This is a genomic window from Corynebacterium phocae (assembly GCF_008693075.1).
GTDB classification, from domain to species: Bacteria; Actinomycetota; Actinomycetes; order Mycobacteriales; family Mycobacteriaceae; genus Corynebacterium; species Corynebacterium phocae.
This window is the reverse complement of sequence record NZ_VXKJ01000045.1, coordinates 1-56,674: the sequence shown is the minus strand read 5'-3', so window position 1 is coordinate 56,674 and position 56,674 is coordinate 1. Positions and strand designations below refer to the sequence as shown.

Annotated in this window: 53 protein-coding genes, 1 tRNA gene and 1 other RNA gene (1 of these 55 cut by a window edge); 36 read left to right on the top strand and 19 right to left on the bottom strand. The window is 60.5% G+C overall.

Annotated features, from left to right (window positions below):
• Positions 1-745: the final stretch of a preprotein translocase subunit SecA gene (gene secA, locus F4V58_RS09015; protein ID WP_075735273.1), read on the top strand. It extends 1,814 nt beyond the left edge of the window; the window shows 745 of its 2,559 coding nt (coding positions 1,815-2,559); its start codon lies off the left edge, out of view; it ends in the stop codon at positions 743-745.
• An 89-nt stretch (positions 746-834) separates the two neighbouring features.
• Complete coding sequence (locus tag F4V58_RS09010; protein WP_075735271.1) at positions 835-1,158, top strand: hypothetical protein; 324 nt, start codon at positions 835-837, stop codon at positions 1,156-1,158.
• Here the strand turns inward: F4V58_RS09010 and F4V58_RS09005 are convergent.
• Positions 1,155-1,532: a hypothetical protein gene (locus tag F4V58_RS09005; protein WP_075735270.1), complete on the bottom strand. Its 378-nt coding sequence runs from the start codon at positions 1,530-1,532 to the stop codon at positions 1,155-1,157. The genes F4V58_RS09010 and F4V58_RS09005 overlap by 4 nt on opposite strands.
• A gap of 166 nt (positions 1,533-1,698) precedes the next feature.
• Here F4V58_RS09005 and F4V58_RS09000 point away from each other — a divergent pair, with 166 nt between their 5' ends.
• The 3 genes from F4V58_RS09000 (at position 1,699) to F4V58_RS08990 (ending at position 3,303) form a co-directional block, all read left to right on the top strand.
• On the top strand, positions 1,699-2,109 hold the full coding sequence (locus F4V58_RS09000; RefSeq protein ID WP_075735268.1) for an HAD family hydrolase: 411 nt from the start codon (positions 1,699-1,701) through the stop codon (positions 2,107-2,109).
• A 1-nt stretch (position 2,110) separates the two neighbouring features.
• The gene (locus F4V58_RS08995) at positions 2,111-2,617 is read left to right on the top strand and encodes a DUF6912 family protein (protein ID WP_211272794.1); all 507 of its coding nucleotides are present in this window, start codon (positions 2,111-2,113) and stop codon (positions 2,615-2,617) included.
• Positions 2,618-2,697: 80 nt separating this feature from the next.
• On the top strand, positions 2,698-3,303 hold the full coding sequence (locus F4V58_RS08990) for a hypothetical protein (RefSeq protein WP_075735265.1): 606 nt from the start codon (positions 2,698-2,700) through the stop codon (positions 3,301-3,303).
• Positions 3,304-3,315: 12 nt separating this feature from the next.
• Here F4V58_RS08990 and rsgA read toward each other — a convergent pair whose 3' ends face one another.
• Complete coding sequence (gene rsgA / locus F4V58_RS08985; RefSeq protein ID WP_075735263.1) at positions 3,316-4,338, bottom strand: ribosome small subunit-dependent GTPase A; 1,023 nt, start codon at positions 4,336-4,338, stop codon at positions 3,316-3,318.
• Positions 4,331-5,626, bottom strand: a complete 1,296-nt coding sequence (gene aroA, locus F4V58_RS08980) for a 3-phosphoshikimate 1-carboxyvinyltransferase (RefSeq protein ID WP_245802980.1) — start codon at positions 5,624-5,626, stop codon at positions 4,331-4,333. Before aroA ends, rsgA begins: the two co-directional genes overlap by 8 nt.
• Before the next feature lie 18 nt (positions 5,627-5,644).
• Between aroA and F4V58_RS08975 the strand changes: the two genes are divergently transcribed.
• Positions 5,645-6,244 (top strand): SOS response-associated peptidase, encoded by a 600-nt coding sequence (locus F4V58_RS08975; protein WP_075735259.1) that lies wholly within the window; start codon positions 5,645-5,647, stop codon positions 6,242-6,244.
• Here F4V58_RS08975 and ybaK read toward each other — a convergent pair.
• A complete protein-coding gene (ybaK, locus tag F4V58_RS08970; RefSeq protein WP_075735257.1) occupies positions 6,219-6,698 on the bottom strand; it encodes a Cys-tRNA(Pro) deacylase in 480 nt (159 codons plus the stop codon). The two genes, F4V58_RS08975 and ybaK, sit on opposite strands and share 26 nt — an antisense overlap.
• A gap of 35 nt (positions 6,699-6,733) precedes the next feature.
• On the opposite strand from ybaK, the gene F4V58_RS08965 reads away from it, so the two are divergent.
• Both F4V58_RS08965 and F4V58_RS08960 read left to right on the top strand, forming a co-directional pair.
• Positions 6,734-7,345: a sigma-70 family RNA polymerase sigma factor gene (locus tag F4V58_RS08965; RefSeq protein WP_075735255.1), complete on the top strand. Its 612-nt coding sequence runs from the start codon at positions 6,734-6,736 to the stop codon at positions 7,343-7,345.
• Between the two features lies 1 nt (position 7,346).
• Positions 7,347-7,610: a zf-HC2 domain-containing protein gene (locus tag F4V58_RS08960; RefSeq protein WP_075735253.1), complete on the top strand. Its 264-nt coding sequence runs from the start codon at positions 7,347-7,349 to the stop codon at positions 7,608-7,610.
• Between the two features lie 64 nt (positions 7,611-7,674).
• Here F4V58_RS08960 and F4V58_RS13090 read toward each other — a convergent pair whose 3' ends face one another.
• Positions 7,675-7,749 carry a 50S ribosomal protein bL37 gene (locus F4V58_RS13090; RefSeq protein ID WP_370513275.1) on the bottom strand — a complete coding sequence of 25 codons (75 nt, stop codon included), beginning with the start codon at positions 7,747-7,749 and terminating at the stop codon, positions 7,675-7,677.
• A gap of 86 nt (positions 7,750-7,835) precedes the next feature.
• The gene (locus F4V58_RS08955) at positions 7,836-8,096 is read right to left on the bottom strand and encodes a WhiB family transcriptional regulator (protein WP_075735251.1); all 261 of its coding nucleotides are present in this window, start codon (positions 8,094-8,096) and stop codon (positions 7,836-7,838) included.
• Positions 8,097-8,605: 509 nt separating this feature from the next.
• Between F4V58_RS08955 and F4V58_RS08950 the strand changes: the two genes are divergently transcribed.
• Positions 8,606-9,052, top strand: a complete 447-nt coding sequence (locus F4V58_RS08950; RefSeq protein WP_075735249.1) for a hypothetical protein — start codon at positions 8,606-8,608, stop codon at positions 9,050-9,052.
• On the opposite strand, the gene F4V58_RS08945 is transcribed toward F4V58_RS08950, so the two are convergent.
• Both F4V58_RS08945 and F4V58_RS08940 read right to left on the bottom strand, forming a co-directional pair.
• Positions 9,049-10,275 carry an Rv3212 family protein gene (locus F4V58_RS08945; protein ID WP_075735247.1) on the bottom strand — a complete coding sequence of 409 codons (1,227 nt, stop codon included), beginning with the start codon at positions 10,273-10,275 and terminating at the stop codon, positions 9,049-9,051. The genes F4V58_RS08950 and F4V58_RS08945 overlap by 4 nt on opposite strands.
• Positions 10,272-11,588 carry a DEAD/DEAH box helicase gene (locus F4V58_RS08940; RefSeq protein ID WP_075735245.1) on the bottom strand — a complete coding sequence of 439 codons (1,317 nt, stop codon included), beginning with the start codon at positions 11,586-11,588 and terminating at the stop codon, positions 10,272-10,274. Before F4V58_RS08940 ends, F4V58_RS08945 begins: the two co-directional genes overlap by 4 nt.
• A gap of 74 nt (positions 11,589-11,662) precedes the next feature.
• On the opposite strand from F4V58_RS08940, the gene F4V58_RS08935 reads away from it, so the two are divergent.
• The 6 genes from F4V58_RS08935 to F4V58_RS08910 are packed head-to-tail and all read left to right on the top strand — an operon-like array spanning position 11,663 to position 21,143.
• The gene (locus tag F4V58_RS08935) at positions 11,663-11,887 is read left to right on the top strand and encodes a DUF3107 domain-containing protein (protein WP_075735243.1); all 225 of its coding nucleotides are present in this window, start codon (positions 11,663-11,665) and stop codon (positions 11,885-11,887) included.
• 21 nt (positions 11,888-11,908) lie between these two features.
• Positions 11,909-12,946, top strand: coding sequence for a DUF3152 domain-containing protein (locus F4V58_RS08930; protein WP_075735241.1), 1,038 nt, complete (start codon positions 11,909-11,911; stop codon positions 12,944-12,946).
• A 23-nt stretch (positions 12,947-12,969) separates the two neighbouring features.
• Complete coding sequence (locus F4V58_RS08925) at positions 12,970-13,731, top strand: hypothetical protein (protein ID WP_075735239.1); 762 nt, start codon at positions 12,970-12,972, stop codon at positions 13,729-13,731.
• Between the two features lie 3 nt (positions 13,732-13,734).
• Positions 13,735-16,800 carry an ATP-dependent DNA helicase gene (locus tag F4V58_RS08920; RefSeq protein WP_245802979.1) on the top strand — a complete coding sequence of 1,022 codons (3,066 nt, stop codon included), beginning with the start codon at positions 13,735-13,737 and terminating at the stop codon, positions 16,798-16,800.
• Positions 16,793-19,978: an ATP-dependent helicase gene (locus F4V58_RS08915; protein WP_075735237.1), complete on the top strand. Its 3,186-nt coding sequence runs from the start codon at positions 16,793-16,795 to the stop codon at positions 19,976-19,978. The genes F4V58_RS08920 and F4V58_RS08915 overlap by 8 nt, the downstream gene beginning before the upstream one ends.
• A gap of 40 nt (positions 19,979-20,018) precedes the next feature.
• The gene (locus F4V58_RS08910) at positions 20,019-21,143 is read left to right on the top strand and encodes a potassium channel family protein (protein WP_249041143.1); all 1,125 of its coding nucleotides are present in this window, start codon (positions 20,019-20,021) and stop codon (positions 21,141-21,143) included.
• Positions 21,144-21,212: 69 nt separating this feature from the next.
• On the opposite strand, the gene F4V58_RS08905 is transcribed toward F4V58_RS08910, so the two are convergent.
• Positions 21,213-22,241, bottom strand: coding sequence for an HNH endonuclease signature motif containing protein (locus tag F4V58_RS08905; protein WP_075735233.1), 1,029 nt, complete (start codon positions 22,239-22,241; stop codon positions 21,213-21,215).
• Between the two features lie 208 nt (positions 22,242-22,449).
• Here F4V58_RS08905 and F4V58_RS08900 point away from each other — a divergent pair, with 208 nt between their 5' ends.
• Complete coding sequence (locus tag F4V58_RS08900) at positions 22,450-24,519, top strand: ATP-dependent DNA helicase UvrD2 (RefSeq protein ID WP_075735231.1); 2,070 nt, start codon at positions 22,450-22,452, stop codon at positions 24,517-24,519.
• Here F4V58_RS08900 and F4V58_RS08895 read toward each other — a convergent pair.
• Positions 24,516-25,334: a hypothetical protein gene (locus tag F4V58_RS08895; protein ID WP_075735229.1), complete on the bottom strand. Its 819-nt coding sequence runs from the start codon at positions 25,332-25,334 to the stop codon at positions 24,516-24,518. The genes F4V58_RS08900 and F4V58_RS08895 overlap by 4 nt on opposite strands.
• A gap of 81 nt (positions 25,335-25,415) precedes the next feature.
• On the opposite strand from F4V58_RS08895, the gene F4V58_RS08890 reads away from it, so the two are divergent.
• Positions 25,416-25,904 carry a M48 metallopeptidase family protein gene (locus tag F4V58_RS08890; RefSeq protein WP_075735227.1) on the top strand — a complete coding sequence of 163 codons (489 nt, stop codon included), beginning with the start codon at positions 25,416-25,418 and terminating at the stop codon, positions 25,902-25,904.
• On the opposite strand, the gene F4V58_RS08885 is transcribed toward F4V58_RS08890, so the two are convergent.
• Positions 25,901-27,235, bottom strand: coding sequence for a zinc-dependent metalloprotease (locus tag F4V58_RS08885; protein ID WP_075735225.1), 1,335 nt, complete (start codon positions 27,233-27,235; stop codon positions 25,901-25,903). The two genes, F4V58_RS08890 and F4V58_RS08885, sit on opposite strands and share 4 nt — an antisense overlap.
• Positions 27,236-27,343: 108 nt before the next feature.
• On the opposite strand from F4V58_RS08885, the gene F4V58_RS08880 reads away from it, so the two are divergent.
• Positions 27,344-28,426, top strand: a complete 1,083-nt coding sequence (locus F4V58_RS08880; protein ID WP_075735223.1) for a YlbL family protein — start codon at positions 27,344-27,346, stop codon at positions 28,424-28,426.
• Here the strand turns inward: F4V58_RS08880 and F4V58_RS08875 are convergent.
• Both F4V58_RS08875 and F4V58_RS08870 read right to left on the bottom strand, forming a co-directional pair.
• Positions 28,423-29,124, bottom strand: coding sequence for a beta-N-acetylglucosaminidase (locus tag F4V58_RS08875; protein WP_150385776.1), 702 nt, complete (start codon positions 29,122-29,124; stop codon positions 28,423-28,425). The genes F4V58_RS08880 and F4V58_RS08875 overlap by 4 nt on opposite strands.
• A gap of 83 nt (positions 29,125-29,207) precedes the next feature.
• Positions 29,208-29,738 carry a PPA1309 family protein gene (locus F4V58_RS08870; RefSeq protein ID WP_150385775.1) on the bottom strand — a complete coding sequence of 177 codons (531 nt, stop codon included), beginning with the start codon at positions 29,736-29,738 and terminating at the stop codon, positions 29,208-29,210.
• A gap of 89 nt (positions 29,739-29,827) precedes the next feature.
• Here F4V58_RS08870 and F4V58_RS08865 point away from each other — a divergent pair, with 89 nt between their 5' ends.
• From F4V58_RS08865 to F4V58_RS08855, 3 genes are all read left to right on the top strand, one after another.
• Positions 29,828-32,863 carry a UPF0182 family protein gene (locus tag F4V58_RS08865; protein ID WP_075735220.1) on the top strand — a complete coding sequence of 1,012 codons (3,036 nt, stop codon included), beginning with the start codon at positions 29,828-29,830 and terminating at the stop codon, positions 32,861-32,863.
• A 154-nt stretch (positions 32,864-33,017) separates the two neighbouring features.
• A tRNA-Met gene (locus tag F4V58_RS08860) sits at positions 33,018-33,094 on the top strand.
• Positions 33,095-33,208: 114 nt separating this feature from the next.
• Entirely contained in the window at positions 33,209-33,556 is a 348-nt protein-coding gene (locus F4V58_RS08855; protein WP_075735218.1) for a hypothetical protein, read from the top strand.
• Here the strand turns inward: F4V58_RS08855 and F4V58_RS08850 are convergent, their stop codons facing one another.
• Entirely contained in the window at positions 33,557-35,098 is a 1,542-nt protein-coding gene (locus tag F4V58_RS08850) for an SDR family oxidoreductase (protein ID WP_075735216.1), read from the bottom strand.
• 304 nt (positions 35,099-35,402) lie between these two features.
• Between F4V58_RS08850 and F4V58_RS08845 the strand changes: the two genes are divergently transcribed.
• From F4V58_RS08845 to F4V58_RS12555, 4 genes are all read left to right on the top strand, one after another.
• Positions 35,403-36,020 (top strand): DUF3558 family protein, encoded by a 618-nt coding sequence (locus F4V58_RS08845; protein WP_075735214.1) that lies wholly within the window; start codon positions 35,403-35,405, stop codon positions 36,018-36,020.
• Between the two features lie 155 nt (positions 36,021-36,175).
• Positions 36,176-36,790 carry a DUF3558 family protein gene (locus F4V58_RS08840; RefSeq protein WP_169833319.1) on the top strand — a complete coding sequence of 205 codons (615 nt, stop codon included), beginning with the start codon at positions 36,176-36,178 and terminating at the stop codon, positions 36,788-36,790.
• Position 36,791: 1 nt separating this feature from the next.
• The gene (locus tag F4V58_RS08835; RefSeq protein WP_150385773.1) at positions 36,792-37,889 is read left to right on the top strand and encodes a hypothetical protein; all 1,098 of its coding nucleotides are present in this window, start codon (positions 36,792-36,794) and stop codon (positions 37,887-37,889) included.
• Between the two features lie 584 nt (positions 37,890-38,473).
• A complete protein-coding gene (locus F4V58_RS12555) occupies positions 38,474-38,644 on the top strand; it encodes a hypothetical protein (RefSeq protein ID WP_157105776.1) in 171 nt (56 codons plus the stop codon).
• Here the strand turns inward: F4V58_RS12555 and F4V58_RS08830 are convergent.
• A complete protein-coding gene (locus tag F4V58_RS08830; protein ID WP_075735204.1) occupies positions 38,629-40,257 on the bottom strand; it encodes an amidohydrolase in 1,629 nt (542 codons plus the stop codon). The two genes, F4V58_RS12555 and F4V58_RS08830, sit on opposite strands and share 16 nt — an antisense overlap.
• A gap of 89 nt (positions 40,258-40,346) precedes the next feature.
• Entirely contained in the window at positions 40,347-41,897 is a 1,551-nt protein-coding gene (locus F4V58_RS08825) for a purple acid phosphatase family protein (RefSeq protein WP_075735202.1), read from the bottom strand.
• Positions 41,898-42,078: 181 nt separating this feature from the next.
• On the opposite strand from F4V58_RS08825, the gene F4V58_RS08820 reads away from it, so the two are divergent.
• Both F4V58_RS08820 and F4V58_RS08815 read left to right on the top strand, forming a co-directional pair.
• Entirely contained in the window at positions 42,079-43,752 is a 1,674-nt protein-coding gene (locus F4V58_RS08820; RefSeq protein ID WP_075735200.1) for an alkaline phosphatase D family protein, read from the top strand.
• A 157-nt stretch (positions 43,753-43,909) separates the two neighbouring features.
• Positions 43,910-45,061 carry a S1 family peptidase gene (locus tag F4V58_RS08815; RefSeq protein ID WP_075735198.1) on the top strand — a complete coding sequence of 384 codons (1,152 nt, stop codon included), beginning with the start codon at positions 43,910-43,912 and terminating at the stop codon, positions 45,059-45,061.
• 107 nt (positions 45,062-45,168) lie between these two features.
• On the opposite strand, the gene hisN is transcribed toward F4V58_RS08815, so the two are convergent.
• Complete coding sequence (gene hisN, locus F4V58_RS08810) at positions 45,169-45,987, bottom strand: histidinol-phosphatase (RefSeq protein ID WP_075735196.1); 819 nt, start codon at positions 45,985-45,987, stop codon at positions 45,169-45,171.
• The gene (locus F4V58_RS08805) at positions 45,980-46,804 is read right to left on the bottom strand and encodes an inositol monophosphatase family protein (RefSeq protein ID WP_075735194.1); all 825 of its coding nucleotides are present in this window, start codon (positions 46,802-46,804) and stop codon (positions 45,980-45,982) included. Before F4V58_RS08805 ends, hisN begins: the two co-directional genes overlap by 8 nt.
• 60 nt (positions 46,805-46,864) lie before the next feature.
• On the opposite strand from F4V58_RS08805, the gene prfB reads away from it, so the two are divergent.
• A complete protein-coding gene (gene prfB / locus F4V58_RS08800) occupies positions 46,865-48,004 on the top strand; it encodes a peptide chain release factor 2 (RefSeq protein ID WP_075735192.1) in 1,140 nt (379 codons plus the stop codon).
• A 25-nt stretch (positions 48,005-48,029) separates the two neighbouring features.
• Here the strand turns inward: prfB and F4V58_RS08795 are convergent, their stop codons facing one another.
• Positions 48,030-49,640 carry an AbgT family transporter gene (locus tag F4V58_RS08795; protein ID WP_075735190.1) on the bottom strand — a complete coding sequence of 537 codons (1,611 nt, stop codon included), beginning with the start codon at positions 49,638-49,640 and terminating at the stop codon, positions 48,030-48,032.
• Between the two features lie 99 nt (positions 49,641-49,739).
• Here F4V58_RS08795 and ftsE point away from each other — a divergent pair, with 99 nt between their 5' ends.
• The 8 genes from ftsE (at position 49,740) to F4V58_RS08755 (ending at position 56,490) form a co-directional block, all read left to right on the top strand.
• Positions 49,740-50,429, top strand: a complete 690-nt coding sequence (gene ftsE, locus F4V58_RS08790; protein WP_075735188.1) for a cell division ATP-binding protein FtsE — start codon at positions 49,740-49,742, stop codon at positions 50,427-50,429.
• 1 nt (position 50,430) lies between these two features.
• Positions 50,431-51,333 (top strand): permease-like cell division protein FtsX, encoded by a 903-nt coding sequence (ftsX, locus tag F4V58_RS08785; RefSeq protein WP_075735186.1) that lies wholly within the window; start codon positions 50,431-50,433, stop codon positions 51,331-51,333.
• A 48-nt stretch (positions 51,334-51,381) separates the two neighbouring features.
• Positions 51,382-51,885 carry an SsrA-binding protein SmpB gene (gene smpB, locus F4V58_RS08780; RefSeq protein WP_075735184.1) on the top strand — a complete coding sequence of 168 codons (504 nt, stop codon included), beginning with the start codon at positions 51,382-51,384 and terminating at the stop codon, positions 51,883-51,885.
• Positions 51,886-51,998: 113 nt separating this feature from the next.
• Positions 51,999-52,377, top strand: a transfer-messenger RNA (tmRNA) gene (ssrA, locus tag F4V58_RS08775).
• A 180-nt stretch (positions 52,378-52,557) separates the two neighbouring features.
• A complete protein-coding gene (locus F4V58_RS08770; protein WP_075735182.1) occupies positions 52,558-53,619 on the top strand; it encodes a siderophore ABC transporter substrate-binding protein in 1,062 nt (353 codons plus the stop codon).
• A gap of 189 nt (positions 53,620-53,808) precedes the next feature.
• Positions 53,809-54,777, top strand: a complete 969-nt coding sequence (locus F4V58_RS08765; protein WP_075735180.1) for an ABC transporter permease — start codon at positions 53,809-53,811, stop codon at positions 54,775-54,777.
• Between the two features lie 10 nt (positions 54,778-54,787).
• Positions 54,788-55,738 (top strand): iron chelate uptake ABC transporter family permease subunit, encoded by a 951-nt coding sequence (locus F4V58_RS08760; RefSeq protein WP_084559748.1) that lies wholly within the window; start codon positions 54,788-54,790, stop codon positions 55,736-55,738.
• Positions 55,735-56,490 carry an iron ABC transporter ATP-binding protein gene (locus tag F4V58_RS08755; RefSeq protein ID WP_075735176.1) on the top strand — a complete coding sequence of 252 codons (756 nt, stop codon included), beginning with the start codon at positions 55,735-55,737 and terminating at the stop codon, positions 56,488-56,490. Before F4V58_RS08760 ends, F4V58_RS08755 begins: the two co-directional genes overlap by 4 nt.
• Positions 56,491-56,674: the final 184 nt, after the last annotated feature.

Here is a 56,674-nt window from a genome sequence, read left to right as displayed (position 1 = left end):
GAACGTTCCTGACGATGTCCCCATTGAGGCCAAGATGGTCTCCAACCGCATCAAGGGTGCCCAGGCGGCCGTGGAGAACCAGAACTTCGAGATGCGTAAGAACGTGCTGAAGTACGACGAGGTCCTTAATGAGCAGCGCAAGGTGGTCTACGGGGAGCGCAACTCTATCCTCAACGAGGGCGATATCAAGGACAATATCCGCAAGATGATCGATGAGACCATCTCCGCCTACGTCGCTGGAGCCACGGCTACCGGCTATGTGGAGGACTGGGACCTGGATGAGCTGTGGAACGCGTTGGAGTCGCTCTACGGCCCGTCGATGAGCCACGAGTCTTTGGTTGAAGGTACCGAATACGGCGCGGCAGGGGAGCTGACCGCAGAGCAACTGCGTCAGGCCCTGGTTGATGACGCCCAAAGCCAGTATGACGACTTGGAAGAGGCTGTCACCGCCATCGGTGGGGAGAAGCACATGCGCAATACCGAGCGCATGATTATTCTGCCGGTTATCGACCAGAAGTGGCGCGAGCACCTCTACGAGATGGACTACCTCAAGGAAGGAATTGGCCTGCGCGCCATGGCTCAGCGCGACCCGTTGGTGGAGTACCAGCGCGAGGGCGGGGACATGTTCAACGCTATGAATGACGGCGTGAAGGAAGAAACCGTCCGCCAGCTGTTTACCTTGCGCAAACAGTTCATGGCTCAGCAAGCCCAGGCTGCCGAGGCCGCCCGTAACGCCGAGGCCTAAAAGCCACCACCAGCTCCGCGCCGGGTGCAAACATCGCGCCCGGCGCCTTGAGCTTTTCAACAACTCCTTTTTTGAGAAAGACGGCCCTTATGACCCGCTGGCTAGTTAGCTTGCTGTTGACCACTGGCATCTCTGTTACCTCCGCGTCTGCGGTGCCCCTGGGTGTGGCTCAAGAATTGCCGGTGCATTCGCAGTCCGCTGCGGAAGTTGCAACGCAACCGGCCGGCGGCCAGGATGATCCGGCCCAGGGCGCGCCGGCCCCCGGGCGGGAGCCGCAGGCGGAGGCCCCGCTAGATACCGTTAGCTGGCCGGGGTTGTTGGCCGGGGCCGCAGCGTTGCTCTCTCCCGCAGGACTGGCGTTGCTGCCGGTTGATTGGGCGCAGCTAGCGGAAGCCCTGGGGTCGCTGGGCTAGAGCAAGCGGAAAGCGGTCAACCGGCCCTTCTTGCACACTCCGGTGAAGGCCAAGCGGGCGTCCCCGATACTCGCGGAGCCGTGAAACTCCCCGGAGCTTTGCGCGTGCAGGCTGTGCACGACCAGGTTCTGGGTGGCGCGCGAGCGTTGGCGCAGCCAGGCCCGCAAATGCAACCTGATGCAGTGGTCGAAGTAATCCTTTTGCAGACGAACCTGCGGCTGTTGGCGCGCGGCAACTTCCAAGACCACCTGCGTCAAGCGGCGAACTTCCGCGCGCACCAACTGCGCCCGGTGGTCGGGCGTGCGCGCGTAGACAATCGGGTCCTGCGGGATGAGTACCGAGATATAGGAAAATCCCGGAACAATTTCAAACACTATGGTTCCTCCAAAGCTAAATAAGGGGGGAATTACGCTTTGGGGGCAGACTCCACAAGTATGCCACGGATTTGATTACACCGCACGCAGGGTGGCACAACGCCCCCGCAAGGGCCGAATTGGCTATACTTAGCTTTTGCAATCACTACTTGGAGGTAAGAATTTCATGCGCGGTCTAGTCGTTGATTATGTAGGTGTCCTTGACGGTTCTGAAGAAGACGTCAAGCGGTGGCGGACGCTGTTGGCGGCAGCCAAGGCCAACGGGGTGGCCACGGCTATCTTGTCCAATGACAACGGGGGCCCTGGCGCGGAACACATCCGCGAGTGGGAATACCGCGGGGACGTAGACGCCGTTATCTTGTCCGGGGAAATCGGCGCGGAAAAGCCGGAGCGCTTTGCCTTCCAGGCGGCGGCGGATGCCCTCGAACTACCGCTCAACGACTGCGTGATGGTCGATGACTCCATCTTGAACGTGCGCGCTGCCGTGGATTTTGGCATGGTAGGCATGCTCTACACCGTCTTTGACCGCACCTCCATTGAGGTACAGGCCATTTTTGACATTGAGGGTGAGTTCTAAATTGCGCGTGTACATCCCGGCCACGTTTGCCATGCTCGAGGAGCTTAAAGAAACGGGCCAGCTCGCAGCCCGCAGCGGCTGGGGTTTCGCCTTGACCAGTGCGCTGAAGAACTTCTACCGTGAGGGGGATGAGGAAGAAATTGCCTACGTTGCCTTCCAAGAAGCCTCCATGGCGTCGTTGCGCCTGCTGGCCATTGGGGATGAGAAACAGTTCCCGCACCGGCGCGTGGTTATTTCCGTAGACGTTCCTGACTCCCACGTCACCCCGCAGCCGGAGATGGGCGAACCTGTGGTCAAGCTGGATCCGGCTACGTTTAGTACGCAGGACCTGGCGGCTATTCACATTGACGTCGCGGAGGCGGAGCAGGCCACTGCGCAGGCCATAGCCGTCATCGATGAAGCGGATTTGGATGATGAAGACGCCCACATCGTGGTGGGAAACGCCCTGGATAACCTCATGGCCTTCTACGACCCCACCGAGCTACCTTTCTTGGTTGAGCTGCTTTAATCCCGCGGGTTCGTCCACCCCTGGTCCCGCAAGTTGCTAGGGTAGGCAGTGAAAGTTGTTTTCTCTGAAAGGATTTCTCCATGCCTAAATCTAAATTCCTAGCCTCCGTCCTGACCGTGGCTGTTGCCTCATCTCTGGCCGTGGCTCCCGCTCAGGCGCTGCAGACCACCCTCAAGGACTCCACTTGCACCGTCAAGCTTTCTGCGGGTGAGAAGGCTGACTGGGACAAGGCTACCAAGCAGCCCAACACCGTCGATGAAAACCTGATCATGCCTTTCAAGGTCAAGGTCACCGAGGCCGCCGCTGCGAAAGCAGAATTTGATAAGCAGTTGGCCAACGCTCAGGCTGACGTTGATATCGTTAAATCTCGTCTTGACCTGGATCAGTACGACACCGAGGAACTAAAAAAGCTAGACCAGGGTGACGTTGCCGTGACTGCCCAGCTGGGGAAGCTGGCAAATAAGTACCGGGACGCCCTGGACGCCTGCGCGGAGTCTAAGGCCTACAACTCGGAGAAGTCCAAGTCCACCAGCGAAACCCCGTGGTCGCAGCTAAACGACGCCACCAAAAACACCCTCTACGGCCTCCTGGGATTGGCGGCCTTTACTGCCCTGGCCTGGATTGCCAAGGAAGTAATCCCGGCGCTACCTCGCCTGGGCATTATGATCCCGGGCCTTCCTGTTTAAGGAACGCCCAGGCTACATCTCCCACTCGACGTTGGAGCGCAGCGCTTCTAGCAGCTTGCGCACCGCGTCGCGCCGGCGCGCCGTGGAGGTGTCGTCTTCCACGCGGGTATCCAAAGCACATTCTGGGTCAGCCGGGGGGCCGGCGTGAGTGCAGCCGCGCGGGCAGAACTCGGTCAGCTCCGCTAAGTCCTGGAAGACGTCTATGACCATCTCTGCGTCCACGTGCGCCAGACCAAAGGACCGGATACCCGGGGTGTCGATGATCCACCCCGAACCCGGCAGTCGCAACGCCACGGACTGGGTGGAGGTATGCCGGCCCTTGCCCACGCCGGTGACCTCCCCGGTGGCGCGGTCCGCCTCCGGCACCAGGCGGTTTACCAGCGTGGATTTTCCCACCCCGGAGTGCCCGATGAGCGCCGTGATGTGGCCTTCAACAACGTCGTGGACCGCCTCCAGGCCGTCGTCCACGCCCGCATAAACGACTTGGACATCCAAGTCCGCAAACTCCTGGGCAAAAGGCTGAGGGTCCGCCAAGTCGGTTTTGGTCAAGCACAACACCGGCTTTAGGTTGCCCACGAACGCCGCCACCAGGGCGCGTTCCACAAAGCCGGAGCGTGGGGGCGGGTCCGCCACCGCCGCCACGATAAGTAGCTGGTCCGCGTTGGCTACTACGATGCGCTCGAAAGGATCCGTGTCATCTGCCGTCCGGCGCAGGACGGAGGTGCGCTCCTCTAGCTTGACTATCCGCGCCAGGGTGTCCTTGCGGCCGCTGGTGTCACCGACCACGCCCACGCGGTCGCCTACCTCCACGGCGGTGCGGCCCAGCTCCCTGGCGCGCATGGCCACTACGGTGGGGCCGAGGGCATCGGCGGAGTCGCCGTCGAGCGCTACGCCCCAGCGGCCGCGGTCTTTGGTGACCACCATGCCAAACTTGGCGTTTTTGTGCTTGGGGCGCTGCTTGGTGCGCGGGCGGGTGCCTTTGCCGGGGCGCACCCGTACGTCTGACTCGTCGTAGGAGTCTGCTGACCTAGCCAACGTTGCCGCCTCCCTTTTCCGTCTCTGCGGCGGCCTGCTGCCCGTGCACCATATCTTCCCACATCCGCGCGAAACCCGGCAGCGTCTTGGCGGTAGTTGCCACGTCTTCAATTTCAATACCGGGTACCTTGAGCCCGATGATGGCACCCGCAGTTGCCATACGGTGGTCGGCGTAGGTGTGCCACACCCCGCCGTGCAGGGGCGCGGGGTGGATCTCTAGGCCGTCGTCGAGTTCCGTGCATGTGCCGCCGATGCCGTTAATCTCCGCCGCCAGCGCCTTGATGCGGTCCGTTTCATGCCCGCGTAGGTGCGCGATCCCGGTGAGGCGGGAGGGGCTGTCAGCGAGCGCGCACAGTGCCGCCACTGTGGGCGTGAGCTCGCCGATATCGCCCATGTCGATGTCGATACCGTGCAGGGCGGCGTTGCTGACCTTCACGTAGCCGGGCTGCTGGGTGACCGTGGCCCCCATGCGCGCCAAAATGTTGCGCATTTCATCGCCCGGTTGGGTGGTGGTCGTGGGCCAATCGCGGATAGTGACGGTGCCCTCCACGGCGGCGGCCGCGGCCATGAAGGGGGTGGCGTTGGACAGATCGGGTTCGATATCCCACTTACGGGCGGCGATGTCGCCGGGGTGGACAGTCCAACGGTTGGTGCCTTGGTCTACGCGCACTCCTGCCTCGCGCAGCATGGCGCAGGTCATCTCAATGTGTGGCAGGGAGGGCAGTTTGCCGCCCTTATGTACTACGGTGATGCCGTCGCGGTAGCGGGGCCCGGAGAGCAGTAGTCCGGAGACAAACTGCGAGGATGCTGAGGCGTCAATGATTACTGTGCCGCCTACCGGCGTTTGCGCGGAGTTGAGCGTAAACGGCAGGCCCTCGCCCTGGACGTGGACGCCTAGGTCGCGCAAGGCCCCCAGCATGGTGCCCATGGGGCGTTGGCGGGCTTGGGGGTCACCGTCTATGGTCACGGGGCCGGAGGCCAGTGCGGCCAGGGGAGGCAGGAACCTCATGACCGTGCCGGCCAGGCCGGCGTGGATGGTGGCGCCGTGGAGCGGGCCGGGGGTGATGTGGACGTCCTCGCCGCGCTGTTCCACGCCCACGCCCATTGCGCGGAGTGCGGCGCTCATCAGGTCCGTGTCGCGGGAGACCAGCGGGGCTTTGAGCACCGAGGGGCCGGTGGCTAGTGCTGCCAGGATGAAAGCGCGGTTGGTAATTGATTTAGAACCGGGCACGCGGATTTCATGCAAGAGCGGCTGGGTGGCAAGGGGGGCTGTCCAAAATTCAGGCATAGGGACTATCTTAGGGATATGTGTGGAAGATATGCGTTATTTTCGGTGGACCTGCTGAGAAACCTCGGGGTGGAGTTGCCGCAGGGCTTGCCGCCCGCGCGGTATAACATTGCCCCCACCCAGCGGATTGCTATCCGGCGTAAGGAGTCTCTAGAGCCAGCACGCTGGGGACTTATCCCGCATTGGAAGAAAACCCTAGACGGCCCACCGCTGTTTAATGCACGGGTGGAAACCGTGGCGGAAAAGCCTTCTTTCCGGGACGCGTACCAAAGCGGGCGGTGTGTTGTGCCCATGGACGGGTACTACGAGTGGAAGGACTCGCAGCCCCACTTTGTCACCGGACCGGACGGCCTGCTGTGGGCGGCGGGGCTGTGGGCGAGCGGCCTGGGCCAGTTATCGGCTACCGTGGTCACGGCCGCGGCCACCGAGGAAATGGAGTGGCTCCACCACCGGCAGCCCAAATTCTTGCTACCTGATGAGGTGCAGGCGTGGTTGGCGGGCGCAGACCTGGGTGGGCCCACCAGCGTGCGCGGGTTGTCCACCTACCCGGTGGACAAGGCGGTGGGCAACGTGCGCAACGACTATCCCGGGCTTATTGAGCCAGTGGATAAAAGCTAAGCTCGAGGAGTTTTTCCAAGTCCTTCGGGGAGATCTCAATATCCAGCCCGCGCCGCCCGCCGGAGAAGAAGATGGTCTCATGCTGCAGCGCCGAGTCATCCACGGCGGTGGGCAACACGGTGCGCTGCCCGAGTGGGGAAATACCCCCGGTGACGTAACCGGAGCTGCGTTCTGCGCGCTTTGGGTCAGCCATGGTGGCCTTCGGGGCACCAAAGGCGCGGGCTGCCTTCTTTAGACTCAGCTTAGAATCAACCGGGACCAGGCACACGGCCAAGAATCCCGCGTCGATGACCAAGGTCTTGAACACGCGCGCCGGGTCTACCTGTAGCTCGCGAGCGGCCTGAGCGCCAAAGTCTGCCTGCCCGGAGTCGAAGCTGTGGACGGAGTAGGGGACACCGGCCTTGTCTAGCAGGGTGAGCGCAGGGGTGGCTCCTGATGGTTTCTTTCTTCCCATACTTGCTTAGTCTATCGGGTGGGGGCGAATGTAGGATGAGAAAAGTACCTTTATCCCGACCGGGGAGGACACCCGTGGTTTCACAATTCGAAGAGCAAGCAATGCCATTGCTGGATCAGCTCTACGGCGGTGCGTTGCGCATGACGCGCAACCCGCAGGACGCCGAGGACCTGGTGCAAGAGACTTACCTGAAGGCCTACAACTCCTTTGACAAGTTCCAGGAGGGAACCAATCTCAAGGCCTGGCTCTACCGCATCATGACCAACACCTATATCAACTCCTACCGCAAGGCCAAGCGCCGCCCGGTGGAGTCCAGCGCGGAAGACCTTACGGACTCGCAGCTATATACCACCTCCGGCCACGACTCGACTGGGCTGCAGTCTGCGGAGGTCGAGGCCCTGCGGGGGATGCCCGACAGCGCCATCTCCGAAGCCATGAACGGCCTTCCCGAGGACTACCGCATGGTGGTTTACTACGCCGACGTGGAGGGATTGGCTTACAAAGAGATCGCGGAAATCATGGATACGCCGCTGGGTACCGTGATGAGCCGGTTGCATCGGGGAAGAAAACTCCTCCGTGGTGCGTTGAAAGATGTAGCGCGAGAACAAGGCATTGGCCTGAACCACCCAGACATGGAGGCGAACTAACATGGACAACCCCGAACGCAACTGCGGAGCGTGCAGCTCAGCGGAGGTGCAGGCGCTGTTCTACGAGCTCCTTGATAGCGACACCTCGCCGGAACGCGCAGTGGAAATCCGTCACCATTTGCAGCGCTGTCAGGAGTGTTGCGGCCGCTTAGAACGCGAAGAGTTTATTCGCACCTTAGTCAGCCGGTCGGGGAGTACCGCGAAAGCTCCTGCCGGCCTGCGCCAGCGGATTACCGTGTCTTTTACGCGCGTAAGCTTTGAATAGCTAAAACCCGAAGAAAAATGCCCGGGCTTCGATTTAATTCGAAATCCGGGCATTTTATTTCTATTTATGCGTTAGGACGCTTTCCGTGGTTTGCACCCTTCTTGCGACGATCCTTACGCTTACGACCACGCTTAGACATGTGCGGCCTCCTTATCAGTTAGCGGAAATTATTCTTGCTCATTGACTTTAGTGTTTGGAACCGCCATCGGTGAAATCGGGGTGGGTTTAGGCGGTGATGCGTGCCCGGCCGCGGCCGCGGTTACGGCGGCGTTTGAGCGCGCGGCGCTCCTCTTCGGACATGCCGCCCCACACGCCGGCGTCCTGGCCGGATTCCAATGCCCACTTCAGGCAAGAGGTGGCCACTGGGCAGCGGTTGCAGACTAGCTTGGCTTTAGCGATCTGGGTGAGGGCTGGGCCGGAATTTCCGACGGGGAAAAACAGCTCTGGGTCTTCGTCGCGGCAGACGGCTTCGTGGCGCCAATCCATGGTTTTGCTCCTAACAAGTTGAAAGTTTTAACAACCAGGCGCGTTGGACGCACCGTGGGTTCTTAGTAATGGGGTGCAAGCTCTCCGGTCTGCGAGCAGTGGGGCCAAGGGCAGGGACTTTCGTCCGCCCGGCCGCGTCGACGCCGCCTTGGTGAGCTTTGCTGTTTTACGTTGGAATGTTTACCCAACGTTCAAGGCCGGTTTACTAGCCGGTCTCTTAGCTACCAGTGAATAATGGCATGTTTACGCAAGCTTGGCTAGGGTTAAGCGCTAAAATGTGGCCAACCTCACATGAATTTTAACGAGGTTGACGGATCTCAACGAGCAAACTAGCCCGAAATTGTCAAACGAAACAGCCATGGCCTGCGAAAAGGAGCCTCCCGCATTGAGCACCCCAGCGCGGAAACCGTCAAATCAGGGGTAACTACCGCAAGGCACCCGGATATTTGCATTCCTGCCACTGTCTGAATCTACTCAACTCGGAGCACCCCGCAACGTAGAATGGAACCGTGAATACCGTGAACACACAGCCAGACACCGCGCGGCCACCGCAACCGGTGGTAATCGCCGCCGCCATCGCCATCCTGCAGTCCTTGATAGCCATCGGGTTCGGTCTCTTCCTGGCCTACAACAGCCTTTCCGGGGCTGAGAACCCTTCCATGGTGTTTAACAGCTCCGCCCCCAAGCTCGTGGGCGTGGGCTCGGCCATCTTCCTTCTCATCTGCTTCGGATTTGTCATCTTCGGCGCGGTCAACCTCGTGCGCGGCAACCGCCTGGGCCGCGGTGCAGTGGTGCTCCTGCAGTTTATCCTCGCGGCCAGCTCTTTCCAGATGTTTTCCGGCGGCGCAGTGGCGCTGGGGATAGCCACCTTGTGCTCCGCCGTGATAGTTCTGGTCCTGCTGATGTTTGTCCCGGCATCGGTACAGTGGGCAGCCTCCCACTACCGCTCGGATTAAACCGCTTTCAAAAACACCGCTTCCGCGCCACGGTTTTCCACCAGGTTAGTCCCGGCCATCTCCAGATACACGGGCCCGGTGTATCCGCCCCGGTCAACCGGGATGGTCCTTTCCACCTGGGCGTTGTCCCAATTGACCACGGCCAAGCCGCCTGCGGTGGGCACCACCAGGCGGTCGCCAATGGCAATGCCGGTGCCCAGCGCCCCCGGCACATAGAATTCAATCTTGAGGTTCGTGGGCTCAAACAGGTAGAGCCGCTGGCCGTCAAACCAGCTCATGTGGTGCGGTAAGTCCGCCGTGGCGGGGGCAAAGGGGGTAGCAGCGTTGGTAACCGCCGGTGCCTGATCCACGTCACTGGCAGCTACCTGTGCTCCCGCAGAGTTAAACGACAGGATCTGCGCCTGCGGGCCGGGCACGTAGACCGCCGCCGCGCCTTCTGCGACCGCAACCAGCCGGGCGCCATCGGCAGGTATAGACACATCCGCGTCAACCTCCGGCTTACGGGAATCCTCGGGAGTCGCGCCCATAAACCGCAACCACGTGGTGTTGGCATTATCCGGGCAGGACTCAGTTAGCGCGATGGTTTCTTTGCGGGTCAGCGCGGAGCTAAGCGTACACTCCTCATGCGGCTGCATATCCGGCTCCTGCTTAGCCTCTACGTCCCCGTACTCAATGGTGCGCACCATATCCGAGCGCCACACATCCAGCCGCTCCGTAGACAACGTGCCCACCCGGTCGTTGGACTGCACCGCCACCACTTCAGCGGAGTTAATCGCGCTGCGTGTCTTGGCGTACTGGCCTGTAGCGGCGTCGATACCCACCGTGTCACCACACCCCAGCCCCGTGCGGTAAGTAACCACAAACTTGTTCCAGGCCCGGCCCAGGGAGCAGACCTCATCCTCCCCCCGCGTGTAGGTCCACGCGGTGGAACCGTCCTGATTAACGGCAGTTATGCCGTGGGCGTCGTTGACCGCCACCAGGCCGTGCGCCACCAGCGGGCGGTACTGTCCCGCCACGCCGGCGGTGGGCACGCGGAAGGCCTCCTCCACGGCGGCCGGGGGCTGGGCCAGGACCAGGACGTCGCCCTCCGGGGGCAACTCGTGGCGCACAAGTTGTGCGTCGTGGATATCGGCAGTAACTACCGCACCTGCCACTGCGGCCGTGCAGGCGGCCGTGATTACCGCCGTGGCAATCCAGTCACGGCGTGAGGAAGAAAGGATCATCGACGTGGCCTCCGGGAACCCGTGCGTGGCCGGCGCGCGCGTTCAGGGAAACCGCGCGGGGCACCAATTACCTTAGTGGGCGGGCCCACCGTCTCCCTGACGTTAGCAGGGATATTAAGCGCCGCAATCAGCTCCGGGGAGGTGCTAAACCACTGCGGGGGTTCCGGCTGGCCCAAGTCGAATTCGTCGTTGATGAGCCTCCATTTTGGCAGCTCGTCGTAGCCCACCATGGTGATGGCTATGCCGGTGTTGCCGGCGCGCCCGGTGCGGCCAATGCGGTGGATATAGGTCATTGGATCATCCGGGACTTGGTAGTTAATCACGTGCGTGACGTCGTCGATATCGATACCGCGCGCCGCCACGTCCGTTGCCACGAGGATATCCACGGTGCCCTCACGGAATGCCAGCAAGGACTTCTCCCGGGCTTCTTGGCCAAGGTCGCCGTGCACCGCAGCGATGGTAAACCCGCGGCGAGCCAAATCTTCTGCCACCCGGGCCGCGCTGCGCTTAGTACGCGCGAAGATGATGGTGCGCCCGCGCCCCTGTGCTTGCAGTGCGCGCGCCAAGATGGTTTCTTTGTCCATCCGGTGGGCCTGGAAGGTGATCTTCTCAGTCTTTTCGTGGGTGAACTCCTGCTCGCCGCTCTCCGCGCGGATGTGGACGGGCTTGTTCATAAACGTCCGGGCCAGCGTCATAATGGGCCCCGGCATGGTGGCCGAAAACAGCATGGTCTGGTGCCGGTTGCCCTCCAGGGCGGCCAGCAGCTTCTCAATGGCGGGCAAGAAACCTAGGTCGAGCATTTCATCAGCTTCATCCAGCACCAGCACCGCCACGTGGCTTAAGTCCAAGTGGCCCTGCTCACGCAGGTCAATCAGGCGCCCGGGGGTGCCAACAATGACGTCGCTGCCCTTTTTGAGCTGCGCCACCTGTTCTTCGTATGGCCGCCCGCCGTAGAGGGTAGTGACCCTAACCGGTAGCTTCTTGGCGGCGATGGAGAGGTCTTCGCCCACCTGGACGGCCAGCTCACGCGTGGGGACAACCACTAGCCCGCGCGGGGTGCCGTCAAGCTCTGCTACGTCCGCGTCGTCGAAGACGCGGTCCAGCAGCGGAATGCCAAATCCGTAGGTCTTGCCCATGCCGGTGCGCGCTTGGCCAATGAGGTCGTGTCCGCCGAGCGCGATCGGTAGCGTGAGCTCCTGGATGGCAAAAGTACGGGTGATTCCGCGACTGGCCAGGGAATCTACTATCTCCGCAGCCACGCCAAGTTCCGCGAAGGTGGGAGTGGGGTTCTGAGGTTCTTTGTTAGTAGGCACGCCTAAATACTAACCGGTGGGGCTATAGTGGGGGCGATAAGTTCCCCTAGATCAGATAGGAAAGTAAAAAACTCATGGATATTCGCATTGGATTCGCTGATACTGCCCGCGAATTGGTAGTCCGTAGCAACGGCACGCAGGAGGAGCTGACGGCTAAAATCAACGAAGCGCTAGGCGGCAACGCGGTCGTTGAACTCGCAGATGATAAGGGAAAGAAGTACATCATCCGTACCGACCGGATTGTGTACGTGGAAATTGGTCCCTCCAAGCCGCACGCCGTTGGCTTTGCTGGGGTCTAAAAGCGTCTAGAGTATTAACGCATGAGCTCAACCCCTGAAACGCCCAAGAACGTGGACTGGCAAACTTCTCTGCTGCGGTTCGCGGCCGCGTATGGGTGGTGGCGGATTTTTGCCATCCCCGTCCTAGCGGTTTTGACGTTTTGGGTGTTGGTGGACATTTTCCGGCCGGACACGGATCCGGATCCAGACATCATTAACGGGGCTTACACTGGCACTGCTGCCGATACCCCCTCGGTCGCCGCCCCAGGTTCAGGTTCCGGCTCGAGCGCGGATAACGCGCCAGCGCCAACGACCCCTGCGCCGGAACAGTCCCCGCGCGTGCGCGGGCAACTGCCCGCCGGGGGGCCGTTTACCGAACAAGGAGACGCCACCTTCCACGAGGTTGGGATCCCCGGCTGGGACGTAGGCCAGGGGGAGGAGAAAGTGGTGCGGTATTCAGTGGAGGTCGAGGGTGGTTTGGACCCGGCTCACTACGGCGGAGATGACGCCTTTTCCGCAGCGGTGGACGCTACCCTAGGTGACCCGCGCGGTTGGACGAATGACCCGCGGTACCGGTTTATTCACGTGGCGGCCGATGATAACCCGGATACCCGCATCCGGCTGACCTCTTTGGGAACGGCCGCGCAGCTGTGCGGGGCGCAGTTGGAAGCTGAGACTTCTTGCCACACCACCATCACGGGTGAGTCCACCACCATCATTAACGAGGCCCGCTGGGTTCGCGGCGCCCAAACCTTTGAGGGGGATTTGGGCAACTACCGGCAGTACCTCATCAACCACGAGTTCGGTCATGCCATCGGCTATGACTCGCACCAACCGTGTAGCCAGCAGGGTGCGCTAGCCCCGGTGATGATGCAGCAGACGTTGAGCCTAAACAATTCCGAGTTGTATAGGAAAGCCCCGGGGGAGGTCTACCCCGACGATAACTTCACGTGTGAGCCCAACCCGTGGCCTTATCCGCTACCGTCGAATATGGACCTTTACAATCCGGTGGCCCCCGAACCCGCTGCCGAACCCGCTGCTGAGCCCGCCGCCGGCCCGAATGCCGCCGGCCGGCAGTAGCAGGAAAAGGAGGACCGGCAAAAATGGCACAACCTGATGATTTGGTGCTCTACGCATTCCATGCTTCGGTGAAGGACTCGGCGTCGGCCGAGCACCTGGGCTACGCCTGGGACAACGGGTGGAAGGTAGGCGACGTGGTGTACTCCCACGCCGCCAACCACGCGGGCTGGTCCGCCAAGGTGCGGGAGAGACTGGCTATTCCGGGTGCCCGGGTTGCGCGTCCGGTTATTGCCACCAACGGGCGCTTTACAGTGGGCGGCTGGAAGGCTACCCAGTTCATCCCTGGCCACCTGGCCCGCCGGATCGACGAGACGGCCCAACTGGCCCAGCGGGTGGAAAGGGCCATGGAGGAAGCCGGGGTGACCGTGCCGGTTGACCGCCAAGACATTTTTGCCCGCGCGGAAAGAGCCGCCTGGGAAGAAACGGGCGAGCTCTACCACCCGGTAAGCCAACAGCTGGTGGCCGGGCACGCCGACCTGCTGGGCACCACTATCTACGAGGGGCTCAACCCCCCGGCGGTAGTTGACCTGGTCCCAACCGCGGCACCTAGGCCCCGCGGTTATACTTGCGCCTTGGTGGTGGTTGACGGACTCATCAACGGAGCAGTCGATGAGGCCATCTGTGACAGATTTTCCTACATCGCCGACTTTGACCAGCTGCTATTGCGGGCGGCGGCCTACCGGCGGCACGTCAACAACCTGCACCCGGCCGCGACCACCGAGACCAGAGCGCAAATTCACAGCGTGGAAGACAAGCTAGCGGCGCGGATCTCTGCCACACTATAGAGTGTGAATAACAAAGATGTAGCTTCCACCCGGCAAGGCGTGCGCCTGGTCAGCACGGCCGGCCGCACGCACAACCCCCGCACCTGGGACAAGGAGGTCCCCGCCCGGGGTCGCTTCCGCGTTACCGGGCAGGCTGGCGCTGGCGTCACCAGTTTCCTCATCGACACGGTGATTGCCAAGATTGAATCCGGCGCTGACCCGGCTGGCATCCTGGTGATATCCGCCTCCAAAGAATCTGGTGCGTTGCTGCGCCAGGAACTTCTCAGCCGGGTAGAAGATTTTGCCACCGGCTCCACGTTGGTGCGCTCGGTGCACTCCGTGGCCTTCGCCTTGCTGCGCACCGCGGAGGGCCGCCCAGGTGACTCCGAACTGCGCCTGATTACCGGCGCGGAACAAGACGCGGTCATCCGTGAGCTGCTTTCCGGCCACGTGGACTCCGGGGCGCAGATGTGGCCGGAGTTCATCCGCCCGGCCCTGCCGCTGGTGGGGTTTGCCCGCCAGCTACGGGACTTTCTCCTCCGCAGCTCCGAGCGCGGCCAGGGCCCCGACGACCTCATCGCGCTGGGCCTAGAGTGGAACAAGCCCATGTGGACCGCAGCCGGGCACTTCTTGCGCGAGTACGAACGCGTAATGGCACTGGCCGGGCACCACAGCCTCAATGCCGCTGAGCTGGTGGCCCAGGTGGCGGCGCAGCCGCAGCTGACTGAGCGGCACTCCTGGCATACCGTGGTGGTCGATGACGCCCAGCTGCTTGACCCCAACGCCGCCAACCTTGTTACCGCGCTGGCCCCGGAGGCGGAGCTATTCATGGCCGGCGGGGACCCCGAGCAGGCAGTTTTTGCCTTCCGTGGTGCGCGGGAGGAATTCTTTGCCACCCTTCCCGAGCAGTTACCCGGGCTGGAAACCATCGACCTGGGAGGGAGCCGCCGTCAGTCGCAGCCGGCCTGTATCTGCGCAGTCGAGTCCCAGGGCGCGCAGCGCGACGTAGTGGCGGACCTGGTACGCCGCCGTCACCTAGATGACCAGGTGGCTTACTCGGACATCGCCGTCATTGTGCGCGGTGGCGGCGAAATCGGCCAAATCCGGCGCGCGCTGCTGGCCGCCGGCGTGCCGGTGCACATCAACCCCACGGATATCGTCTTGTCCGAACAGCGCCTGGTTGCCGCCATGGTTCAGGCCCTGCGCGCCCTGCAACATCCGCTGGACAACGCCGAGCTGGAAGAGCTCATCGTTGGCCCAGTTGGCGGCGCGGATCCTGTGGCCATGCGCCGGCTCATCCGTGGTCTGCGCCGCTTTGCGCCAAACGCCCGCGGCTTGGACACCCTGCGCGAGTTGCTAGACGGCGAGCTACCGGATTTCGGTGGCAAACTCACAGACCGCGAGCAGGATATCCTCGCGCGCCTGCGCAAGGTGCTGCGCGCCGGGCGCGAGGCCCTAGGCGGCAGCATCGAGGAGGTGCTGTGGGCAGTATGGGACGCCACCGGACTATCCGCGCGCTTGCAAAACGCGGCCCTGGCAGGAGGCGCTCGCGGCTCGCAGGCAGACCGTGACCTAGATGCCATTATGGCGCTGTTTGATATGGCGGGGGACTATTCCGAGCGCTACCCAGAGGCAGACCTGGACGCCTTCTTGCACCACGTGGAAGAGCAGGAACTGCCCACCGGAGTGCGCGACCGCCGGGTGGCCGCGCCGGAAGCCGTAGAAATCCTCTCGGCTCACGGCGCGGTGGGCCGGGAGTGGGACACCGTTATCGTGGTTGGTGCTCAGGAAGGCACTTGGCCCTCCCTGGGGGAGACCGGATCCATCTTTGACCAGGAAGAGCTCATAGATTACCTCGATGACCAGATTCCGCCTGGCAGCCACGTCAGTCACCTGCCGGAGCGCTTGGTGCAGGAGCGCCGCCTGTTTCATGTAGCAACCACCCGCCACCGTAACCGGCTTGCAATCGTTACTGTCGATGCCCCCGACGCCGACACCGTCGCGGAGCCCTCCCGGTTTATCGAAGAATTCTTTGGATACTCCCGTTCCGCTTTGAAAGTCCAGGCCCCGGGGGTTATTGATCCCGCCGGTCTAGCGGTCGCCGACCCGCTAGAGCGCGCGCACCTGACCGTTTTATCCCAGTCATCGTTTGTAGCGCAGATGCGGCGGCTAGTTACCGCCCCGGATACCGATGAAGCCACCCGCAACCAGGCCGCGCGCCAGCTGGCCCGCCTAGCCGCTGCCGGGGTGCCCGGCGCGCACCCGGAGCAGTGGTGGGGCCTGCGCGAGGTGGCATCGTTAAAGCCAGCGAAGACCCGCAGCACCGTCTCCCCTTCGCGCGTGGAGGCCCTGATGAACTGCCCGCTCAACGCCGTGCTGGACCGGCTGGGCGAAGACGGAGGAACCAGCATCCACCTGATTCGCGGCAACCTGGCGCACGCCTATCTGGAGGCGCTCGGGCGCGGGGTAGACGAACCCACCGCGCGCGCTTTGGTTATGTCTACCTTCACGGATTTGCTTGAGGTGCCGCGCTGGAAGCGTGATTTCGAGCTGGCTGAGTTCGAGCGCCTGTTGGAGCGCACCCACATCTGGGTGCAGGCTTCTGCCGGGTCGCATGAGTTGGTTGGCGTGGAGGTGCCCGTCCATACCCGGGTGGCTGACGGGGTGACCATCTTTGGTTTCATCGACCGCTTGGAGCGCCAAGGTGATGAATACTTCATCGTGGACCTGAAGACGGGCAAGTACCCGCCTACCTCGCAGGAGGCTCAAGATAACCCGCAGCTGGCCACGTACCAGCTGGCCCTTGCCAACGGCGCGTTCGAGGACGGCCAGATTGTGGACGGCGAAGGCCTTAAGGTGGGTGGCGCCAGCCTGGTCTACCCTGCGACTTCTTCCAAGTCCATCACGGAACGGGCGCAGTCTGCTTGGGAGCCGGAAGAACTCCGTGAGTTCGCCGCCCAACTCCCGGCGTTGGTCGCGCAGTTGCGCGGGCCGGAAATTACTGCGCAAGTCAACGACAATTGCGAAAACTGCCTAGTGCTCACCCTGTGCCCAGCTCGCGCGGAAGGAAAGATGTTAACCGATGTTTAGCCCAAATCAACTAGCCAACGCCCTGGGGAAGAAGTTTGGCCCCACCCCGGAACAAGCCAAAGTCATTGAGGGGCAACTGGGCCCCAAACTGGTGGTGGCCGGGGCAGGTGCCGGAAAGACCGAAACCATGGCCTCGCGCGTGGTCTACCTGGTAGCTAACGGGCTGGTTCGCCCGGAGCAGGTCCTGGGATTGACGTTTACGCGCAAGGCCGCGCAGCAGCTGGAGCAGCGTATCCGCAGCCAGCTGCTCACTTTGAAAGGCTCGCGGCTGATTACCCCCGGCTCGCCGGCGTGGGAGGCCTTGGAAAACGTGGCGGTTAACGTCTCCACCTATGATTCCTACGCTGGAGACTTGGTCCGCGAATACGGCCTGTTGTTGCCGGTGGAGCCCTCTTCCCGGTTGATTACGGCGGCCGAGCAATACGCTATCGCTGACGAGGTGGTCCGCAACTACGACGGAGAGCTCACCGCTACCAACAACGTGGATAAGATAGTCCAGACCGTGAGCAAGCTCTCCGCCTCGATGGACAATGAGCTCACCGATCCCGCCAGCATTGCTGAGCATGAACGGGAATTCCGCACGGAATTGGCCAGCCTGGAAAAAACGCGCGCCAACGGCCCGGAGTATTCCCAGGACCTGCAAAAGTACTTGGATCTACAAAAGCTGCGGGTACAGTTCCTGCCGCTGCTTTCTGCCCTGGCGGAGCGCCAACGTGAGTTGGGGGTGAAAACCTTTGGTCAACAGATGGCGGCGGCGGCCAAGCTGGCGGCCCAGCACCCGGAGGTGGGCAAGTCCCAGCGGGCGCGGTACCGGGTAGTGATGCTCGACGAATACCAGGATACTTCGCATTCCCAGCGCGTCCTGCTGCGGGCTTTGTTTGGCGGCGGCTACCACGAGGGAATTTCGGTGACCGCAGTAGGCGACCCAATGCAGGCCATCTACGGCTGGCGCGGTGCCACCACCGAAAACCTGGCGTCCTTTGTGGAGGACTTTCCGCAGGCTAACGGCGAACCCGCCCCCAAAGACCAGCTGACCACCTCCTGGCGCAACCCGCCAAACGTCCTAGGTTTGGCCAACAGAGTCGCTGACAAGGTGTTTGGGGGAAATCCGCGCCCGGTAGATCCGCTTTCCGCGCGGCCCGGGGCGAATCCCGGCGAAATTAAGCTGGCGTATTTTGCCACGGCCGGCCAGGAATGCGAATTCGTGGCGCAGCACCTGGCAGGAAAGTTCCGGGAGTCCCAAGACAAGGGTCAACCCTTCAGCGCTGCGGTGCTAGTCCGGGCAAACAAACACGCGCCGGAAATCGCCCGGGCGCTGGACGCCGCCGGGGTGCCCAATGAGATAGTTGGCCTGGGCGGGCTGTTGCTAAAACCCGAGGTTCAAGACCTTCTGGCACTGGCCACCATGCTGGTCAAGCCCCAAGACGCGGCAGCGGCGCTGCGTATTCTCACCGGCCCCATCGTGGGCCTAGGAATTGACGACCTCATGGCTTTGCACGAGCGCGTGCGCAACCTACAAGGGGCAAGCGGGGGGCGCGTTCTTCCCGACCCGGACCAGGACCCGGTTGAATACCTGCAGGAGGAACTGCACGCGCTGGCCGAGGAGGGCGCTGATTTTAGTCCCGGATTAGGCGACGCCGTGGCGGACTTGGGAGAGCCGGACCGCTACAGCCCAGAGGGCCTGGCGCGAATCCGGACCCTGGCCTCGAAACTGCGCGGACTGCGCACTCACTCCTTGTCTAAATCCCTCAACGACATATTTGCGGACATTGAGGAAGAGTTTGGGATCCGCACCGAGGCCCTGGCTAATCCCTCCGGGGCCGGCACCGCACACCTGGACCAGTTTGCGGACATCGTGGCAGGATACCCGGGATCCGGGTTGGCGGGTCTTATTGACTACTTGCAGCTGGCTCGAGAACAAGAAGATGGCCTGGCCCCGGGTGAGGTAGTTTCCCGCGAAGACCGCGTGATGATTATGACCGCGCACAAGGCCAAAGGCCTGGAGTTTGGCCACGTGTGCGTGCTGCACGCGGATTCCACCACCTATAACGCTAAAGCTGAGACCTTTTTAACCAAGCTGGAAAAGGTGCCCGGTGACCAGGACGTGATTGACGCCGCAGACGCCGTCAAGCGCTCCGATTTCAATAACGCCTGCAAGGCCTTCATCGCGGAAAGCCGGGAACACCAGGCGGAGGAATCCGCGCGCCTGTTTTACGTAGCAATCACCCGCACGGAAGAATCCCTGACCGTCACCGGATCCGGGACTAATAATGCCCGCGGAAAGTCGAAGAAGGGCCCCTATGAGCTGTTAGAGACACTGCGGGCGGCGTACCCCGACCTGGTGGTGCACTGGGAAGTGCCGGAAGCACCCGTCCCGGAACAAGACCAAGAGGCCATCAGTGCCGTGTTCCCCGCGCTTGCGCCCACCCCGGAGATTCGCCGTGGCGCCGATGTCGTCCTGGCCGCACTCAACGAAACTCCAGAACCCGTAGCGGGAGAGCTGTTTGAGCTGTGGGAACGCGACGCCACGGCGCTCATCGAGGAATGGAATAATCGCGAGACCCCGGTGGTGGACGTGGAGCTGCCGGCTGAGCTTACCGCCTCTGACATGGTGGCGCTTTCCACCGACAGGGAGGAGTTTGCCAAGCGCAAGCGGCGCCCCGTGCCCTTTAAGCCGAATAGCTTTGCCAAGCGCGGAACTGCCTTCCACGCTTGGGTGGAGGAGTTTTTCCACGGCGAGTCGTTGCTGTCTGAGGACGAATTGCCGGGCATGGGCGAGGTGGCATCGGCGGAACAGCTGGAAGTGCTGCGGGAGAAGTTTGCCCAGTCCAGCTGGGCCCAGCGCACTCCCTACGCCGTCGAGGCGCCCTTCGAGGTCTCCATAGGCTCCGTGGTGGTGCGTGGGCGGATGGACGCGGTGTTCCAGGAACCGGATGGCTCGTTCATGGTGGTGGACTGGAAGACTGGGCGGCGGCCCACCGGCCGTGACATGGACAACGCAGCCATCCAGCTGGCCGTCTACGCGCAGGCGTGGCAGCGCACTAGCGGCACAGACCAGCCCGTGCGCGCAGCTTTTTACTACGTGGAGGAGGATTTCACCTTCATTCCGGAGCACCTTCCGGACCGTGCAGAGCTAGAGGAGATACTAAAGTTCCCAAAAACCACGGCAAAGGGCTAAGGTAGGAACGTATTTTGAATGCAAAAATGAAAGGCGAATGGTGGCTAGAAAGCGCGCCAGGCGAGTTAAACAACGCCTCTTAGCCAAAAACCTCCGGTCCGATGTGGAGCTGTCCTCCCTACCGGATCACGCCCTGCTGGACGTCATTAAGGTCCCCCGCACCCAGGTAGACAGCCCGTGGAAGTCATTGGCTTTCCGCCTGCTGTGGTCCACCATGATGGTGGTTTTTGTCACGCTGATTGTCTACGTGGACAAAGACGGCTACTCCCAAGATGAGATGTCGTTGCTGGACGCGGCCTACTACGCCTCGGTGACTATGACTACGGTGGGTTACGGCGATATCGTGCCGGTTACTCCCACCGCGCGGTTTATCAACCTCATGGTGATCACGCCAGCCCGCCTGGTCTTCCTGGTGTTGTTGGTTGGTACCGCTATTTCTGTCCTGACTGAGCAAACCCGTAAGACCGTTGAAATCCAGCGTTGGAGGAAGAACTTGAAAAACCACACCGTGGTCATTGGTTACGGAACCAAAGGTGCGGGCGCTGTGGCCGCCCTGATTGCCGATGACGTCCCGGCCGACCGAATTGTAGTAATTGATGACAACCGGGCCGCGCTTAATAACGCGGAGCACCACGGGTTGGTGACTATATACGGCTCGGGCACTAAGCAGGATGTGTTGAAGATTGCCGGCGTGGAACATGCGGCTTCCATCGTGGTGACGCCTTCGACTGATGACACGGCGGTGTTGTGCACGTTGTCGGTGCGTGAACTTGCCCCGAAGGCCAACATCGTGGCTTCGGTGCGGGAGTCGGAAAACCGCCACCTGCTGCTGCAGTCTGGTGCGAACAACGTGGTTACCTCCGCTGAAACCGCCGGCCGGTTGCTGGGACTTGCCACGGTCACACCGAATGTGGTGGAGATGATGGAGGACCTGCTTTCGCCCAATGACGGGTTCTCGGTATCCGAGCGCCCCGTCCGCGAGTTCGAGGTGGGGTCCAACCCCCGGCATTTGCAGGATATTGTGTTGGCGGTCTTGCGCAACAATGAGCTGCACCGCGTGGACACCTCCGATGCCGCCGCGTTGAAGCCCGGCGACCGGCTGCTCTACATAAAGCACGATTTGAAAGACCCGAAGAAGTCCAACGACGACGACGATGATGATTAAACCCCACTCTCCACGCCTCATGGCATGGCAAAGTGGGGTTTAGGCGCGCCTGTTTTGTGTGCGCTGGTCTCAGGGGCTGCCGGTAACGACGACCGGCGGGCCACCCCAGGGCGGTTGCCAGGCGGCCTTCCCGCCCACCTTGACAATCTTTCCGCGATTATCCGCAGGCCCCGAGTCCTCATTGATGCCGTTGTGGTATTTGCACAGCGGCGCTAGGTTGTCCACGTTGGTATAACCGCCATCCACCCACGCCTTGATGTGGTGGAACTGGCATTCCTCCGCCGGGATGTTGCAGTCCGGCCACACGCACCGGGGATACACGCCGGAGAGCATCAGCCGCTGCTTGTCGTTGGCAAAGCGCTGGAGCCGGTAGGCGTTGACCGCCCCGTGCACCGGGTGTACCAGCGTGACAAAGCCGTGCTCCGCCAAGCGGTGTGCTACTAGCTGCGCGCCGGTCATGGTGCCACCGTTGGGCATGGACAACACGATGTCGTCTCCCTTCCCGGCGGAAATCTCCGCGAGGTCCCCTAGATCCACGATGACGTTGGTGCTTACCTCGGGCGCGACGGGGGCCGATTTTCCTTGGAAGATTTTCCGGATGGCGGCCAACCTGTCGTGGGCGTCAACTGCTTTGAGCTTGCCCAAGATAGTCGCGATTTCCAGCGGGCTGGCCGTCATAGAAAGCGTGTGGTTGCCTTTCTTTCGGCGGGTAACCCGCACGCCTTCGGCAGGCCCGGTGCTGGTACGAGCCTTGAGTTTCCTGGCAGTGGCTTTGATGCTTGCCGCCGGTGTGAGGCAGAGGGTCGCGCGCAACCTCCACGCCTTGCGCGGCTTGTTGCGCCAAGATTTCACCTGTGCCTCGATGAGCAGCAGCGTGTCAATGGTGTGTTGGGTTTGAGCCAGCGCCCTTCGCGCCTCTTGCTGGATTCCGGGGTAGGCGGTTTCTCCGAAGTAAATGCTGGTCAAGTCTAGGACTTCCGCGACCCGTACGGCGTCAATCCCCGGCGCGGCGAAGTCTTGGGCAGACTTGCCCACACAGGCGGCCACCAGGTCTAGGCCTGGTGCGCTGTGGGCTTGGAAGTATGTCTGCGGGTTCATAGACGCCACGCTAAACCCCCGGCCACCGCCCGGCAACCGGGGGTTTAGCGCACCCGGCTCAACTTTCCTCAGAAAAGCCCAGCAAATCAGAGTGTGTTTGGGGCCGTTCGTGGCGGGCGGCATCGGGGGTAGTGCTGGGCGTGTAGTCGAATGTCTACCCCAGCCATTAACCTAGAGGCAAAAGAGATTGGGAACGGAAAGAAGCGCAGTGACAACACCTCAGGCCTTAGACCTCAGTTTGCTCGACGAAGACCAACGCCAGGCCGTCCTGGCTCCCCGCGGGCCGGTGTGTATTCTGGCCGGCGCGGGTACCGGTAAAACCCGTACCATTACCTACCGCATGGCCTACCTGGCGCAGCAGGGGATGATTAATCCCACCAACGTTTTGGCGGTGTCATTTACCACGCGCGCCGCGGGGGAGATGTCAGACCGCCTGAAGCGGCTGGGCGTGGGTGGCATTCAGGCGCGTACGTTCCACTCCGCCGCCATGCGGCAGCTGCAGTACTTTTGGCCCCAAGTGGTGGGAGATTTGCCGTGGAAGATTTTGCCACCGCGCGAACGCTACCAGCTGATAGGGCGGGTCACCCGCATGGCCACCATTGAGCCCAGCAAAGACAACGTGCGTGACGTCTCAGCTGAAATCGACTGGGCCAAAGCCACCCTCATTACCCCGGAGGGCTACCCGGAGGCGGTGCAAAGGTTCAGCCGCAAGCCGCCGGCCAAGCCGGAGCTAGTGGCCAAGGCCTACGCCAAGTATGAGGAGCTTAAGGCCTCCCCGGAGGGGATGGCCCTGGACTTCTCCGACCTGTTGGCCCACGTGGCGGGGGCTATTGAGACTTCGCCCGGCGTCGCGGAGCAGTTCCGCCAGCAGTACCGTACCTTTGTGGTGGATGAGTACCAGGATGTCACCCCGCTGCAGCAGCGGGTGTTAGAGGCCTGGCTGGGGCCGCGCCAAGACCTGACCGTGGTGGGAGACGCCAACCAGACCATTTACTCCTTTGCGGGTGCTACCCCGGACAATTTGTTGAATTTTTCGCGCACTTACAAAGACGCCGTGGTGGTCAAGCTGCAGCGCGACTACCGCTCCACGCCCCAGATCACCGATCTTGCTAATGAGGTTATCTCGAAGGCCACGGGGCGCATGGCGGGAACCCGGCTGGAACTAGAAGGCATGCGCCCCAACGGCCCGCGTCCGAAGTTTAAAGCCTACGAGTCCGAGCCACAGGAGGCCGCAGAGGTAGCCGCGCAGATTCTCAAGCTGATTAGGCGCGGGGTGCCGGAGTCTGAGATTGCGGTGCTTTACCGCATCAATAGCCAGTCGCTGGCGCTGGAGGAGGCGCTGGCGGACGCGGGGATAAGCTATCAAGTCCGGGGCGGGGAGGGTTTTTTTGACCGGGCAGAGATTAGGCTGGCCATCGGGGAGCTGGTCAAGGCATCCCGGCGCACCGACTTGCCGGATGACCCGGTGCAGGTAACACGCGCGGCGCTGGCCGGTATTGGTTACAGTTCGCAGGAGCCGGAAGGTGCGCAGGCGCGGGAGCGGTGGCAGCTGCTGGATGCATTGGTGGGGTTGGTGGAACAACAGGTAGCTACCATGCCCGGAATCACCCTGACGGGCGTGATTGAGGACTTGCAGCAGCGCCGGGCAAACAAGCAGCCGCCCACGGTAAACGGGGTGACGCTGGCCACCATTCACGCGGCCAAAGGTTTGGAATGGGACGCGGTTTTCCTGGTGGGCGTCACGGAGAACCTGTTGCCGTTCAGGCACGCCATTAAGGCCGGCGGGGAACAACTGGAAGAAGAGCGCCGGTTGTTCTACGTAGGGATCACCCGCGCGCGCGAGCACCTGCAAATTTCTTGGCCGCTGGCCAAGAACCCTGATAGCCCGGCAAACCGCAAGCGTTCGCGCTTCCTGGATGGGATTGTTCCCTCGTTGCAGGCCTCTTCGGGCAAATCGCGGACCTCCCGCGCAAAGGCTTGCCGGGTGTGCCGCCAGCCGTTGTCACTGGCGGCGGAAAAAGCTTTGGGCCGGCATGAGGACTGTGATGGCGGTATGGAAGAGGGACTCTTCCGGGCTCTGCGTTCTTGGCGGGCCCAGCGGGCTAAGGAGATGGGGTGCCCAGCGTATATCGTATTTTCGGATATCACCTTGACCAATATCGCGGAATCAAAGCCGCGTGACAACGCTGACCTGCTGAGCATTCCCGGCGTAGGCCCTATGAAAATCAATAACTTTGGAGCAGAGATATTGCAGATAGTGTCTTCCCACGGCGCTTAGCCGGCGCAGAAAAGGCAGCGTGGGTGAGGCTCAATGAAGCGCTGAAGGTTGCGGCCAAAAACGTCGATTTCCTGCGTTTCCCCGGGCATCCAGCGGGTGGGGGTAGAGCCCGGTAGCAGCGGCGCGCCGGTTAGGAACCGGGCTAGCGCAACCACGTGGATTTGCGCAGCAGTTACCACTAGGGGGTCCAGCTCCGGCCAGTGGTTTTCACTGGCTTGCAGCAGCTTGTCCCATCTGGGGTCAATTTCGGCGCGGAAGAGGTTGAAGCACGCTGGGCATGCCCCTTGCTTGTTTTTGCGCAAGGGTCCCAGTACTACCCGCGTATCAAAGCCGGTCACGGGGATGATGATGGCTTGGCGGCGGTGGGCGTTGGCGGCCAGGATATGCGATTGGTAGAGCGAGTCTACCGCGAAGACGGGGATGGGCCGGGGGTCATCCTCGATTATCGGGTGTGGACGCATGCGGACGGCAAAGCCGTTGGATTTTAACGCCCCAAACACGGAGTATGCCAGGGGGGATTTCCCTACTACTTCAACGGCGGCGGGCGGTGGTGGCTGGTACCAGAGCCCGAAGTCGAGGAACTCACCCACCAGCAGGGCCGCTGCGGCCGGGGTAAGCCCCGTGGTCACCAACAGCCCCGTTAGTTGACTGACGGTGGTGGTGCGCGGGTGTAGTTGCAGCGCAGCGGCTACCGCAGCGGCTTTTTCTACGCTAATTGCGCCGGCCCGGGTGGCGTCAAGCCCAAATTGAAGTAAGTCCACCTCGCGGGCAAGGAAGCTCACCCCGGGCGCAAGCCGGATGCTGCTGTCTGTCATTTTTCCCCCTTAATACGCGCTGGCTTTCCCCTCAAAGCCAACTAGCTTTCCACCTTAGCACCACGTGTAGAATGGTGAGTCATGTCTAAAGTGAAAGTTATCCGTTCTGCACGGCGGAAGAAGTCCGCGGACGCGCGGTGGGTAGAGGGGATCGTTGAAGTCCGGATCCCGGCGTGGTTGAGCGCTGAGCAGGAGCGGGAGGTGGTCGCGGAGATGGTGGAGAAATTGCAGTCCAAGACCACTTCCGTGCGGTCTAGTGATGAGGATCTGGTGCGGAGGGCAGCGAAGTTGAATGACTCGCTGTTAGCGGGCCAGGCGCGCCTGGGCTCCATCCGTTGGGTATCTAACCAAAACACCCGGTGGGGCAGTTGCACGCTGGCCACGGGGGACATTCGCCTCAGTGACAGGCTTCAGCAGGTGCCTGATTACGTCCTGGATTCGGTGATAGTCCACGAGCTGGTGCATACGTTCATCCCTGGCCACGGCCCAGATTTTTGGCTTTGGGCGGACAAGGCCCCCCAGGCCGAGAGGGCCAAGGGCTATCTTGATGCCTATGAGCGCTTTAGCTAGGAGTCTTTGCCTTCTTCATCTTCGGAGCGCAGCATTTCTTCTAGTTTGGCAAGTTCTTCTTCGAAGCCGTCGGTGGGTTGGTCATCAAGCAGGCCGTCAATGAAAGAAGCCGGGTTGCGCAGCTGTTCCGAGTCGGGCAGCAGGTCGGGGTGGTCCCAGGACTTGTCGCGCTTCTCGGTGCCCACGGCCACGGTAACGCGCCGCCAGAGTTCTGCGGCTGTGTCCACGGCGGGAGCAGTGATTTCGATGCCTACTACCCGCGAGAGAGCGTGGTCCGCGGACCCGCCGGAGTTGGTGCGGCGAGACCACGCGGCGGCTAGTTCGGTGGTGTATTTAATCCGGTCTTTCAGCGCCTCGTATACCACGACATCCACCCAGCCTTCCACTAGTGCAAGCAGGGTTTCTAGGCGGGCGGTGGCTCCGGCGTTGCGTGAGGTCACGCGGGGAGTAAGGTCCATGCCTTGCAGGCGGGACATGGCGTCTTGGATGGCCTGGGGGTCACCGGATTCCAGGTTGAGCTCCCGGGTGGCTTCCTCGATGTGGGAGGTGTCTATTTCTAGTCCCAGCGCGTATTCCTCTACGGAGGAGACAATGTGTTCTACGAGCCACGGCACTTGGGTAAACAGGCGCTGGCGGGCGGCCTCGCGTGCGGCGATGTAGACCATGACTTCTTGGTCGGGGACATCAATGCTGCTAGCGATGGACTGGACGTTGGTGGTAACCACGGCGGTGGTACCGGCGGGGGAGACGGGCAGTCCAAAGTCCGCGCCGGTGAGCGCTTGCTTTGCCAGGTCGCCTAAGGAGGTTCCCAGCTGCATGGCGGCGTTCATACCGGAGAATTGTTTCATCATCTGCGCCATGGGACCCATCATTTCCCGGGCTTCTTCCGGCAGGGAGTCCAACTGGGCGGAGTTGGCGTGTTCTGCTACCGGGCCGGCCAGACGTGACCACATGGGCAGGGTGTTGTCCAACCAGTCTGCGGCGTTCCAGGCTGCGACTTTGTTGTTGGAGGCTGGCAGTGCGGTGGAATCATTGAGCCACAGTTCGACGAGCCTGACGGATTGCTCTACTGCCTTGGCGTCCTCCGGCCCAACGGACTTGGGGGTGCCCAGGCGTTGTTTGGCTAGGCGCGTGGCCATCTCCGTATTGATGGGCCCGGAGTTATCCGGACTGTTCATGCTGGAGCCCATGCCGGAGAGCATGGCACCAAATTGCCCCAGTATGTCCCCTAGACCACCGCCAAAGGGGTCTTGGTTATTGCCGTCGCGGTCTTTGTCACCGTTGTCGCCGTTGTTGGGAAAGTTAAATCCAAAGCCAAATCCGTTACTCATATCTCCCCAATGTACAGGCCTGGCGCTAGTTTCTTCCAGGAAGCTCCTACGCTGGTAGCGAACACGGCGTTGGCACCCGGGAGATGGAAGCTAGTAGGCTTAGGCCTTGTGAAATCCTCCCATAACCCCCGTTTACGTACCTTGACCTGGGGAGCGCTGCCCCTGGTGGTGCTAACCGCCGCCGCTACCTTGGACCACATTCCGGGCACAAATATCTCGCTGACGGTCCCCTATGCCGCGGAAGGGCCGGGGCCCACGGTTGACACGTTGGGCATGGCGGACGGCGTTGAGGTGGTAGAAATCTCCGCCCAAGATGAGGCGGGGATAACCATCGACGATCCCGCGGGGCAGCTGAACATGACCACGGTTGCGGTAAGGACCAACATGACGTTGGTGCAGGCGCTAGGCCGGTGGATCGGCTCCGGGGATACCTTGGTGCCCATCGAGGCTATTTTTCCCAAGGGCCACTCGGAGGAGGAAGTCCAGGAGGCCAACCAGATTGCTTTTTCCCAGTCCGAGTCAGCCGCCACCCTGGTAGCCATGGATTACCTGCAGCTACCGGTTCACGTGGAGGTAGCCGGCGTGGCGGAGGACTCCGCAGCCGCGGGCACGCTGGAACAAGATGACATTCTCTTAGCCTTAGATGGCAAAAAAATCACGCAGCCTCAACAGGCTCAGGAAGTTATCCAGGCCAAAAAGCCCGGGGATAAGCTGCAGGTTACTGTTGAGCGCGCGGGGAAGGAACTGCATAAGACGGTGACGCTAAAGGAGCACCCCGAGACCAAGGGCCAGGCCCTGCTGGGAATTTTGATGATCACCGTGCCGGATAATGGCCTGGAGGTCAATTACAACCTGGAAGATATCGGCGGGCCCTCGGCCGGCATGATGTTTACCCTGGCCGTCATCGACAAGCTTTCCCCGGGGGACCTTACTGGGGGGCATTTCGTGGCTGGTACCGGAACTATTGAGCCGGACGGAACGGTGGGGGCCATCGGCGGCATTGTGCACAAGGTGCGCGCAGCGAAAGACGCCGGCGCGGAGCTGTTTTTGGCCCCGGCGGACAATTGTGCGGAGGCCGTGAGCCGCAGCACCGGGGACATGGTGGTGGCCCGGGTGGAAGATATCGAGGACGCCACCCAGGCGCTGGAGGACTTTGCCGCCGGGCGCCCGGTGGTTGCCTGCGAGGACTAGATAACGTCTAGCTCGCGCAGCTTTACCTCTGGGTCCGCTTGGTCGGTGGAGATCATCTGCTGCATGACTAGGCCGTGGCTGTTGTCAACCACGGTCAACACGGCGGTGGTGCCAAAGGTGGACCAGCCCACCACGCGGTCCCCGTCGTCCTCTAGCACGCGCGAGGAGCGCAGCTCGGTGAGAACCTGCGTAGTCTGCGCGGCCTTGGAGTCGGATTTGAAGAACTGGAACTGGCCTACCTCGGGCCCGGAGCAGTTGAAGCTGTCTTTCAACCCGGCGGGGTCGCAGGAGGTGAATTGCTCGAAGAGGCTGCGGGGGGCGATGGGCTCGAAGGTCTCATAGACCTCCGCGACGGCCTCATCCATGTCTGCTGGTGCTGCCGATACCCCCGTGGTTTCCGTCGCACTTCCAGTCACCGTGGCAGTGGTGCCTTTAGTGCCGCTAGTAGCGGTCTCCGACGTCTTCATCTTCGCGGCCGTGGAAGCCTCGGCGCTGCTGGTGGTGGTGACCACCACGGAGGTAGTTGAGACCTCTGCGGAGGTTGTCTCAACCGCGGACGCGGCTGTGCTGGGTGCTGGGGCGGCGGGGACATCATCTGGTTCAGCTCCACCGCCACAGGCGCTGAGTGTAAGCGGGAGGGTTAAAAAGGCTAGGGCTAGGGTTGTTGCCCGGGCACTGCGGTGCGGGGGAAAAATCACGGGGACTCCTAATTTTTGTAAGGACTAGATACTAAACACTCTAGTGAACGTCGTTGGTTTCGCACGCGTGGCCGTGGGAATGGTCACACTTGTTCCGGGTCTTGCTCGAGCCCGGCGCGTAAGGCCGCGAGCACTCCCGGTGCTACACCTGGGCCGCCGCGCAGTTGGATTTCATCCTGGGAAAACGGCCCAGCGGCTTCCAGTTCCTCTTCGGTGGGCCGCAGCTGCAGGAGGGTGAGTTCCACGGCATCTTCGCGCAGTACGCCGCTGAAAAGGCGGGCTGGGCGGGGGGCATCGGCCGGCTGGGAAGCGTCGCGAAAGACAATCTCTTGGGCCAAAACAACGCCAGCTACCTCCGCTGGCCAGGCCAAACGGGCTACGTACTCCGCTAGTTGCTCTGAGCCGGGCTCTATATTATCTGGCAGGTTATCCTGCACTACGAGCGTGAGCGGTGCTGAATCCGCCTCGATGTCGATGTGGTCTACCAGCAACGCGGTGGGAACCAACGCAAATAGGGTGGGGGCGGCGTCCCAGCCTTCCCCGTGGACGAATTCGACCGCCTCGCGCATGGCGCGGTTGAGGGCTTTTTGCGAAGGGTTAGTGGGGGAACTCATATTAGACCTCATTCGTTATTGACATGGTGCTTGTCTTAAGCTTGCAAGTCTATACCGCTTTGTTTTCTACTACATGATTGGAGCTGGCGTTGGCAAACGCATTTTCCCAAGCCACTTCCCCCGTTAGACGCCCACCGAAGGCCTTTAGCATGATCGCACTAGTCGCTGCGTTCGTGATGTTCCTAGGTCCAATGCTGGTGGGCTTTTATACGGACTGGAGGTGGTTTGGCGCAATTGATTACCGTGACGTCTTTACCATCACTGTTGTATCCCGGCTGGTCATCTTCCTGGTGGGTGCGCTTTTTGCGGCCGCCATTGTGGCCATAGCCGCGTTCTTTGTCTGGCGGGGCAGGCCGGACACTTTGGATCTTGGTTTAGGTGACTTGAACTCCCCGGTTTATGCCTACCGGCAGTCGATTGAAAAGACGGTCAAGACTTTCTTAACCTACCTTCCGCTGATTGTTGGCATTGGTGCCGGCGTAATTTTGCAGTCGGGCTGGCGCTCCATACTGCTGTTTTTGAACTCCCAGCCCTTTGGCGTCAAGGATCCCCAATTTGGGCATGACCTTGGGTTCTATGCTTTCCAGTTGCCGGTTATCCAAACCGTCTTGGACAGCTTGTCCATGCTGGCCATTTTGTGCCTGCTCATTGCGCTGGCCGGGCATTACGTCTTGGGCGGAATTCGCATTGGTTCCCAAGCGTCCGGCGTCCGGGGCGGGCTGACTAAGGCTGCGCGCGTGCAGCTATCTGTCACCGCCGGCATCTGGATGCTCCTGCAGGTAGCCGGGTACTGGTTTGACCGCTACTCATTGATGTTTAACCAGCACTCTACTTTCACCGGTGCGTCTTATACAGACTTGAATGCGTACCTGCCGGCCAAGATCATTTTGATGATCATCGGCGTGTTTGTGGCGGTGGCCTTCTTCATGGCTATTGTGGTCAAGGACCTGCGTATCCCGGGGCTGGCAGTAGTGTTGATGCTGCTTTCCTCGTTGGTTATCGGTACGGCTTGGCCCATGATGATGGAGCAGTTCTCCGTTACGCCAAACCGTCAGTCCAAAGAAGCGGAGTCCATCTCCCGCAATATTGAGGCCACCCGCTACGCCTACGGAATTACCGATGAAGAGGTTGACTACGTGGAAGATTGGGGCGCACGTGAGGCCACTAAGCAGGAGGTGGCGGAAGACTCCGCCACTATCTCTAACCTGCGCCTGCTGGATCCCGATATCCTGAGTGACACCTTCACCCAGATGCAGCAGCTGCGTAACTTCTACGGTTTCCCGGACACGTTGTCCATGGACCGCTACGAAACCGATGGGGAAATGCGCGACTTTGTGGTTGCTGCCCGTGAGCTTGATCCCAACGCCTTGAGCGAAAACCAGCTCAACTGGATTAACCGCCACACCGTGTACACGCACGGTAACGGGTTTATTGCGGCGGAAGCCAATAAGGTAGACGCCGTGGCGCGTGACGCCGGTTCTACCCGTGGTGGCTTCCCCGTGTTCACGGTCGCAGACCTGCAAACCCAGGCCGGCAAGAAGTCTGAGGGCGTGGGGGAGACCCAAAATGTTGAGGACTCCCTTGGTATCAAGGTCGAACAGCCACGCACCTACTTTGGCCCGGTTATCGCTTCCGCGCGCGACGGCCTGGATTATGCCATCGTGGGACAAACCGGTGACCAGCCGGTTGAGTACGACACTGATAACTCCAACTACACCTACGACGGCACCGGCGGCGTGTCCATTGGCAAAATTTGGGACCGTGCCGCTTATGCCGCCAAGTACGGTGAGCTGAAGTTCTTACTGTCCGACCGCGTGGGAGAAAGCTCGCAGATCCTCTACGACCGCGACCCCCGCCAGCGCGTGGAACAGGTAGCCCCATGGCTGACCACCGACTCCAGCACTTACCCGGCGGTAATTGACGGCCGCATCAAGTGGATTGTGGACGGCTACACCACCTTGTCCGCGCTGCCTTATGCGCAGCGTACCCAGCTGGCGGAGACCACCGTTGACTCCCTGAACCCGGACGGAACCACCCAGCGTTTGGTTAATGACAACGTGGGCTATATCCGCAACTCTGTAAAGGCCACGGTTGACGCCTATGACGGCTCCGTGACCCTGTATGAGTTTGATACCGAGGACCCCGTGTTGAAGGCCTGGCGCGGTGTGTTCCCAGATGTGGTCAAGCCCAAGACGGAAATCTCCGCGGAACTGCAGTCCCACCTGCGCTACCCACAGGATATGTTCAAGGTGCAGCGCAACCTGCTGGCCCGTTATCACATCGATGACCCGGCGGTGTTCTTCACCAACGACGCCTTCTGGTCCGTGCCAGAAGATCCCAATTCCCCGGAGGGAACCGTTGCTCTTAACCAGCCGCCGTACTACGTCATGGCCGCTGATCCGGAAACCAACGAGCCCTCCTTCCAGCTGATCACCACCTTCCGTGGCTTTAGCCGTGAGTTCCTGGCCGCCCACATGACGGTGCAGTCCGATCCGGAGAATTACGGCAAGATCACCGTGCGCGTGCTGCCCACCAATACCCAGACCCAAGGCCCTAAGCAGGTCCAGGACGCCATGATGTCATCTGACCAGGTGGCCCGTGACCGCTCGCTGTGGAAGAGCACCAATGATTTGGAGTACGGCAATCTACTGGCCCTTCCCATTGGCAATGGTTCCATCCTCTACTTGGAGCCTATTTACTCCAAGCGCAAGGATCAGGAATCGGCGTTCCCTAAGTTGCTGCGCGTACTGGTGTCCTACAACGGCGCTATTGGTTACGCTCCCTCAATTTCCGAGGCGCTAGCCCAGGTGGGTATTGACCCCAAGGAGGCGCAGGATATTGAGGAGCTGGATGGCACCAAGCCCGATAAGGCAAAGCCCGCCGATGCCCCCGTGGATAACCAACCAGCCTCCGCCCCGGCGGCCAGTGATGAGGGTGAGGCAATAGCCCGCATCAACGACGCCTTGCGCGGTATCGAGACCGCTCGTTCCGGCACCCATGAGGAGTACGGACGCGCGCTCGACGCACTGGATAGGGCGGTAGCCGACTATCAGGCGCTCACCAACCCAGCGGCCGGCACAGATGCCGCTGACAAGCCCAAGGCCGAGGATGTAGAAGAGTCCTAGGACCCAGCTAAACGAGCGTAAGTCGCCCGGGCACCGCAATAAAACTGCGGTGACCGGGCGATTTTGCCTTTCTTGGCAAGGTCTGTATAGTTACTTGAGTCGCCAGCAAGGAAGTCACTTCCTTGCCAGTGAAGATGAATGGAAGTTCATCCGACGCGGGGTGGAGCAGCTCGGTAGCTCGCTGGGCTCATAACCCAGAGGTCGCAGGTTCAAATCCTGTCCCCGCTACCAACTTCCACGTTACCCCCTCTCCGGAGGGGGTTTCGTTTTGCCAAAATCCCTTGACTCCCCCCGTAGACCGGTATCCTCGGTGGCACCAGTTGTCGCAAGAAGGGAGATCAAAAAATGCAACAGATATCGAAAAGCAACGCCGTCTGGGGGACCGTCTGCTTTCTGCTTCTGTTCGCCGGATGCACGCTGCTGTCCGTCTACCTTGAAGAAGAGACCGCGACCCGCACGGACAACATCTTCATCGCGGCCCTGCCACTGCTCATTGGAGCAAGTGGTCTGGGCTTTTTGGTGGTGGCCAAGCACTTCCGCGCCACCATGGCCTACGGCATTCCTGCCGTGGTATTCGCACTGGCGGTCACCTTCGTGGCCCCCTCCGCTCTGACCAGGATTTTGAACCTCATCCTGTTCACCGCCTTGGTCATAGCGTTGTGGTACCAGCGGGCAACCGCCACCGAAACTTAATTACTTGTCTTTTTCGGTTGCGGCCGCCGCGGCCGCAATGTTGGCGGCCATCACTGGGAACACGAACGTGTGGAACGGTGCGATTACCCACCAATACAGGTGCCCCAACCAGGTAGCCGGAACGTAGTGCGCTGTCTGGTGGTAGACGGAGGTGCCATCCCCGTTGTCCTCCGCCTCAAGCTCCAGCCACGCATGGCCGTCTAGTCTCATTTCTGCTCGCAGCACCAGCGTGTTTGGTGCGTCGATGTATTCCACGCGCCACCAGTCAATACGGTCGCCTTTAGAGAGTTTGTTGGGGTTACGGCGGCCTCCCAGGCCTGGTCCTCCCACCAGCCGGTCAAGCACACCGCGGATCTTCCACAACGCCGAGGTGGAATACCAGCCGTGGTCGCCGCCGATCCCCTCAATTACTGCCCAGAGTTTCTCAGCGGGGGCATCGACGTCCTTAGTCCTGGTGTCTTTGTACACGGTCTGGCCCGCCCACTGTGGGTCAGAGGGGAGTAGCTCTGCGGGATTATCGTCAGATTTACGCCAAGAATCCAGCCAGGAGGTGGCAACGTTATCCTCGCTGCGGCGCTCCAACGCCAGTTTTACGGAGTCTGGGTAGTCTAAGAGGCCGCCCTCCGGGACGGGGATAATCTCGTTGATGTCATCGTTGTGGGTCACTGCATCCTCAGCCATGGACTGTGCCAGTGGCTTAGCTATCCCGAAGGGTGCCGGGGTAACCAGCGCTATCCACGCACCTGAGAGGGTGTCCAATGGCAGGCGGAACGGCAAAGAATAGATCCGGTTGCGGTGGCCGCGTTGTTTCCCGAACAGGCTCAGCAGCTGCTTGAATTTATACACGCGACCGCCGCCAATGTCGTAGCCGCGGTTGTATCCTTGGTCCAAGTCCGCGCAGTGCGCCAAGTAGTAGATGGCGTCGCGGATAGATATTGGCTCAATCTTGTTGTTGATCCAGTGAGGCGTGACCATGATGGGCAATCGGTCCGACAGGTGGCGGATGATTTCGAAAGAAGCCGATCCGGAACCGATGAGGGTCGCTGCCCGGAGCACGATGGTATCCACAGGGGAATCCAGCAGGATCCTGGCAACGCGTTCGCGCGAGCGCATGTGTTTGGATAAGCTTTCTAATTCGGCGTCTGGGGGGATGAGCCCGGAGAGATAGACAATCTGCCGTACACCCGCAGCCTCCGCTGCGCGCGCTATATTTTCAGCAATCTCTGCCTCTTCCTTCTCAAAGTCTTTTGCTTTGCCCATGGAGTGGACCAGATAATAAAGAACGTCTACGTCTTCGACGGCCTTGGTGATGTCTTCGTAGTTGTTGAGGTCGGCCGCCGCGTGCTCAACGTCATCGAACCAATCGAAGCGCTTGAGTGAATCTACGCTACGGCTGGTGGCGCGGACGGTAAAACCCGCGTCAACAAGTGCCGGAATAAGCCGGCCGCCAACGTAGCCGGTGGCCCCGGTGACCAGGATGCGGCGGTCCGAGTGATCCGCTTGCTCTAGTGGCGGTTGTGCATCTGTGGATGAAGTATCCATGAGGTGGGGGGCTCCTTAAAGGTTGAATTTTCCCCCACACTACCTGTACCTCCTTGAAATAAGCTCAAACTCAATCTTCTGGTCCTCCGGCACTGCCACGGAAAAACCTTCAGATTTCAGGCCCGGTCAACTACCAGATGGCTTTTGCTGCGGTGTGGCTACACCCGGCCAAGGCCTCTGGCGGGTTTAGCAGTGGGGTGACAAAAGCACCGGTGTGGTGCATACTTGAAGCTATAAGATATTTTTCAAACTCAGGTCTACCTGTCGCCTGGAGAAGTGAAGAAGTTAAATACTCGGGGGAGTGATGGTGAAATCAGTTTATTTAGCGGTGGCCGTAGTAGGTGCCGCGTCGTTGTTGGGGGCGTGCGGGGCGGAGTCCACTGCGCGGACAGAAGCGGCCCGGGCCGGAACTATTGAAGCGGTGCCGGCCTCAACTCGGGCCGTTGAGCCTAGTGTGTGGGATACGTGGTCCATGCCGGAGCTGGGGCCTTTTGATGAGTCTTTGGCACCTGATGAGTTGTTTCAGCCTTGCCGTGATATTCCGGTGGAGGTTGATGAGGCGTTGGGGATTGAGATTGACCGCAATAGCCCGGAATACTTGATGCCCGTGATGTGCTTTCTCAGGGTTGAGGGCTGGGACAGTAAGGGGGCATCTCTGATGATCGGGACCAAGCCCAGTTCACTCGATGTATGGGTCACCGTCCTCGGTCTCGATGTTGAAGGTGAAATTCCGGGGTTTCCTGGGGCGGTAATCACCCGTGACCCGCAGTTAGCGCCCGAGGCCGGCTGTCAAGCCTTGGTGGAAACTGTACGAGGGACGGTCGAGGTTTCATATTTTTCCATAAATCCCCGGCCAAGCGGCGAAACATTCTGCGAGGTCCCTGCTCGTATTCTTAGCGAGCTTTTCCGGATGGATGGCTAAAACGCTAGGTGCTCTTGTGTCTCGAGGTTTGCGCTGCACAGCTTTTGAAGGTGGGCGGTTAGCGTCCTTGGGTGTGAGGTGAGTCATTTCAAATTGAGTTGTGTTGAGTTAATATTTTTTAAAAGTCGATAATTTATATACTCGGGGGAGAGATTGTGAAGTTAGTTTATTTAGCGGTGGCCGTAGTAGGTGCCACGTCGTTGTTGGGGGCGTGCGGGGCGGAGTCCACTGCGCGGACAGAAGCGTCCCGGGCCGGAACTATTGAAGCGGTGCCGGCCTCAACTCGGGCCGTTGAGCCTAGTGTGTGGGATACGTGGTCCATGCCGGAGCTGGGGCCTTTTGATGAGTCTTTGGCACCTGATGAGTTGTTTCAGCCTTGCCGTGATATTCCGGTGGAAGTAGAGGATGCGTTGGGGATTGAGATTGACCGCAACGGCCCGGAATACTTGATGCCAGGGGCGTGTTTGTTCACGGTAAATAACTGGGACAGCAAGGGGGGAGCTTTAATGATTGGAACCAAACCTGTCTCACTTCAGGATTGGGTCACCGTCCTCGGTCTTGATGTTGAAAGCGAGGTTCCCGGGTTTCACGGAGCAGTAGTTACACGCAACCCGGTGTACGTTACTGAGGCTGATTGCGAAGCCCTGGTGGAAACCACCAGAGGGACCGTTGGGGTTGCGTATACAAACGTTGATCTGCAACCAAGCGGCAAAACATTCTGCGAGGTCCCTGCTCGCGTCCTTAGCGAGCTTTTTCGGATGGAGGACTGAAATGCTTAACAATTCTGAATCAATGAGCGCCGCTGTCCATAGTTGCTCAGGAATCGTGGGGTATCTTTGTCTTTTGGCGGAGGGGACCGTCGGGACTTTGGACTCTGGCGTATCCAGCATTGCCGGGTTCTCAGAGGCGGGGGATATTCACGGCCGCCTTTTGCGCGCTGATCCGGGGTCAGCGACGGCGGTGGTCGGATCTCTGGCTGATGAAGTGGTGTGGTTTGGCCAGATGTTTACAACGCTGCGGACGATGGTTCATGAACAGGATTTGATGAACGTTATTGGCCTGGACGCAGTTGCCGGGCAGGTTTCCGCAGTGGCGGAGAACCTCCCGTTTGCGGTGGAACCCGAATCCGGAGTGCGGCCGGTGCACTTCCATAAACCTATTGTCCAGGTTGATGGGTCTGACTTCTTGGCAGTTGCGGGTCAAGTCTCAGCTATCGACATCGGGCAGATGACTGCTTCTGTCGATAGCTGGTCGGATCTGTCACAGGCAGCACGGGCGGCGGCCAGTGAGCTTGAGGCAATAATTGGCCAGGTGCAAGCAGAAAATGAGGGTGAGGCGGTGACCGCCGGTGTCAATAGAATTGAGCAAACGGTTGCAGCGGCACGGGTGTTTGCCACAAATGCGGAATCAATGGCGGGGCGGACCGCGGCTTTCGCTGGGTTAACCATCAACGCCAGTATCTTTGCCGCGATGGATGCTTCGGTGATTAGCCAGATTGAGGATCCCGCTGAAAGGAAACTGGCGGAAAAGGCGGCGGCAGCACGGGTGCAGCGCAACTTGCAACAGGCTGTGGACGCCTCCTTGCCCAGCGGCGGGGAGTTAATCTCCGAATTCGGGCTAGGCGCAGGCGGGCAAGATGTGGAAGTCGGGCTGAATGGCCATGCCGGCTACACCCAAGGATTAGATATCGAGGAAGTGACGTGGCCCGAGGCTCTAGTGGAAGCCGCAGCCCAGGGTGAACTGGGGCCGGGGTCGTTTGAGGTAGCTGATGGTCAAATCCGGCCAGTTGCGGGCGTGGGAATGCCGCCCGAGCAGCAAGGGTTGTTTGATCGCGCTGTGCAGGCCAGCCGAGAGCCCACGGTGGTCTAGGAGGCAGTGGTTCGGGTCTGGGTGATTTTGGCACTCATTCGGCAGGGACTGTGCTTGCAAGTCCACCGCCGGGCGTATCAGCCGGTGCCGGCTTAAGCCTTGGTGGTGGGAATGCGGCAACCGCTGGTGGTGTCCCGGGGCTGGTTTCTGGCGCTTCGCCCCGGCCGGGCAGTGGCTGGAGTGCCGGTACTACGGATTACGGGGCAGGAGCAGCCGGCAACGGGCAGGGAGGTAATGGATTCCGCAGCGGGTTCCCGGCCGGTGCGCTGGGTGCTGGACGGCAGGTGGCGGGAAGTAACTTGAATGGACTGGGAAGGGCTGGCTTGGGCACCGGAGCGGTAGGTTCCTCAAGTCGCCTGCCGTCTGGTGGTGTCGGGTCGACGGGAGCAAGTCCAGGAGGCTTTGGCGGCGGCCGCGGCTTGGGTGGTTCCGGTGGCGGGTTGAACGGTGGCGGCAGCGGGACGGGCCGCGGCTTGGGTGGTTCCGGTGGCGGGTTGAATGGTGGAGCCGGAAGCGGTGCAATCAACACGAGTGCAATCAACACCAGTGCTACCAGTAGCGGTTCCGGGTCCTCGGGCAGCGGTATGGCTGGTGGCGCGCGCGGTAATCAGAACAAGAACAAGCGGGGGCAGATTCACGCGGTGACTACCAAGATTGAGGCGGAACCCAACCGCAGGGCGTTGCTGGGGAAGCTGCCACCGGCGGTCCCGGGGGTTATCGGAGCGTGGGTGCGCGAGGATCAGGGCAGGACGTAGGCCAGCTTCCCGCCCAGGAATGTGTGGGTGACGCGGATGTCGCTCAGTTCAGAGGTGGGCACCTCGTGGGGGTTGCGGTCCAACACCGCGAAGTCCGCGAGCTGCCCGGGCCGGATTTGCCCCTTGCGGCCGGCCCAGCCGGTGGCGGCGGCAGAGCCCGCTGTAAAGGCGTAGAGCGCCTGCGCCACGGTGAGTTTGTCGTGGTCTTCCCCGAAGGGGGCACCCGTTGCTGTGCGGCGTTCCACGAAGGATTGGATGCCCTTGAGCGGATGCCCGTCCACCACGGGGCGGTCGGAGGAACCGGGGAGCGTCAGCCCGGCCGCCAGGAGCCGGCCGCCGGGGTAGGACAGCAGCGAGCGCGCGGAGCCCAGGACTTCCGCTACCGGGTCGCCTAGCTCAAAAATGTAGCGCGGTTGCGGGCACACCACTACGCCGGCAGCGGCCAGGCGGGGCAGCTGGTCGGCGCGCAGCACGCTGCCGTGCTCTAGGCGGTGGGGCATAACCGGGTGGCCAAAGCGCGCGTTGGCTTCTTCGATGATGTCTAGGCCTAGGTCAATGGCGGCATCGCCAATCGTGTGCATGGCTAGCGTCCACCCGCCGGCCACGGCGCCTAGTGCTTTGTCCCGCATGTCATCGGCATCTTCCTGGAAGTACCCGCCGTGTTCGCAGTGGCAGTAGGGCTGCGTCATGGCGGCGGTGCGCCCCAGCATGGAGCCGTCAATGAACATTTTCACCGGGCCTAGTTGGAGCCTGTCATCACCAAGTCCGGTGCGAAGCCCGGCATCCAGGGTGTAAACCTCCGGGTCCTGGGCGTGCCCGGGCACGGTGTGCAGGGCGTCCATGGTGACCATGGCTTGGACCCGGGTGTGGAGCTTGCCCAGTTGCAAAGCTGCTTGGTAGTCACCGAATTCGCGTGGGGAGTGGCCAATCCAGCCGCCGGCCACACCGGCGTCGGTGACGGAGGTTATGCCCTCGGCCAGGTAGCGGCCGGTGGCGCGGTGTAGGGCGTCCACGATATCGTCGCGGGATTCCGGCAGGAGTACGTCTTGGATGAGCCGCATGGCGTTTTCATCCAGCAAGCCGGTGGCGTAGCCGTCCGCGTCCACGTTAATTCGGCCGCCCTCGACCTCGGGGGGAGCGAAGGGGTCAATTCCTGCTAGGCGTAGTGCGTTGGAGTTGACTGTGTAGGAGTGTCCCGTGTTGTGCTTGATGAGCAGCGGGTGCCCGGCCGTGGCCGCGTCTAGTCCGGCCAGGGTGGGGCGCGCGGTTCCAAAGCCTGCTTGGTGGTAGCCGGAGGCGATAACCCAGGCCCCGGGGTTATCCGGCAGGTGCGCGGACAAGAGCGCGTAGACCTCTTCCGCGCTGCCGATGCCACTTAAATCTATCTCCCGCAGCGTCTGACCGAACCACACTGAGTGGGTGTGCACGTCATTAAATCCTGGAACCAGGGTCGCGCCGCGCAGATCGATTACTTCAGTGCGGGGATCTTTTAGTGCTTGCGCTTGGTCATCGAGGGCCACAATCTTGCCTTGCCACACCCCCACGCTGTGCGCGGTGGGGCGGGTTGAATCCTGGGTCAAGATGGCGGCGTTGGTGATAAGCGCGTCGAGCATGGGGTGGGTGATTCCTTCCGCTAGCCAGCGCCTGTGGGCGCTGAAGAAATTTAGGGGCTAGGGAAACAATAGACCCTGCGGCGGCATTTTTATGGCAGGAACTTCCTCACGCCGGGCAGGTTGGTGGCCAGCGGCCCTAGTAGCGCGCCGGCTCCTCCTAGAAGCGCTAGGACGGCCAGGATGATTCCGATCACGGCGCCTGCTGAGGATTGCTGGTCTTCGCTGGTTGTGGAGCCGCTGCCGGGGTTGTCGGCGTCGGGGTTGTTGGCACCGGGGTTGCTGGCGCCGGGCGTGGTGCCGCCGGGGTTCGAGGAGGCGTCGCGGTTGCGCAGCGTGACCTTGTCCACCACGTTCGGGTCATTGGCGTTGTAGGTGGTAAAGGTCAGGGCCTGCTCGGTTACTTCCACTATCATGTAGTCCTCGGTGTAGTCCTGGCGCCACACGGCGGTGGAGTCGTGCTCAAGGGACTTGTCTATGTTTTCAAACCGCGCGTCTGGGTGCTTGACGTTGTTGCGGTCGGTGAAATCGTAGTATTTGCCGCCGCCGGCCGTGGTGGTGGTGATGTATAGGACCTCCCCGTCGCTGGGGTTTAAGACGTCGCCGCGGGCGGGGTCCCGCGCGGGTTCTACCGGGGTGGTTCCGTTCATCAGGTGGCTGCGGGTATAGATGTGGTCATGTCCAGATAGCACTGCGTCTATGTTCATCTGGCTGATGAAAGGGGAGAGCTCTGCGCGCAGGCGCTGCACACCGGCGTCAAAGTGGTGGCTGCCCTGGGAGTAGAAGGAGTGGTGCATCCCGAGGATTATCCAGTCGTTGTGGGCACCGCGTTCGTCTATGGTGGCTTGGATGAATTGCTTGTGGCGCTCGATGTCAGCGGCGGAATCACGGTTGCTGTCAATCTCTATGAATAGGATGTTGTTGCGTTCAAAGTAGTAGTCGCGGATATCCGCGGCCTGGTGGGGGTTGATGAAGTGTTCGTCGTAGTCACCAAGCGCCAGCTGGGACGGGTAGTACTCGTGGTTGCCCACCAACGCGTTGGTGGGGATGTGCCGGATTTCCGGGGCGGCAAAAAAGGCGTCATACTGGGCCTCTAGCAAACCCCAGCCCTCCACTTGGTCCCCTAGGGACCAGATGAGGCTGGCGTCGGGGTCCTCGGCTACCGCGGTGGCTATCGTGTTTTGCCAGGCGTCGCGCTGCGCGTTAATCAGGCCCCCTACACCTACCTGGGGATCTGCGACGGCAATGAAGGACCAATCATCGCCAAAGCTGCCGGTGGTGAATGTCTCTGTTGCGGACCACCCAGCGTCCGGGGAGCCCACCCGGTAGGAGTAGGTAGTATTTTCCGCCAGGCCGGTGGCGGTGGCAAAGTTGGATTTGTAGAAAACCGCGCCGGCGTCGCGTTCTGCGGCGGGGAAGGTCATAAGCGCACCGGTCGGGGAGGTTAACTCCAGTACCTCTTTGGCACCCAGCGCGCGCGTGCGCCAGCTGACTATTACCTGGGACTCTTGCGCGCCGGGCTGCAGGATGGTCCGGTAGATAGGGGTGGTGGCGGCTACCGCCGGAGCCTGAATTGTTGGTGTTCCTACCGCACATGCGGCGAACACGGTCAAGGGGAGCAGGGCGCGGGACATAAAGTTCATGGTGTGGTCCTAGGCAGTCGAAAGTGATGAGAGTGGGGGCATTCCGGCCGTATGGCGTGCATAAGAAGTTGACCACAACGCGGTGAACAATGAGTGAAGTTTACTGAAAGAGTTTCTTACTTTTATGATTTTGTGCGGAAATTACTGGTGAGAGTCGCGGGGCTGGAATAAGTTATCTGGTGTGAAAAATACTTCTTCCCGCAGAAATGTCCTCCGCCTGGGCGCAGCCACAGCTGGCGGGGCCGCCCTTGCCGCCAGTGGTATCTCCCTGGCCCACAACGGCCAACAGCGCCTCAGTCCGTTGGAAGCCTATAACCAGTCAACCGGGGCGGAATTGCCTTTCTTGCATGGGGTGGCATCGGGAGATCCGCTGCCCACGTCGGTGGTTTTGTGGACGCGGGTGACCCCGGAGCGGGACGCGCTGCCGGGCTCCGGTTTGGGCGAAGACATAGAGCTGGAGTGGGAGGTCTCTCAAGATCCGGAGTTTCGCTCGCTGGTATCCACCGGAACGGTGACAGCCAGCGCGCGTGAGGACCACACCGTGCACGTTGACCCATTTGGTCTAGAACCTGGGGAGGTGTATTTCTACCGCTTCCGGACCTTAAATGGGGCGCTGGCCGGGGCGGTGTCGCCGGTGGGCCGGACCAAGACGGCGCCGGCTTTTGATGCGGACGTGCGCGCTCTTTCATTCGCCATAGCCTCGTGCGCCAACTACGAATCCGGCTACTTCTGCGCCTACCTGGACATGGCCCAGCGCGCGCAGGCGGGAGACATAGACTTGGTGGTGTTTTTAGGAGACTACATCTATGAGTACGCCAGCGGGGAATACGCGGGAAAGTCCGGGATAGCGCGGCCGCACCATCCATCCTGGGAAATCGTGACTTTGGAGGACTACCGGATCCGCTACGGGCGCTACCGCACGGACTCACACCTGCAGGCTGCACACGCCGCCGCACCGTGGGTGGTGACCTGGGATGACCATGAATCCGCCAATGACTCCTGGCGCGCAGGCGCGGAAAACCACACTGACGGAGAGGTGGAGGGCACCTGGCCCAAACGCTACAGCCAGGCGCTGCAAGCGTATCTGGAATGGATGCCGGTCCGTGCGGCCCAGGTATCTGAGCAAGGGCACCTCTACCGTAGTTTCCGCTTTGGGCAGTTGATGGAGCTGACCATGATGGATTTGCGGTCCTACCGGGACGCGCATCTTGGAGGTTCGGAGCGCACCATGATGGGAAGTGAACAATTCCAGTGGGTTTCCAACATTCTTGCCACTACGCCGGCGCGCTGGGCGGTGCTGGGAAACTCCGTGATGATAGGCCCCATGCGTATCCTCACTTTGCCCGGTAATGAAGACGCCAATGCCGCCATAACTGCCATCCGTGCCTCCACCACAGGAAACCCCATCAACCTTGACCAATGGGATGGCTTTGACGCAGACCGCCGGCGGCTGTTGGAGCAGGTGGCCGCCCGGGATGGCAATACCCTGTTTGTTACCGGGGATATCCACTCTGAGTGGGCAAACTCCATCCGCTTGGACGGCAAGGAAGTGGCAGCTGAGGTAGTAACTACCTCCATTAGCGCGCCGAATATTGATGAGATTTTGACCAGCTACACCGGCATCTATCATCCGGAGGACAACAGCACCTCGCTTCTCGTGGAAGACGCTATCCGCGGGGCCAATCCCACCGTCAAGCACTTAGACTATGACGCTCACGGCTACGCCGTGGTGGAAATGGAACCCGATGTGGTGAATTTTTCCTATCTGCGAGTATCTAATGTGGAAGATCCGCAGGCCACCGTGTACGTCGGGGCGGAGAAAACCTGGGTGCCGGGGCGCGGATTTACGCAATAATGCGCAAATTGGTCTAACGGGGGTACCCGTTGTCTGGAGAATTGGTAACGTGTTGGACACACTCACACGCGTCGCACTAATAACAAGTGCCACGCGTGCGAAGATAGTCAGGTTCAATAATTTCGCTCTAGATTTTAAGTAAAGGGATGTATGTTTAATGCTGCGAATACCGCGTCTTCAGAAACCGTCTAAGAAGTTTCTGTTTGGCTCTGCTTTTGTGGGCGCTTTCTTGTTTGCCGCGCCCGCAGCGAGTGCCCAGGAGGCACCGCCCCCTCATCCCGCTGCATTGGTCCAGCAGGTGGCCAGTGACTTGGAAAAAGTAGGAATAGACCTGCCCTCCCACGATGTCCAACGCGCCGAGCAGGCCGTCCAGCAGCTGCAGGCGGCGGTGGATGACGGGGTAGCGCAGGCTATCAATTCCATTGATTCCGCCTTGCCGGAACCGGCACGCCAGGATTTTGCCACCGTGGTGGCCCAGGCGGGCCTCCCCCCGGCCGGCGGACGTGGCGGGGTGGTGCAGCAGCTGGAAAGGCTCACCCAATCAGGGCCTGCGCCGCTGTTGGTGGACCCCAATTACGTGTGGAAAAACGACGGCTTTAGCAAGCTGGCAGCCATGAAACCCAACGCCGATTTCGTCCTGCGCCGCGTTCCCGGGTCTTACTTTGACGCCCCCCGCACGCCGGAGGAATCCCATGAGGCTATGGCACGCGAGCACTCGCTGTACGGCCCCGGGACACCGCTGTTCGTAGGCGGGGACATGATGTGCACACTAACTGCTGCGGGAACTGACTCCGCTGGGCGCAAGGTTGGACTTACCGCCGGGCATTGTGGTGATGTTGGCGCTGAGGTAGTCTCTGCTGACTCCTGGCCCATTGGCCCCTCGGGCAAGGTCGTGGCGCGCAACACCAAGCTCGATTATGCCGTCATTGAATTCGATGACAAAGCGGAGATCTCCAACGAGTACGACGGAGTCCGGGCATGGAAGCTGGGCGGTGGCATCAAGCCGGGCGATTACACCTGCAAGCGCGGCGTGGCCACTGGCACCACCTGCGGCGTGGTCTTTATCCACGAGCGCACGGCTCACCTCAACCATGTGTGCGCAATGGCAGGGGATTCCGGAGCGCCGCTGTTTAAAGACGGCCGTGTTGTGGGTGCCGTAACCGGCGGCCTGGGGAACCTGCCATGCCGCACCCCGTGGCAGGGCATACTGCATTCTCCAACCGAGGCCAACAACATGGACACCGTCCTCGCGGATCTTAACCGCCGTGGCGGTCCGGGTGCCGGGTTCACACTCGCTGGGTCACGCTAAGCCCAACGCTTACTCCGCCCTACAAGGCGGAAATCACTGCAAAAGCGCGCAACTTCCGAAGATTGTTGGAGGTTGCGCGCTTTTTAACGCTGTGCGTGCGCCGGTGCCTAGGTGGGGACCTCAGTCTGGCGGACTGCGGTGGCGGGAGAATTAAAGTATCCCAGGACGGCGTCTTGTAAGCGGCCGTTGGTGGCTACGGCCGAACCCCCATCTGGGGTGTTTTCTCCGTCAAGGCTGGTGAACTGGCCGCCGGCTTCTGTGACCAGCAGGTAGGGGGCGGCTAGGTCCCACAGGGAGACCTCGGGCTCAAGTGCTACGTCTACCGCGCCCTCTGCCAGGAGGCAGTAATTCCAGAAATCGCCGAAGCCACGCAGGCGCCAGGCGCTGTCGGTAAGCTCCAAGAATTCTTTGCGGAGCCCGCGTTCTTTCCACCCCTCGAGGGAAGACATGGCAATAGAGGCTTCCTCAATGGTTTCCACCTGGGAGACGCGCAGGCGGCGGGGTTCGCCCCCAAAGAGCCGGAAAGCCCCGGAGTTCTTGCAGGCAAACCAGCGCCGGCGCATGGCAGGGGCGGAGATGACGGCAACGATGGGCTCGCCGTCCTCTAACAGGGCAATCAACGTTGCCCACACCGGCACGCCGCGTACAAAGTTCTTGGTCCCGTCAATGGGGTCTATAACCCACTGGCGGCCTTCCGGGGTGGCGTCACCGCCAAATTCTTCGCCTAAAATGGTGTCTTTTGGCCGTGCCTTAGCCAGCTCCTCGCGGAGCATTTTCTCACAGGCTAAGTCCGCGTCCGTGACCGGAGTCATGTCCACTTTGGATTTAACCGAGAGATCTGTGGCCTCAAAGCGGCTCATAGTCAGTTGGTCGGACATTCCCGCCAGTTCCAGCGCTAAGCCTAAGTCTTCTTTGTACTTACCCATTGAATTTCTCCTTAATGTGGGCCACAGCGTCAGCGTTACCGGCAATGCACCATTCAACGCCGCCTTTTTCTAGCTTAGCCGTCATTCCGCCAGCGGCCTCAACCAGGGCTTTGCCCGGAAGCCAGTCCCAGTCCGCCACCGAGTGTTGCATCCACGCCCCCCAGGTGCCGTCTGCTACTCCGGAGAGGTCAACCGACCCTGCGCCAAGCATGCGCACGGTGGCAAATTCTTCCGCCACACTTTGCCATACGCTGCGGATGTTTGGGTTCGCCAGGGAGGTGGGGTGCAGGTAGGTAGATAGGCATAGCTCATCCGCGCCCCCGGATTGCACGCGCACGGGCTGGCCATCGCGAGTGGTGGGGAAGTCTTTCCCACCGAACCAGGTATAGCCCATGGCCGGCCGGTGGACGGCACCAAGGGTGACACCGGTGGCATCGGAAAGGGAGAGCGCGCTGCACCAGTAATCGGAACCCGAGGCAAAGTTGTAAGTCCCATCCACCGGGTCGATGTGCCACACGCGGCCGGATTCACTGGGGCGGGAAGCCCCTTCTTCCCCCACAATCCCGTCTTGGGCGCGCAGCGCTTCTAGGACGCTGGAGACAAACAACTCCGCCGCGCGGTCGGCGTCGGTAACCACGTCAGACACGGAGGTCTTTTGGTCAACGTCTAGGCCCTGTTCGCGCAGGCGCCAGGCCAGGCGGCCGGCGTTATAGACCAGCGCTTGGGCTAGGTGGGCGTCAGTGTCATCCACGTGGGCCACCATGAAGGTCTTGGCCAGTGCGGAAATCATCTCTTCCAAAGAGGGCTTGGTACTCATAACACTAATTGTGGCCCTAAATCTTGGGCAAGGCTAATCGGAGGGCTAGACTTAGGCCCTATGCGCCCTGAGACTCAAGAGACAATTTCACAACTAGACGCCACCCTGACCTCGATTGAGAAGGTCATGGATCCGGCCGCTCTAGCGGAGAAAGTTCGCGAGCTTGAAGACAAGGCCGGGGACCCCAGTTTGTGGGATGATCCTGCCAATGCCCAGAAGGTCACCACCGCATTATCTGCCGCCCAGGCAAAAATCCGTAAACTCGCCGCACTGCGGGGCCGGGTAGAGGATATGCCAGTCATGTATGAGCTGGCGGAGGAAGAAGACGGGGACACCTCCTTGGCGGATGAGGAACTGGCGGAGCTTAAGGCGGCCATTGAGGCGCTGGAGGTTACCACCATGCTCTCCGGGGAATACGATGAGCGCGAGGCCGTGGTGAGCATCCGCTCCGGCGCGGGCGGCGTGGACGCGGCGGACTGGGCGGAGATGCTCATGCGCATGTACACCCGGTGGGCAGAGAAAAAGGGCCTTAAAGTAGAGGTCTATGACGTCTCCTACGCGGAGGAAGCCGGCATTAAGTCCGCGACCTTTGTGGTGCACGGGGAATATATGTACGGCCAGCTTTCCGTGGAGCAGGGGGCTCACCGGCTGGTGCGCATTTCCCCCTTTGATAACCAGGCGCGCCGCCAGACGTCCTTCGCGGAGGTGGAGGTGCTACCGGTGGTGGAGCAAACAGACTCCATTGATATCCCGGACTCTGAGGTGCGCGTGGATGTCTACCGTTCCTCCGGACCGGGCGGGCAGTCGGTGAATACCACCGACTCCGCGGTGCGCCTAACCCACGTGCCCACCGGCATTGTGGTGACTTGTCAGAATGAGAAATCGCAGATTCAGAACAAGGCCTCTGCCATGCGGGTGCTGCAGGCTAAACTGCTGGAGCGAAAGCGCCAAGAAGAGCGCGCGGAGATGGACGCTTTGGGCGCGGGCGGCAACGCCTCCTGGGGCAACCAGATGCGCAACTACGTCCTGCACCCCTACCAGCTGGTCAAAGATCTGCGCACGGGGCTTGAGGTAGGGGACCCGTCCAAGGTCTTGGACGGGGACTTGGACGCGTTCCTGGAGGCCGGTATCCGCTGGCGTATGCAGGAGCAGTCGGAAGCTGAGGCCGCAGCCACAGCCACAGCCTCAGCCGAGTCCTAAACTCCAGCTACTGGAACTCTAGCTACTAGCCGGCGTAGGTCATGGGCGCGCCGGGGCCCAGCGGGATACCGATGAGGTACCAGATGACAAAGAAGGCAAACCAGCCCACGAGCATGGCCATGGAGTACGGCAGTGCCAGGGACATCAGCGTGCCCACGCCCGCCTTCTTGTAGTAGCGCTGGAGGAAAGTCAGGGCCAGGGCGAAGTATGGGGACATGGGCGTAATGATGTTGGTGGGGGAGTCACCCACACGGAAGAGCATCTGGGCCACCTCGGGTGAGACGTTGACGTACATCATCATGGGCACCACCACGGGGGCCATGAGCGCCCACTGAGCGGAGCCGGAGGTGATGAATAGGTTCAAGGTGGCCACCATGAGCACGAAGCCTAGGAACATCAGCAGCGGCGGCAAGTCCCAGGCCTGAAGGAGCTCAGAGCCTTTAATTGCCGTCCAGATGCCCAGGTTAGACCAGCTAAACCAGGCTAGGAACTGCGCGACCATGAAGAACAACACGATCATGGGCAGCAGGGATTTCAGTCCCGTGGCCATGAAGTCGGGGAAGTCGGAAGACTCGGTGATTGTGCCCACGGTGTAGCCGTAGATAGCGCCCACCAGGAAAAAGCACAGCGCGATGGGCACGGCGATGGCGCGGATAAGCGGGGAGTTCATAAACTCACCCTCCGGACCGGCGAAGGGGGAGCCGGGGATGAAAATCAACGCGAAGAAGGCGGCCAGGAACACCAACATGCCTATGCCGGCGTAGGCCAGCCCCCTGGTTTCGCGGGGGCTAAGCGCTAGGGGGTCTTCCTTGCCGGAGAACTCGTAGTCTTCGGGAAAATCGCTGTGAATTTCATCGTGGAAGGTTAGTTCGGAGGTATCTAGTTCATCGTGGTTAATCAGTTCCCGGGCCTTCTTGGTAACAAAGAGTTCGGTGACGGCGGTGATAATAAGCGCCAGCACGACGGCCGAGGGAATGACAAAGAAAATGTTGGCCAGGGGATTGACCACGTAGTCTTCATCGACGAGCTGCGCGGCGGAGGTGGAGATTCCGGCCAGCAGGAGGTCAGTGATGTTCAAGATCAGTGAGGCGTTGAAACCCGCGGAGCTGGCCGCGAAGGCCACCATGGCGCCCACGATGGGGGAGCGCTTGACCGCATGGAAAGCCATGGCACCCAAGGGGATGAGGATGACGTAGATGGCGTCAGAAGCCACAGAGCCCGTCACACCCGCGAGTGCGACAACAAAGGTCAGCCACTTCGGAGAGACCTTGGCCACCATGGCGCGCACCAGCGCGGATAGCAGCCCGGACTGCTCCGCCACGGCCACGCCCAGCATGACGGCCAGAATGACGCCTAGCGGCGGGAAGGAGGTGAAGTTGCTGACAGCCTCTGTCACCATGCGGGAAAGGCCCTCTGGGGTGAGGAGGTTTTCTACGAAGACTTCCTGGCCGTCTTTGGGGTTGGTGGCGTGCAGCCCAGCCAGAGAGCCTAGCCAGGAGGAGATGGCTACGGCTATGGCCAAAATGACGAACAACCAAAAGGGATTGGGCAGTTTGTTGCCAATTTTTTCGATTGTGCCTAAGAACCCACCCGTGGAACTGGGCGCTTTCTTTTTCTGTTCGGTGGTCGTTGACATAAACCGGTGCTTTCTATCGGGATAAAGATTGTCTTCAAGCACCCTACAGGCACTTCATCCCATAGGCTAGTGTTGCAACAGTTTGCTAGAGTTACGCATGTGATCACATTTGAGAATGTAACTAAGACGTATAAGGGCTCCGGGCGCGCAGCTTTAGGAGATGTCTCTTTTACAATTGGGGACGGGGAATTTGTCTTCCTCATTGGCCCCTCCGGCTCTGGTAAGTCCACGTTCCTGCAGCTACTGGTACGTGAAACCAACCTGACCAGCGGGAATATTCACTTCGATGATTTCCACGTCAACGCCCTCAAAGGCCGGCAGATTAACCGGCTGCGCCAGTCCGTGGGTTACGTATTCCAGGACTTCCGGCTACTGCCCAAACTCAACGTCTACGACAACGTGGCCTTTGCGCTCGAAGTCATTGGCAAGAAGAAGAAATTCATCAACCAGGCGGTACCCGAGGTCCTGGACATGGTGGGGCTGGAATCCAAGGCTCACCGCCTGCCGGCGGAGCTCTCCGGTGGTGAGCAGCAGCGCGTAGCCGTCGCGCGCGCCTTCGTCAACCGCCCCAAACTAGTGCTGGCCGATGAACCCACTGGCAACCTTGATCCCCAAAACTCCCGCGAGATCATGACGTTGCTGACTCAAATCAACCGGCGCGGCAGCACCGTTATTATGTCTACACACAACGCCCGCACCGTCGACGAAATGCGCCAGCGGGTGCTAGAGCTAAACAACGGCAAGCTAGTGCGCGATGAACCGCACGGGACCTACGGGGAGGCCATCTAACATGAGACTCGGATATATCCTCAGGGAAGCCCTGCGCGGGTTGGGGCGCAACCTCACTATGACCATTGCGCTGGTGATTACCACTGCGATTTCAGTCGGGTTGTTGGTCACCGGCGTACTAGTTACCCAAATGACCGCTGAGACTAAGGACATCTACCTGGAAAAGGTGGAGGTCATGGTGCAGCTCAGCGAAGAGATTTCCGCAACGGACACCTCCTGTATCAACGGCCCTTGCGCGCAGTTGCGCGAGAAGTTGGAAAAAGACCCCGGCGTGGAAGAGGTTAATTTCCGCAACCAGCAGCAGTCCTATGAGCGCTTTGTGGAGGTATTTAAAGAAAGTGATCCACTTCTGGTGGAAGAAACCTCTGCCGATGCCATCCCGGCGGCGCTGCACGTCCGGCTAGTTGACCCCACGGACTCGCGCGCTATCGACAAGATTGCCGATGACCCGGCGGTGGACACCATCGTTGACCAGGGCGATGAGGTGCGCGCGGCGACGTCCAACCTGGACTCCATCCGCAACGCCACGTTTATTTTGGCGCTCATCCAGGCGCTGGCCGCAGTATTCCTCATCGCGAACATGGTGCAGATTGCTGCCTATAACCGCTCCACGGAGATGTCCATCATGCGCATGGTGGGTGCCACCCGGTGGTTTACCAGCGCCCCCTTTGTGGTGGAAGCGGTGCTGGCGGTATGTGCCGGCGTGGTGGCCGCGGGTATCGGCGTGTTTGTGGGCAAAGAGACGGTAGTGGACCCGGCGCTGGCGGAGCTCTACGCCTCCCAGCTGCTGGCACCGGCCCGAGCCGAATATATCTGGACATCACTGCCAATCATTGGCCTGGTGGCCTCCGCCTTCGCCGGGGTAGTGGCGCTAGTGACTCTGCGGGGCTACGTGCGTAAGTAGCCACCCGCTTTGGCCTGCGCCCGGCGGGGGCAGTAGACTAGTGCGATTATGGCGAAGAAGGCAAAGAAGAAAAAAGGTGCCGTGGACAACAACTCCACCCTGGCTACCAACCGGCGTGCCCGCCACGACTTCAAAATCCTGGAGACTCTGGAGTGTGGCATGGTTTTGGTGGGTACCGAAATCAAATCCATGCGCGAAGGCAAAGTCTCTTTGGTAGACGCCTTTGCCACCATTGATAACAACGAGGTGTACCTGCGCAACCTCCACATTCCGGAATATTCCCACGGCAGCTGGACCAACCACTCGCCCAAGCGCACCCGCAAACTGCTGCTGCACCGCCGCGAAATTGACAAGCTTTTAGGCCAAGTCCGCGACGGCAACAAGACGCTCATTCCCTTGCGCATCTACCTCAAAGACGGCCGCGCCAAGTGCGAGCTGGGTCTGGCCCAGGGCAAGCAAGACTATGACAAGCGCGAGGACATCAAGCGCCGCGACCAGAACCGGGAAATTACCCGCGAGCTGGGCCGCCGCGTCAAGGGTATTAACGCCTAAAAACCTCTTCTGCCCCTTGCTGGAATACAACTTGCCCCTTGCGGGAATACAGCGCCGTGTACTAGTGTTGTACGAACTGTAGGGAAAGCACATACCCGCCCTACAAGTGACATGGGGTTGACATGGTTTCGACTTCGTACACTACGCCAGGGGAAGCGTGCCGGTGCAGGCTAGAGACCACCGTAAGCGTCGTAGCAACCAATAAACGCAGAGAAAAACTCTCAGCGTGACTTCGCCCTCGCTGCCTAATTACAGCGACGCGAGTCTGTCAGCCCGGGTTTAGTTCCTGACCCGGTTCCTGGCATCGACTAAGGAACTTGCTCTTGCAGCTTGCCGTTTGGCTGCAAGGGGACTTTCAAAGCGGCTGGGCCCATCATCCGGAGCGTGTTTGCCCGAGCCGGAGGGCCAAGCAGAGATCGTGTGCAGACTGCGCACGGAGAAGCCCTGGCAAGGTGGCGAAGGACCCGGGTTCAATTCCCGGCAGCTCCACCAAATGCAAAATCCCTGGTAAGTATTTACCAGGGATTTTGTTGTATCCCGGCTGGTCCTCGATTTCAAGCGATCGTGGAAACAGGGGTGAAGGTTAAACTTTGAAATTCCCCTTGAACATCGGACATTCCTTAGTTAGGCTAGGCTATGGTAATACTTTCGTATGATTATAGGAGTTTCTACATGGCTTTGAATTTCCGTCACGCAATGATCGCTTCCGTCACGGCGGCGTCTTTGGTTCTGGCGTCGTGCTCTGCTGCCGATGATGTAGCCGACGACGTTGCCGAGGGTGCCGCAGACGCTACCTCCGCCGTTGCTTCGGTTGCCAAGGACGCTGACTCCGAGGTAGCGGAGGCGCGCGGCGGTTCCATCAAGATCGAGGACAACTACGGCGAGCACGAGCTCGAGGGTCCATTCGAGCGCGTGGCCGTCACCGACAACCGCTCCTTTGAAATCCTGGAGAGCTGGGGCGTGCCTATCGTGGCCGCACCGCTGCGCCTGGTGCCTGACACCCTAAAGGACAAGATCAACGAAGACACCGTTGAGGCAGACCTGGGCTTCCACCGCGAGCCCAACCTGGAGAACCTGGTTGTTGCGGACCCGGACATTGTTATCAACGGCCAGCGTTTCTCCCAGCACCAGGAGGACATGGCAAAGCTAGTAGGCGAGGTCCCAGTGTTGGACTTCGAGCCACGCGATGACAAGCCTTTCGATGAGGAACTCATCCGCCAAACCCAGGCTTTGGGCACTATCTTTGGTCACGAGGATGAGGCAGACAAGCTGGTTGAGGACTTCAAGGCCGCAATGAAGCGCGCTAAGGATGCTTATGACCCTTCGATGACCGTCATGGGTGCTAACACCTCCGGCGGGGAGATTGGCTACATCGCACCGGGGAAGGGCCGCTACTTTGGCCCCTTCTTCGAGTGGCTGGGGCTTACCCCGTCCCTCAAGGTTGAAGACGCGTCCTCCAACCACACCGGTGATGACATCTCTGTGGAGGCCATCGCTGAGTCCAACCCGGACTGGATCTTCATCATGGACCGCGACGGCGCTATTGGACCTAAGGACGGCGTAGCCCACGGTGAGGCACTTGTTGTTGAAAACGCGGCGCTGCAAAACGTCACCGCCGTGCAGAAAGGCCAGGTAGTGGTTGCCCCTACTGACACCTACATCAACGAAAACATCATCACCTACACCGAGACCCTCAACGCCATTGCTGACGCGTTCGAGGCCGCCAAGAAGTAAAAGTGGTGTTGCTCCAGCGCGCCTGAAGTCTTTCGCACGCGAAGGCTCCTAAACCCGCGTTGCAGTGCAATAAAACGCATTAAAGACGTATCAACCGGAAACCGCCCTTGTCAGATGAGGGGGCTGTTTCCGGTTAAACGTACGCGGGGTAGTTATAAGGGGTAGTTACTAGGAATGAGTAGGGAATAGATGAGTGAAACCTCCACCCGGCAGGGCTTGTGGGACTGGAAACTTTTGGTGGGTATCGCCGTGGTGGTGGGCCTGTTGGCAGCCTCCCTGGCCACGGGCGAATATGACATCCTGGGCCAGACGGACGGCCGGGAGATGTTTATGACTACGCGCGTTCCGCGTACCATCGCGTTGGTGTTATCCGGCGCGGCCATGGCCATGGGCGGGCTGGTTATGCAGCTGTTGACCCAGAACAAGTTCGTGGAGCCCACCACCACCGGAACCACGGAGTGGGCGGGGCTGGGCCTGCTGGCCACAATCGCGGTGTTTCCCACGGCCAATATCTTGACCCGCATGGTGGGCGCGGTTGTATTCGCCTTTCTTGGCACCATGATTTTCTTCCTGTTTTTGCGCAAGGTGCAACTGCGCTCCAGCCTGATTGTGCCCATCATCGGCATCATGCTGGGGGCTGTGGTCTCCGCAATCTCCAGCTTCTTCGCGCTGACCATGCAGATGCTCCAGCAGCTGGGAATCTGGTTTATGGGGTCTTTCACCTCTGTCTACGCCGGGCAGTACGAGGTTTTATGGCTCATTCCTTTTGTGCTCGCGGCGGTGTTTTACTTTGCCGATAAGCTCACGGTGGTGGGCTTGGGCCAGGACGTGGCTACCAATGTGGGGATTGACTACAACCGCCTGCTTCTCATTGGTACGGGACTAATTGCTGTGGCCACGGGCGTGGTGACGGTGGTGGTGGGGGCCTTGCCGTTTATCGGTCTGATTGTTCCTAATGCGGTGTCGCTTATTCGCGGTGATGATTTGCGTTCCAACCTGCCGTGGGTGTGCATCTTGGGTATTGGCATCGTCACGCTCTGTGACTTGGTGGGCCGCACTATCATCGCGCCGTTTGAGATGCCCGTGGCCGTTATCTTAGGCCTAGTAGGCGCGGTGGTGTTTATCATCATGATCGTGAGGTCTACTCGTGGCAAGTAGGAAATATTGGATGACGCTCACTGCGGTGTGGGCGCTGGCTGCACTGGCGGCCTTTGGTTTGCTGGCTTATGCCAATCCCATGCCCTTTGGTACGGAGAAGTTCTGGTTGATTGCCCAAAGGCGTGCCGATGCCGTGGTGGCCATGGCCGTAGTAGCCGTCGCCCAGGCCATGGCTACTGTGGCATTCCAGACCGTGACCAATAACCGAATTTTGACTCCTTCCATCATGGGCTTTGAATCTTTGTACCGGGTCATCCACACCGCGACCATTTTCTTCCTGGGTGCGGCCGGGCTAACGGCTTCGCGTACTTTGGGAAACTTTCTGCTGCAGATGGCACTGATGGTGGGGCTGTCGTTGCTGCTGTATACCTGGCTGCTTACGGATAACAGCCACAACATGCACGCCATGCTTTTGGTGGGTGTGGTCATTGGCGGCGGCCTGGGCTCATTGACCGCCTTCATGCAGCGCCTGCTTACCCCCAGTGAGTTTGATGTGCTCACGGCCCGGCTTTTTGGCTCCGTCAACAACGCGGAGACGGACTTCTACCCGGTGGCTATTCCGATAGTGGTGGTGGCAACGGCGTTGCTGTTTATCAACGCCCGCCGCATGAACGTCATTGCTCTGGGCCCGGATGTCTCCCGCAACCTGGGCGTTAACCACAAGTTCAATGCCATCTACACCCTCATCCTGGTCTCCATTTTGATGGCCACCTCCACCGCGCTGGTAGGGCCCATGACCTTCTTAGGCTTCCTGGTTGCCACGCTGGCGTACATGGCCACGGATTCCTATGACCACCGCCTGATTTTCCCCATGGCCACAGGAATTGGGTTCCTGGTGCTCACCAGCGCTTACTTCATCCTCCGGCACGTCTTTGACGCCCAAGGCGTGGTGTCAATCATCATTGAGCTGGTGGGTGGCAGCGTATTCCTCCTAGTCATCTTGCGAAAGGGAAGACTGTGATTGAACTAGATAATGTCACTAAGTGTTACTCCGGGGACACCACTATTGGCCCGATTACCACCACCATCCCGGAGGGGGGAATCACCGCGTTGATTGGGCCCAACGGTGCCGGCAAGTCCACCATGATGACTATGATTGGCCGGCTGCTGGGCATGGATTCCGGAACCATTAGGGTTGCTGGTCTTAATGTCCATGACACCAAGAGCAAGGACCTGGCAAAAATCCTGTCCATCCTGCGCCAGGAAAACCACTTTGTTACCAAGCTGACTGTGCGCCAACTGGTGGGCTTTGGCCGGTTCCCCCATACCCAAGGCCGGTTGACTAAGGGGGATGAAGAGATCATTTCCCGCTACATCGACTTCCTCCATCTGGAGGAACTACAGCACCGTTACCTGGATCAGCTCTCCGGCGGGCAGCGTCAACGCGCCTATGTTGCCATGGTTTTAGCGCAAGAGACGGACTACGTGCTTTTGGATGAACCGCTTAACAACCTAGATATTGCACACTCGGTGGTCATGATGCGCCACCTGCAACGCGCCGCTAAAGAATTTGGCCGCACCATTATCATCGTCTTGCACGACATCAACTTCGCTGCCCGTTACGCGGACTACGTAGTGGCGTGCAAGGACGGCAAGATCATGGAGCAAGGCCCCGTCGAAGAAATTATGAGGGACGAGGTATTGAGCCCCATCTTCAACACCCCGATCGAAGTCATTGAAGGCCCTAGGGGCTTGATGGCCTGTTATCACTAGCGGGCGGACGTACCGCACCGCCTTTTGCTGATTGTGAAACTAGTCTAAATCCGCCCTCTAGCAGCGCTTTTAAAGTGCTCTGGAGGGCGAATTTGCAACTTCAGTGGCTATGTCCTAAAGTTATTCGAGTCGCCAGCGAGGTAGCCGGAAGGTTACAGGCTAGTGACAACTTCTAGATTGCGAA

What these genes read in the sequence shown, in the direction of transcription:
- F4V58_RS08915 (WP_075735237.1), top strand. Translation starts at nt 16,793, where the DNA reads ATGTTTAGCCCAAATCAACTAGCCAACGCCCTGGGGAAGAAGTTTGGC.
- F4V58_RS08830 (WP_075735204.1), bottom strand. Translation starts at nt 40,257, where the DNA reads ATGCTCGACGCGCTTATCACCAACGCCGCCATCTTGACCCAGGATTCA.
- F4V58_RS08960 (WP_075735253.1), top strand. Translation starts at nt 7,347, where the DNA reads ATGGACAACCCCGAACGCAACTGCGGAGCGTGCAGCTCAGCGGAGGTG.
- F4V58_RS08825 (WP_075735202.1), bottom strand. Translation starts at nt 41,897, where the DNA reads ATGAACTTTATGTCCCGCGCCCTGCTCCCCTTGACCGTGTTCGCCGCA.
- F4V58_RS08965 (WP_075735255.1), top strand. Translation starts at nt 6,734, where the DNA reads ATGAGAAAAGTACCTTTATCCCGACCGGGGAGGACACCCGTGGTTTCA.
- F4V58_RS08850 (WP_075735216.1), bottom strand. Translation starts at nt 35,098, where the DNA reads ATGGATACTTCATCCACAGATGCACAACCGCCACTAGAGCAAGCGGAT.
- F4V58_RS08895 (WP_075735229.1), bottom strand. Translation starts at nt 25,334, where the DNA reads ATGACAGACAGCAGCATCCGGCTTGCGCCCGGGGTGAGCTTCCTTGCC.
- smpB (WP_075735184.1), top strand. Translation starts at nt 51,382, where the DNA reads ATGGCGAAGAAGGCAAAGAAGAAAAAAGGTGCCGTGGACAACAACTCC.
- F4V58_RS08975 (WP_075735259.1), top strand. Translation starts at nt 5,645, where the DNA reads ATGTGTGGAAGATATGCGTTATTTTCGGTGGACCTGCTGAGAAACCTC.
- F4V58_RS08855 (WP_075735218.1), top strand. Translation starts at nt 33,209, where the DNA reads ATGCAACAGATATCGAAAAGCAACGCCGTCTGGGGGACCGTCTGCTTT.
- F4V58_RS09010 (WP_075735271.1), top strand. Translation starts at nt 835, where the DNA reads ATGACCCGCTGGCTAGTTAGCTTGCTGTTGACCACTGGCATCTCTGTT.
- F4V58_RS08990 (WP_075735265.1), top strand. Translation starts at nt 2,698, where the DNA reads ATGCCTAAATCTAAATTCCTAGCCTCCGTCCTGACCGTGGCTGTTGCC.
- prfB (WP_075735192.1), top strand. Translation starts at nt 46,865, where the DNA reads ATGCGCCCTGAGACTCAAGAGACAATTTCACAACTAGACGCCACCCTG.
- F4V58_RS08905 (WP_075735233.1), bottom strand. Translation starts at nt 22,241, where the DNA reads ATGAACCCGCAGACATACTTCCAAGCCCACAGCGCACCAGGCCTAGAC.
- F4V58_RS08795 (WP_075735190.1), bottom strand. Translation starts at nt 49,640, where the DNA reads ATGTCAACGACCACCGAACAGAAAAAGAAAGCGCCCAGTTCCACGGGT.
- F4V58_RS08890 (WP_075735227.1), top strand. Translation starts at nt 25,416, where the DNA reads ATGTCTAAAGTGAAAGTTATCCGTTCTGCACGGCGGAAGAAGTCCGCG.
- ftsX (WP_075735186.1), top strand. Translation starts at nt 50,431, where the DNA reads ATGAGACTCGGATATATCCTCAGGGAAGCCCTGCGCGGGTTGGGGCGC.
- F4V58_RS08925 (WP_075735239.1), top strand. Translation starts at nt 12,970, where the DNA reads ATGGCACAACCTGATGATTTGGTGCTCTACGCATTCCATGCTTCGGTG.
- hisN (WP_075735196.1), bottom strand. Translation starts at nt 45,987, where the DNA reads ATGGGTAAGTACAAAGAAGACTTAGGCTTAGCGCTGGAACTGGCGGGA.
- F4V58_RS09000 (WP_075735268.1), top strand. Translation starts at nt 1,699, where the DNA reads ATGCGCGGTCTAGTCGTTGATTATGTAGGTGTCCTTGACGGTTCTGAA.
- F4V58_RS08815 (WP_075735198.1), top strand. Translation starts at nt 43,910, where the DNA reads ATGCTGCGAATACCGCGTCTTCAGAAACCGTCTAAGAAGTTTCTGTTT.
- aroA (WP_245802980.1), bottom strand. Translation starts at nt 5,626, where the DNA reads ATGCCTGAATTTTGGACAGCCCCCCTTGCCACCCAGCCGCTCTTGCAT.
- F4V58_RS08870 (WP_150385775.1), bottom strand. Translation starts at nt 29,738, where the DNA reads ATGAGTTCCCCCACTAACCCTTCGCAAAAAGCCCTCAACCGCGCCATG.
- ybaK (WP_075735257.1), bottom strand. Translation starts at nt 6,698, where the DNA reads ATGGGAAGAAAGAAACCATCAGGAGCCACCCCTGCGCTCACCCTGCTA.
- F4V58_RS08930 (WP_075735241.1), top strand. Translation starts at nt 11,909, where the DNA reads ATGAGCTCAACCCCTGAAACGCCCAAGAACGTGGACTGGCAAACTTCT.
- F4V58_RS08845 (WP_075735214.1), top strand. Translation starts at nt 35,403, where the DNA reads ATGGTGAAATCAGTTTATTTAGCGGTGGCCGTAGTAGGTGCCGCGTCG.
- F4V58_RS08885 (WP_075735225.1), bottom strand. Translation starts at nt 27,235, where the DNA reads ATGAGTAACGGATTTGGCTTTGGATTTAACTTTCCCAACAACGGCGAC.
- F4V58_RS08760 (WP_084559748.1), top strand. Translation starts at nt 54,788, where the DNA reads ATGACGCTCACTGCGGTGTGGGCGCTGGCTGCACTGGCGGCCTTTGGT.
- F4V58_RS08765 (WP_075735180.1), top strand. Translation starts at nt 53,809, where the DNA reads ATGAGTGAAACCTCCACCCGGCAGGGCTTGTGGGACTGGAAACTTTTG.
- F4V58_RS08835 (WP_150385773.1), top strand. Translation starts at nt 36,792, where the DNA reads ATGCTTAACAATTCTGAATCAATGAGCGCCGCTGTCCATAGTTGCTCA.
- F4V58_RS08770 (WP_075735182.1), top strand. Translation starts at nt 52,558, where the DNA reads ATGGCTTTGAATTTCCGTCACGCAATGATCGCTTCCGTCACGGCGGCG.
- F4V58_RS08945 (WP_075735247.1), bottom strand. Translation starts at nt 10,275, where the DNA reads ATGATCCTTTCTTCCTCACGCCGTGACTGGATTGCCACGGCGGTAATC.
- F4V58_RS12555 (WP_157105776.1), top strand. Translation starts at nt 38,474, where the DNA reads ATGGCTGGTGGCGCGCGCGGTAATCAGAACAAGAACAAGCGGGGGCAG.
- F4V58_RS08955 (WP_075735251.1), bottom strand. Translation starts at nt 8,096, where the DNA reads ATGGATTGGCGCCACGAAGCCGTCTGCCGCGACGAAGACCCAGAGCTG.
- F4V58_RS08805 (WP_075735194.1), bottom strand. Translation starts at nt 46,804, where the DNA reads ATGAGTACCAAGCCCTCTTTGGAAGAGATGATTTCCGCACTGGCCAAG.
- F4V58_RS08935 (WP_075735243.1), top strand. Translation starts at nt 11,663, where the DNA reads ATGGATATTCGCATTGGATTCGCTGATACTGCCCGCGAATTGGTAGTC.